Origin of the sequence: Pseudomonas cichorii, assembly GCF_003700275.1 — a bacterium.
Taxonomy (GTDB): Bacteria; Pseudomonadota; Gammaproteobacteria; order Pseudomonadales; family Pseudomonadaceae; genus Aquipseudomonas; species Aquipseudomonas cichorii_B.
The window spans coordinates 115343-171589 of sequence record NZ_RBRE01000083.1 but is presented as its reverse complement, the minus strand read 5'-3'; the positions used below and the strand labels follow the sequence as shown (position 1 = coordinate 171589).

The 56247-nt window shown below is 58.4% G+C and carries 53 protein-coding genes, 1 tRNA gene and 1 pseudogene (1 of these 55 running past the window's edge); 38 read left to right on the top strand and 17 right to left on the bottom strand.

Translation table 11 applies throughout. From position 1 onward, the window contains the following. From ALQ04_RS21470 to ALQ04_RS21455, 4 genes are all read left to right on the top strand, one after another. Window positions 1-114 carry the final stretch of a DUF2164 domain-containing protein gene (locus ALQ04_RS21470; protein WP_122317735.1) on the top strand. 147 nt of this gene lie to the left of the window's left edge, so the window shows 114 of its 261 coding nt (coding positions 148-261); the start codon falls outside the window, past its left edge; its stop codon occupies window positions 112-114. 22 nt (window positions 115-136) lie between these two features. Continuing rightward, window positions 137-874, top strand: coding sequence for a 1-(5-phosphoribosyl)-5-[(5-phosphoribosylamino)methylideneamino]imidazole-4-carboxamide isomerase (gene hisA, locus ALQ04_RS21465; protein ID WP_122317734.1), 738 nt, complete (start codon window positions 137-139; stop codon window positions 872-874). A 123-nt stretch (window positions 875-997) separates the two neighbouring features. Next, complete coding sequence (gene hisF / locus ALQ04_RS21460) at window positions 998-1768, top strand: imidazole glycerol phosphate synthase subunit HisF (protein WP_122317733.1); 771 nt, start codon at window positions 998-1000, stop codon at window positions 1766-1768. Window positions 1769-1913: 145 nt separating this feature from the next. Then, a complete protein-coding gene (locus ALQ04_RS21455; protein ID WP_122317732.1) occupies window positions 1914-2669 on the top strand; it encodes an ABC transporter substrate-binding protein in 756 nt (251 codons plus the stop codon). A gap of 10 nt (window positions 2670-2679) precedes the next feature. Here the strand turns inward: ALQ04_RS21455 and ALQ04_RS21450 are convergent, their stop codons facing one another. The 5 genes from ALQ04_RS21450 to gpmI all read right to left on the bottom strand — a co-directional run bounded on the left by ALQ04_RS21450 (window position 2680) and on the right by gpmI (window position 9433). Then, window positions 2680-4176, bottom strand: a complete 1497-nt coding sequence (locus ALQ04_RS21450) for a serine protease (protein WP_122317731.1) — start codon at window positions 4174-4176, stop codon at window positions 2680-2682. A 131-nt stretch (window positions 4177-4307) separates the two neighbouring features. Next, on the bottom strand, window positions 4308-5093 hold the full coding sequence (locus tag ALQ04_RS21445; protein WP_122317730.1) for a divergent polysaccharide deacetylase family protein: 786 nt from the start codon (window positions 5091-5093) through the stop codon (window positions 4308-4310). A 3-nt stretch (window positions 5094-5096) separates the two neighbouring features. Next, a complete protein-coding gene (locus tag ALQ04_RS21440; protein WP_122317729.1) occupies window positions 5097-6419 on the bottom strand; it encodes a S41 family peptidase in 1323 nt (440 codons plus the stop codon). Window positions 6420-6452: 33 nt separating this feature from the next. Beyond that, complete coding sequence (locus tag ALQ04_RS21435) at window positions 6453-7748, bottom strand: murein hydrolase activator EnvC (RefSeq protein WP_122317728.1); 1296 nt, start codon at window positions 7746-7748, stop codon at window positions 6453-6455. Window positions 7749-7900: 152 nt separating this feature from the next. Continuing rightward, window positions 7901-9433, bottom strand: a complete 1533-nt coding sequence (gene gpmI / locus ALQ04_RS21430) for a 2,3-bisphosphoglycerate-independent phosphoglycerate mutase (protein ID WP_122317727.1) — start codon at window positions 9431-9433, stop codon at window positions 7901-7903. A gap of 146 nt (window positions 9434-9579) precedes the next feature. Here gpmI and ALQ04_RS21425 point away from each other — a divergent pair, with 146 nt between their 5' ends. The 3 genes from ALQ04_RS21425 to secB are packed head-to-tail and all read left to right on the top strand — an operon-like array spanning window position 9580 to window position 10771. Then, window positions 9580-9993 carry a rhodanese-like domain-containing protein gene (locus tag ALQ04_RS21425; protein WP_122317726.1) on the top strand — a complete coding sequence of 138 codons (414 nt, stop codon included), beginning with the start codon at window positions 9580-9582 and terminating at the stop codon, window positions 9991-9993. After that, complete coding sequence (grxC, locus tag ALQ04_RS21420; RefSeq protein WP_122317725.1) at window positions 9994-10248, top strand: glutaredoxin 3; 255 nt, start codon at window positions 9994-9996, stop codon at window positions 10246-10248. 37 nt (window positions 10249-10285) lie between these two features. Beyond that, a complete protein-coding gene (secB, locus tag ALQ04_RS21415; protein ID WP_122317724.1) occupies window positions 10286-10771 on the top strand; it encodes a protein-export chaperone SecB in 486 nt (161 codons plus the stop codon). Window positions 10772-10859: 88 nt separating this feature from the next. Here secB and rimK read toward each other — a convergent pair whose 3' ends face one another. Genes rimK through ALQ04_RS21400 form a run of 3 tightly spaced genes read right to left on the bottom strand, consistent with a single transcriptional unit; the run spans window position 10860 to window position 13036 of the window. Next, complete coding sequence (gene rimK / locus ALQ04_RS21410) at window positions 10860-11765, bottom strand: 30S ribosomal protein S6--L-glutamate ligase (RefSeq protein WP_025262428.1); 906 nt, start codon at window positions 11763-11765, stop codon at window positions 10860-10862. Beyond that, window positions 11762-12205, bottom strand: a complete 444-nt coding sequence (locus ALQ04_RS21405) for an ATP-dependent zinc protease (protein ID WP_175561834.1) — start codon at window positions 12203-12205, stop codon at window positions 11762-11764. Before ALQ04_RS21405 ends, rimK begins: the two co-directional genes overlap by 4 nt. A gap of 48 nt (window positions 12206-12253) precedes the next feature. Further along, window positions 12254-13036 (bottom strand): EAL domain-containing protein, encoded by a 783-nt coding sequence (locus tag ALQ04_RS21400; protein WP_122317723.1) that lies wholly within the window; start codon window positions 13034-13036, stop codon window positions 12254-12256. Window positions 13037-13201: 165 nt separating this feature from the next. Here ALQ04_RS21400 and ALQ04_RS21395 point away from each other — a divergent pair, with 165 nt between their 5' ends. The 4 genes and pseudogenes from ALQ04_RS21395 to ALQ04_RS27730 all read left to right on the top strand — a co-directional run. After that, window positions 13202-13612 carry an RNA-binding S4 domain-containing protein gene (locus tag ALQ04_RS21395; protein WP_122317722.1) on the top strand — a complete coding sequence of 137 codons (411 nt, stop codon included), beginning with the start codon at window positions 13202-13204 and terminating at the stop codon, window positions 13610-13612. 163 nt (window positions 13613-13775) lie between these two features. After that, window positions 13776-14678, top strand: a complete 903-nt coding sequence (gene hslO, locus ALQ04_RS21390) for an Hsp33 family molecular chaperone HslO (protein WP_122317721.1) — start codon at window positions 13776-13778, stop codon at window positions 14676-14678. Between the two features lie 179 nt (window positions 14679-14857). Next, window positions 14858-16402 carry a phosphoenolpyruvate carboxykinase gene (locus ALQ04_RS21385; protein ID WP_122317720.1) on the top strand — a complete coding sequence of 515 codons (1545 nt, stop codon included), beginning with the start codon at window positions 14858-14860 and terminating at the stop codon, window positions 16400-16402. Between the two features lie 557 nt (window positions 16403-16959). After that, window positions 16960-17052: pseudogene (locus tag ALQ04_RS27730) on the top strand (hypothetical protein); the annotation flags it as partial. Window positions 17053-17101: 49 nt separating this feature from the next. Here ALQ04_RS27730 and ALQ04_RS21375 read toward each other — a convergent pair. Then, a complete protein-coding gene (locus ALQ04_RS21375) occupies window positions 17102-18004 on the bottom strand; it encodes a LysR family transcriptional regulator (protein ID WP_122317719.1) in 903 nt (300 codons plus the stop codon). A gap of 162 nt (window positions 18005-18166) precedes the next feature. Here ALQ04_RS21375 and ALQ04_RS21370 point away from each other — a divergent pair, with 162 nt between their 5' ends. After that, a complete protein-coding gene (locus tag ALQ04_RS21370) occupies window positions 18167-19216 on the top strand; it encodes an alpha/beta fold hydrolase (protein ID WP_259645060.1) in 1050 nt (349 codons plus the stop codon). A gap of 42 nt (window positions 19217-19258) precedes the next feature. Here the strand turns inward: ALQ04_RS21370 and ALQ04_RS21365 are convergent, their stop codons facing one another. The 5 genes from ALQ04_RS21365 to ALQ04_RS21345 all read right to left on the bottom strand — a co-directional run bounded on the left by ALQ04_RS21365 (window position 19259) and on the right by ALQ04_RS21345 (window position 23250). Next, window positions 19259-19993, bottom strand: coding sequence for a hypothetical protein (locus tag ALQ04_RS21365; protein ID WP_122317718.1), 735 nt, complete (start codon window positions 19991-19993; stop codon window positions 19259-19261). Between the two features lie 9 nt (window positions 19994-20002). Continuing rightward, window positions 20003-20728, bottom strand: a complete 726-nt coding sequence (locus tag ALQ04_RS21360; RefSeq protein WP_122317717.1) for a hypothetical protein — start codon at window positions 20726-20728, stop codon at window positions 20003-20005. A 127-nt stretch (window positions 20729-20855) separates the two neighbouring features. Then, window positions 20856-21305: a hypothetical protein gene (locus tag ALQ04_RS21355; protein WP_122317716.1), complete on the bottom strand. Its 450-nt coding sequence runs from the start codon at window positions 21303-21305 to the stop codon at window positions 20856-20858. Window positions 21306-21658: 353 nt separating this feature from the next. Next, a complete protein-coding gene (locus ALQ04_RS21350; protein WP_122317715.1) occupies window positions 21659-22372 on the bottom strand; it encodes a cupin domain-containing protein in 714 nt (237 codons plus the stop codon). A 20-nt stretch (window positions 22373-22392) separates the two neighbouring features. After that, window positions 22393-23250, bottom strand: coding sequence for a GNAT family N-acetyltransferase (locus tag ALQ04_RS21345; protein WP_122317714.1), 858 nt, complete (start codon window positions 23248-23250; stop codon window positions 22393-22395). Between the two features lie 229 nt (window positions 23251-23479). On the opposite strand from ALQ04_RS21345, the gene ALQ04_RS21340 reads away from it, so the two are divergent. From ALQ04_RS21340 to ALQ04_RS21275, 13 genes are all read left to right on the top strand, one after another. Then, window positions 23480-24952: an aldehyde dehydrogenase gene (locus ALQ04_RS21340; RefSeq protein WP_122317713.1), complete on the top strand. Its 1473-nt coding sequence runs from the start codon at window positions 23480-23482 to the stop codon at window positions 24950-24952. Window positions 24953-25358: 406 nt separating this feature from the next. Next, window positions 25359-26027: a haloacid dehalogenase type II gene (locus tag ALQ04_RS21330; protein WP_122317712.1), complete on the top strand. Its 669-nt coding sequence runs from the start codon at window positions 25359-25361 to the stop codon at window positions 26025-26027. A gap of 47 nt (window positions 26028-26074) precedes the next feature. Next, window positions 26075-27349, top strand: a complete 1275-nt coding sequence (locus ALQ04_RS21325; RefSeq protein ID WP_122317711.1) for an FAD-binding oxidoreductase — start codon at window positions 26075-26077, stop codon at window positions 27347-27349. Between the two features lie 93 nt (window positions 27350-27442). Next, complete coding sequence (locus tag ALQ04_RS21320) at window positions 27443-29080, top strand: ABC transporter substrate-binding protein (RefSeq protein WP_122317710.1); 1638 nt, start codon at window positions 27443-27445, stop codon at window positions 29078-29080. Window positions 29081-29112: 32 nt separating this feature from the next. Then, window positions 29113-30069 carry an ABC transporter permease gene (locus tag ALQ04_RS21315; protein ID WP_122317709.1) on the top strand — a complete coding sequence of 319 codons (957 nt, stop codon included), beginning with the start codon at window positions 29113-29115 and terminating at the stop codon, window positions 30067-30069. Beyond that, entirely contained in the window at window positions 30066-30941 is an 876-nt protein-coding gene (locus tag ALQ04_RS21310; protein ID WP_122317708.1) for an ABC transporter permease, read from the top strand. Before ALQ04_RS21315 ends, ALQ04_RS21310 begins: the two co-directional genes overlap by 4 nt. A gap of 1 nt (window position 30942) precedes the next feature. After that, window positions 30943-32772, top strand: coding sequence for an ABC transporter ATP-binding protein (locus ALQ04_RS21305; RefSeq protein WP_122317707.1), 1830 nt, complete (start codon window positions 30943-30945; stop codon window positions 32770-32772). Continuing rightward, the gene (locus ALQ04_RS21300; RefSeq protein ID WP_122317706.1) at window positions 32769-33077 is read left to right on the top strand and encodes a (2Fe-2S)-binding protein; all 309 of its coding nucleotides are present in this window, start codon (window positions 32769-32771) and stop codon (window positions 33075-33077) included. The genes ALQ04_RS21305 and ALQ04_RS21300 overlap by 4 nt, the downstream gene beginning before the upstream one ends. Further along, window positions 33059-34465, top strand: a complete 1407-nt coding sequence (locus ALQ04_RS21295; protein ID WP_122317705.1) for an NAD(P)/FAD-dependent oxidoreductase — start codon at window positions 33059-33061, stop codon at window positions 34463-34465. The genes ALQ04_RS21300 and ALQ04_RS21295 overlap by 19 nt, the downstream gene beginning before the upstream one ends. Beyond that, window positions 34462-35616 (top strand): FAD-binding oxidoreductase, encoded by a 1155-nt coding sequence (locus ALQ04_RS21290; protein ID WP_122317704.1) that lies wholly within the window; start codon window positions 34462-34464, stop codon window positions 35614-35616. Before ALQ04_RS21295 ends, ALQ04_RS21290 begins: the two co-directional genes overlap by 4 nt. Beyond that, entirely contained in the window at window positions 35613-36770 is a 1158-nt protein-coding gene (gene argE / locus ALQ04_RS21285; RefSeq protein WP_122317703.1) for an acetylornithine deacetylase, read from the top strand. The genes ALQ04_RS21290 and argE overlap by 4 nt, the downstream gene beginning before the upstream one ends. A gap of 114 nt (window positions 36771-36884) precedes the next feature. Beyond that, on the top strand, window positions 36885-38342 hold the full coding sequence (locus ALQ04_RS21280) for an NAD-dependent succinate-semialdehyde dehydrogenase (RefSeq protein ID WP_122317702.1): 1458 nt from the start codon (window positions 36885-36887) through the stop codon (window positions 38340-38342). Window positions 38343-38463: 121 nt separating this feature from the next. Further along, window positions 38464-39630 (top strand): AAA family ATPase, encoded by a 1167-nt coding sequence (locus tag ALQ04_RS21275; RefSeq protein ID WP_122317701.1) that lies wholly within the window; start codon window positions 38464-38466, stop codon window positions 39628-39630. Window positions 39631-39713: 83 nt separating this feature from the next. On the opposite strand, the gene ALQ04_RS21270 is transcribed toward ALQ04_RS21275, so the two are convergent. Next, window positions 39714-40643 carry a glyoxylate/hydroxypyruvate reductase A gene (locus tag ALQ04_RS21270; RefSeq protein WP_122317776.1) on the bottom strand — a complete coding sequence of 310 codons (930 nt, stop codon included), beginning with the start codon at window positions 40641-40643 and terminating at the stop codon, window positions 39714-39716. Between the two features lie 284 nt (window positions 40644-40927). Between ALQ04_RS21270 and gabT the strand changes: the two genes are divergently transcribed. The 5 genes from gabT (at window position 40928) to ALQ04_RS21245 (ending at window position 47120) form a co-directional block, all read left to right on the top strand. Next, window positions 40928-42232 (top strand): 4-aminobutyrate--2-oxoglutarate transaminase, encoded by a 1305-nt coding sequence (gene gabT / locus ALQ04_RS21265; protein ID WP_122317700.1) that lies wholly within the window; start codon window positions 40928-40930, stop codon window positions 42230-42232. A gap of 76 nt (window positions 42233-42308) precedes the next feature. Then, complete coding sequence (locus ALQ04_RS21260) at window positions 42309-42965, top strand: HAD family hydrolase (RefSeq protein ID WP_122317699.1); 657 nt, start codon at window positions 42309-42311, stop codon at window positions 42963-42965. A gap of 46 nt (window positions 42966-43011) precedes the next feature. Continuing rightward, window positions 43012-43500, top strand: coding sequence for an Lrp/AsnC family transcriptional regulator (locus tag ALQ04_RS21255; protein ID WP_002555947.1), 489 nt, complete (start codon window positions 43012-43014; stop codon window positions 43498-43500). 161 nt (window positions 43501-43661) lie between these two features. Further along, the gene (locus tag ALQ04_RS21250) at window positions 43662-45155 is read left to right on the top strand and encodes a methyl-accepting chemotaxis protein (protein ID WP_122317698.1); all 1494 of its coding nucleotides are present in this window, start codon (window positions 43662-43664) and stop codon (window positions 45153-45155) included. A gap of 381 nt (window positions 45156-45536) precedes the next feature. Further along, window positions 45537-47120 (top strand): methyl-accepting chemotaxis protein, encoded by a 1584-nt coding sequence (locus tag ALQ04_RS21245; protein WP_122317697.1) that lies wholly within the window; start codon window positions 45537-45539, stop codon window positions 47118-47120. A 30-nt stretch (window positions 47121-47150) separates the two neighbouring features. On the opposite strand, the gene ALQ04_RS21240 is transcribed toward ALQ04_RS21245, so the two are convergent. Further along, window positions 47151-47444 (bottom strand): hypothetical protein, encoded by a 294-nt coding sequence (locus tag ALQ04_RS21240; protein WP_122317696.1) that lies wholly within the window; start codon window positions 47442-47444, stop codon window positions 47151-47153. Between the two features lie 287 nt (window positions 47445-47731). Between ALQ04_RS21240 and ALQ04_RS26970 the strand changes: the two genes are divergently transcribed. The 8 genes from ALQ04_RS26970 to ALQ04_RS21205 all read left to right on the top strand — a co-directional run bounded on the left by ALQ04_RS26970 (window position 47732) and on the right by ALQ04_RS21205 (window position 55621). Further along, entirely contained in the window at window positions 47732-47881 is a 150-nt protein-coding gene (locus tag ALQ04_RS26970) for a hypothetical protein (RefSeq protein WP_183142241.1), read from the top strand. A 97-nt stretch (window positions 47882-47978) separates the two neighbouring features. After that, window positions 47979-48383, top strand: coding sequence for an FdtA/QdtA family cupin domain-containing protein (locus tag ALQ04_RS21235; protein ID WP_259645059.1), 405 nt, complete (start codon window positions 47979-47981; stop codon window positions 48381-48383). After that, entirely contained in the window at window positions 48376-48840 is a 465-nt protein-coding gene (locus ALQ04_RS21230) for an acyltransferase (RefSeq protein ID WP_122317694.1), read from the top strand. The genes ALQ04_RS21235 and ALQ04_RS21230 overlap by 8 nt, the downstream gene beginning before the upstream one ends. Next, on the top strand, window positions 48837-49961 hold the full coding sequence (locus tag ALQ04_RS21225) for a DegT/DnrJ/EryC1/StrS aminotransferase family protein (RefSeq protein ID WP_122317693.1): 1125 nt from the start codon (window positions 48837-48839) through the stop codon (window positions 49959-49961). The genes ALQ04_RS21230 and ALQ04_RS21225 overlap by 4 nt, the downstream gene beginning before the upstream one ends. 4 nt (window positions 49962-49965) lie before the next feature. Next, a complete protein-coding gene (locus ALQ04_RS21220) occupies window positions 49966-51744 on the top strand; it encodes an ABC transporter ATP-binding protein (RefSeq protein WP_221033414.1) in 1779 nt (592 codons plus the stop codon). 253 nt (window positions 51745-51997) lie between these two features. Beyond that, window positions 51998-52876 (top strand): hypothetical protein, encoded by an 879-nt coding sequence (locus ALQ04_RS21215; RefSeq protein ID WP_122317691.1) that lies wholly within the window; start codon window positions 51998-52000, stop codon window positions 52874-52876. Further along, window positions 52869-53870: a glycosyltransferase gene (locus ALQ04_RS21210; RefSeq protein ID WP_147466622.1), complete on the top strand. Its 1002-nt coding sequence runs from the start codon at window positions 52869-52871 to the stop codon at window positions 53868-53870. Before ALQ04_RS21215 ends, ALQ04_RS21210 begins: the two co-directional genes overlap by 8 nt. A 92-nt stretch (window positions 53871-53962) precedes the next feature. Continuing rightward, window positions 53963-55621, top strand: a complete 1659-nt coding sequence (locus tag ALQ04_RS21205; RefSeq protein ID WP_147466621.1) for a hypothetical protein — start codon at window positions 53963-53965, stop codon at window positions 55619-55621. A 429-nt stretch (window positions 55622-56050) separates the two neighbouring features. Here the strand turns inward: ALQ04_RS21205 and ALQ04_RS21200 are convergent. Continuing rightward, window positions 56051-56133: transfer RNA gene (locus tag ALQ04_RS21200), tRNA-Arg, on the bottom strand. Window positions 56134-56247: the final 114 nt, after the last annotated feature.

The window sequence follows — 56247 nt, the reverse complement described above, 5'->3', positions numbered from 1 at the left end:
ACCAGCGAGATTGCACCGCATTATTACAACCGAGCAGTTTTCGATGTGCAGCAGCTCCTCAAGGAGCGCTTCGAGGGTATCGAAAGCGACCTGTGGGCGCTCGAAAAAAACTAATTTCTGAACAATAGGTTTCCAGATGCTGATTATTCCCGCGATCGACCTCAAAGACGGCGCCTGTGTACGTCTGCGCCAGGGCCGTATGGAAGATTCCACGGTGTTTTCCGATGACCCGGTGAGCATGGCTGCCAAGTGGGTCGATGGTGGTTGCCGCCGTCTGCATCTGGTCGATCTGAACGGTGCATTTGAAGGCCAGCCGGTCAATGGCGAAGTGGTTACCGCGATTGCCAGACGTTATCCACAACTGCCGATCCAGATCGGTGGCGGCATTCGCTCGCTGGAAACCATCGAGCACTACGTCAAGGCGGGCGTCAGCTACGTCATCATCGGCACCAAGGCGGTCAAGGAACCCGAGTTCGTGGCCGAAGCCTGCCGTGCATTCCCCGGCAAGGTGATCGTTGGTCTGGACGCCAAGGATGGTTTCGTTGCCACCGATGGCTGGGCTGAAGTCAGCACCGTGCAGGTCATCGACCTGGCCAAGCGCTTCGAGGCGGATGGTGTATCGGCCATCGTTTATACCGACATCGCCAAAGACGGCATGATGCAGGGCTGCAACATCCCCTTCACCGCCGCCCTGGCCGCAGCCACCCGCATCCCGGTGATCGCTTCCGGCGGCATCCATAACCTGGGCGATATCAAGGCCCTGCTGGACGCCAAGGCACCGGGTATCATTGGCGCAATCACCGGCCGTGCGATCTACGAAGGCACGCTGGATGTGGCTGAAGCCCAGGCGCTTTGCGACCTGGAACAACGCTAATCCAACCGTAGGAGCGAATTCATTCGCGAGGCGGTTTCGGCGTCGACATCTTCATTGTCTGGCACGCTGATTTCGCGAATGAATTCGCTCCTGCGGGTCTGATCTGTTTTGGAGATTGACCCCATGGCTCTGGCCAAACGCATCATCCCTTGCCTGGACGTCGACAACGGTCGAGTGGTCAAGGGCGTCAAGTTCGAGAACATCCGCGACGCGGGCGATCCGGTGGAAATTGCGCGCCGCTACAACGAGCAGGGCGCCGACGAAATCACCTTTCTGGACATCACCGCCAGCGTCGATGGCCGTGATACCACGCTGCATACCGTCGAGCGCATGGCCAGCCAGGTGTTTATCCCGCTGACCGTCGGCGGTGGTGTGCGTACCGTGCAGGACATCCGCAACCTGTTGAACGCCGGCGCCGACAAGGTCTCGATCAACACGGCTGCAGTGTTCAATCCGGAATTCGTCGGTGAAGCCGCTGCACGCTTCGGCTCGCAGTGCATTGTGGTCGCCATCGATGCCAAGAAGGTTTCGCTGCCAGGCGAAGCCCCGCGCTGGGAAATCTTCACCCACGGTGGCCGCAAGCCGACTGGCCTGGACGCCGTGCAGTGGGCGAAAAAGATGGAAGACCTGGGCGCCGGTGAAATCCTCCTGACCAGCATGGATCAGGATGGCATGAAGAACGGCTTCGATCTGGGCGTTACCCGGGCGATCAGCGATGCGCTGGGGATTCCGGTCATCGCTTCCGGCGGTGTCGGCAATCTGGAACATCTGGCTGCCGGTGTGATTGAAGGTCATGCGAGCGCTGTTCTGGCGGCGAGCATCTTCCACTTCGGTGAATACACCGTGCCTGAAGCCAAGGCTTACATGGCCCAGCGCGGCATCGTCATGCGCTGAACAAGCATGGCAGGCGGGCCTTTTGCCCGCCTGCCGTGAGTCGTCGGATGCAGGTGCCTGAAAGCGACATCGCAAAGTACCGAGCTAGACACTGTCACGGGATCACGGCACTCTGCATGGAGTTGTGATGCCCGAGTGCCGAAATATGTTCAAAGGTCTTTTTCTTGCACTGCTTGGTGCCAGCGCTCTGCTGAGTTTCAGCGCCCGTGGCAGTGACGCTCCGGCCTCCTCGATCGTTCTGCTGACCGAAAACTACCCGCCCTACAACATGGCGGTCGACGGCAAGAACTTCGCCCAGGAAAACAACATCGACGGCATCGCTGTCGAGATCGTGCGCGAGATGTTCAAGCGCGCCGGCATCAGCTACAACATGACCCTGCGTTTTCCCTGGGAGCGTATCTACAAGCTGGCGCTGGAAAAGCGCGGCTATGGCGTGTTCTCCACTGTGCGCACCCCCGAGCGGGAAAAACTCTTCAAGTGGGTCGGCCCCATCGGTCCGGTCGAGTGGGTCATGCTGGCTCGCGAGGACAGCACCATTGCCCTGACCGATCTGGAACAGGCCAAGGCCTATCAGGTGGGCGCCTATAAAGGAGATGCGGTTGCCCAGGGCCTGCTGATCAAGGGTTTCAATCCTGTGCTGATGCTGCGTGATCAGGACAACGCCAGAAAACTGGTCAATGGCCAGATCGATCTATGGGCCACTGCCGATCCTGTCGGCCGTTATCTGGCCAGACAGGAAGGCATTACAGGTCTGAAGACGGTCTTGCGCTTTCATACAGCCGAGCTGTTTCTGGCGCTGAACAAGGACACTTCCGATGACGTCATCGTCCGCCTGCAAAAGAAGCTGGATGAAATGCGCGCCGAAGGCTGGGTAGACAAGGTTGTGACCCGCTATCAATAAATAGCCTTGCTCAACTTGCGGTGACGATGTCCTCGCGCACGCTGGAGCGCTGATTGTTGACATCGTGAGCGTAGGTACAGATTTTCACCGGCAGTGATTTCTTGCGTAACACCAGATGATTGCCCAGGCGCCTCTTGAAACGTTGCGGGTCCGAACAGTCGGTCGTTGCGGCGGGGCCGATCTTGACCGTGTAATGGTCAATCTGGCTTGAGTCATGTAGCCAGTGGACTTCATAAGTGCCGAATTGATTCTTCTCTATGTGCAAGCGTGGGGCGATTGTCGGTCCGGCAGCCTGCAGTTCCACCGCCAGCGTCAGCGCGTTGCGCATCATCCCCAGGCTGGGGCGCGCCTCGGGTGCCGATAAACCGATGATGCATAGCCAGTTGATGCCGATCCGTGCGTCGACAGGTGCATCGATGTGCGCGTCCTGCGCAGCCGTGGCGTTGCCATAACCCACCGGATCTTCACATTGCAGCGGCTGATCGACCTTCTTGTAGCGATAGAAGGGTTGGTCCACGGCGAACTGCACGTTCCAGCGCGGATAAATCTCCCTGCCCTCGGCATCCAGCCGGATTTTTGCGTATTGCCTGGGCTGTGTGGCAAAGGTGATGGTAAACGTCGGGAACAGGCTGCAATGCACGGGATCGGGATTGAACAGGCCATCGACAAAGCATTCATTGAGCAGCGTGATCGGGCTGCCATAGTTGCTACCGGCAACCTGAAGCGGGAAGCCGGGAGGAAGCGTCACCTCATCTTCAAGCGCCGAGTCTTCGGGAGATGGCTGGTTGGTGAGGTTCAGCACCGCGAAAACCTCATGGGTGTCACGGGTCAGCAGAGGGCTGCCGGACGAGCCGACGCTTATATCCTGGCACTGATTCCTGACCGTATGCCGCCAGACCCAAGGCTGCTGCATGATTGCCCCGGAATACTGATGGGTACAGGCGGCCATGCGCAGATGGCCGGTGCCTGCAAACATTGGCGCGCCAATCGACAGGATGGCGCGGCCTTCCTCCGGGAGCTGGCTGGCCAGCCGCAGTGGCTGGATGCCGTCGGCAATCAGAGCATCGAGCGTGGTCTGTAGCTCGACAATCGCCAGATCGACGCCTTGCATGCTGCTCCAGCGAACCCGTTTGAGCGGATAGCTGAGAGCGGTGCTGTCGGTGAAGAAGTTGAACTGGATAGTCCCGTCGATGGGGGCGTCAGTGATGATGCGGCCGTTCTTTCTGGAAATGCAGTGACCGTTTGTGACCAGGTAGGCAGGTGCATCGGCCGGGCTGTCGGGGCTGCGGGTATCGATCAGGGTCGCCGTGCAATGTGAGCCCTTGCGGCTCTTGATACGACCGATGCCGTTCCAGCGGGCATTCTGTCCGTCGGCGTTATACAGGACCCTGGACGACGAAAGCGCGAGCAGGCCCTCATCCGGGTCCCGGGTTGCGCTCTGGGCATGCGCGGACAGTTGCAGCAGGCTGGCGACGCAGCACGCGCCAGCGAAAACTTTGAAACTCATGATTCTTCCTTGATAACAGTTACACAGATCAATCCCTTTAAACGGGGGCTGATGCGGTTATCAAGGCAGTCGGAAGGGGAGACAGGCAAAGCAGGCAGAGCCTACAGCGCAGGGCGAAAAATCGAAACGGCTCAGCGGTATACGCCTTCCTTGCCGTGTCCGGCCATGGCTTTATTGCCCCTGATGCTGATCATGTGTCGCAGTTCGATCCACTCGATGCCCTGCGCCTTGAGCTTGGGTAGCTCGCGCTCCAGAACATCCAGCGTGACCGGATAAGGATGGCCGATGATCACCACCGATCCTTGCTTGTGGGCCAGTTTGATCGCGATCTGCAATTGCCGGGTAATGGCCTCGGCGGTGCGCTCGTCGTCCAGGAAGACATCGCGGGACACGCTGGCCAGGCCGATACGTTGCGCCTGGGCGGCGGCCACGGTTTTGGCGCTGGTGCGGCTGTCGACGAAGAACATATGCCGCCGCTGCAACTCTTCCATGAGCCAGCTCATGGCCACCGGCTCGCTGGTCATGCGGCTGCCCATGTGGTTATTGATGCCTGCCGCATAAGGAACCTTGAGCAGCGCGGCGCCCAGGCGCTTTTCAAGCTCCGGCAGCGGCAGCTCGGGATGCCAGGCGTACGGGCCGGTCGCCGGATCCATCGGCATATGCAGCATGACCGTCTTGCCGGCAGCATGTGCCTGCCGGGCAAACTCGCTGGCATGTGGTGTGTCGGGCATGATCGCCAGCGTTACCGGGCCGGGCAGGGCGAGGGTGCGACTGTCGCGGGCAGGGTTCTGGCCCAGATCATCGATGATCAGGCTCAGATAGATGGCTGACGGCTTGCCGGCCTGCTCGCTGTCCGGCGCCGCATGAGCAGCGCCGGTCAGCGAGAGAGCCAGCCACAGGCATGTGAGAAAGCGCATGCCTTAATTGCCGCGGGTGATACTCAGGCCTTTGAGCAGGCTGAGGGCCTGATTGAGCTGGTAGTCTTCATCCTGCGGACGGACCTTGGCCGCTGCGCCGCCTTTTACGGTCGGCTTGTCGGCACCGCCGTTGCCATTGCCCAGGTGGCCGAACAGGTCGGCTTCCTTGTAGTTTTCACCGTCCGCTTCATTGGTGACCTTGGCGCGACGAACCACGATGTCCGGGTTGATGCCCTGCGCCTGGATCGAGCGGCCGTTGGGCGTGTAATACAGCGCAGTGGTGATCTTCAGGGCGCGGTCGTTGTTCAGCGGCAGCACGGTTTGCACCGAGCCTTTACCGAAGCTGTCAGTGCCCATCAGGATGGCGCGTTTCTGGTCTTGCAGGGCACCGGCGACAATCTCGGAAGCCGAGGCGCTGCCGCCGTTGATCAGCACCACCAGAGGCACGCCTTCGCTGGCGTCGGCCGGATCGGCGGAGAAGCGCAGTTCGGAGTTGGCGATACGGCCCTTGGTGTAGACGATCAGGCCCTTGGTCAGGAAGTGATCCGCTACCGCCACGGCCGATTGCAGCACGCCGCCCGGGTTGTTGCGCAGGTCGAGAATCAGACCGCTCATCTTCTTGCCGTTGTCCTTGCGCAGCTTGGCCAGTGCCTTGCCGACTTCGTCGCCCGACTTGACCTGGAACTGGGTGATGCGGATATAGCCGTAGCCGTTTTCCAGCATCTGCGCCTTGACGCTCTTGACCTGAATGGTTGCCCGCGCCAGCGTCACGTCGAACGGCGTGCCGCCATCGCGTACCAGCGTGAGGGTGATCTTTTCGCCGATCTTGCCGCGCATCTTGTCGACCGCTTCCTGCATGGTCTGACCCTGGGTCGGCGCGCCGTTGATCTTGACGATCAGGTCGCCTGCCTCGATGCCGGCCTTGGACGCCGGAGTGTCGTCGATGGGCGAAACCACCTTGACGAAACCGTCCTCGACGCCAACTTCGATGCCCAGTCCGCCGAACTCGCCGCTGGTGCTTTCCTGCAGCTCCTGGAAGTCTTCCGGGCCCAGATAGGCCGAGTGCGGGTCCAGGTTGCTGAGCATGCCCTTGATGGCGTTTTCCAGCAGGGTCTTGTCGTCTACCGGCTCGACATACGCGGCCTTGACCCGGTCCATGACCTCGGCAAAGGTGCGCAGCTCTTCAAGCGGCAAGGGCGCCTTGGCATTGGCGGGCGCGGCGGCTGCCGGTGCTGGCGTGACTTGCTCGGCTGCTTGCGCCAGAGGCGCGCCGATAACGATGGCGATAGCCAGGGTCAGCGAGGTGAGGCGGGACAAATGCAGCATGTCTAACGAACTCCTACAGATATTGGCACCGACTTATCCTTGAGTGCGGCACCATTGGGCTGGATCGCTGGGGCGACCCTGCTGACGAATAGCAAAATACAACGCTGATGTGTCTTGACCGCCGCTATTGCCTACGGTGGATATTGCCTCTCCGGCCTTGACGATGTCTCCGGCCGCCTTGAGCAGGCTCTGGTTGTGACCATACAGACTAAGATAGCCGTTGCCATGGTCGAGAATGACCAGAAGGCCCGCGCCGCGCAACCAGTCAGCGAAAACCACGCGACCACCATGCACGGCATGTACCTTGCTCCCGGCGGCGGCACTGATCATCACGCCGTCCCACTTGGTCCGCTCATCATCCCCACGAGCTTCGCCGAAACGTGCAAGCAATCGACCATCGATTGGCCATGGAAGTTTTCCCCTTGCCTCTGCAAAAGCGCCACCGTAGGACGTGCCTGCGCTGGAAACCATGGTGCCGGGGGCTTTGACTGGCCGCTTTGGCGTGGGTTCATCATTATTTCGGCTGCTGCTGGCGGCCCGCTGGCGCTGCTCTTCGGCTTCACGGGCGGCAACCAGGGCTTTCTGCCGTGCTTCCTCGGCTTCGCGGGCCTGACGGGCGAGGGTTTCTTCGATGGTTTTCAGGACCTTGCCCAGATCGGCCTGATCCTGCTGGCGCGCCTGCATCTTCTGGTCGCGCGCCTTGTAGTCCTGATTGAGCCTGGCCAGCGCCTGCTGGCGTTCCTGGCGCACCTTGGCGAGTTCTTCGCCCTGGCTTTCCAGCGTGCTCTTCTGCACCAGCAACTGGGCCTGCTGCAGGTCGATGTCCTTCTCGACACCGGCCAGCTGGCGCAGGGTTTCATTGAAATTGTTCAACTGAGTCAACCGGGCCTGGCTGATGTAGTCGTAATAGGTGAGGGTCCGGGCGAACTTCTCGGGGTTCTGCTGGTTGAGCAGCAGTTTCAGGTATTCCTGGCGACCGCTCTGGTAGGCCGCACGAGCCTGGATGGCAATCAGGTGTTGCTGTTCAGCGCGGGCGCTGTTGAGTTTTTTTTTCTCACTGTCGAGCCGCTGGAGCTCGCTTTCGGTCTTTTTTAGTTCTTTTTGCAGGACCTCGACCTGCTTTTCCAGCTTACCCATTTCGGTTTCTGTGCTGCGAAGGTCCTTCTGGACTCCCGCTTTCTCTTCCTGGAGTTTGCCCAGGACTTTTTGCAGTTCGGCAACGTCCTGACGCGCAGCGTCTATCTGTTTTTGGGTTTGCGCACGCTCGTCATCGGCGAACGCCGGATTGAGCAGGCAAATCAGAGCAAGGGCGATCAAGGCGCGAAGCATGAGGGTGGGCGATACCGAGGAATTGTGAGAAAAAATGACAGGCCTAGTATGCCCGCCATGCGACACAAAAAAAACGCCCCGCAGCCACTGCTTTGGGGCTTGATACATAAAAAACCGGCATTTGCTGATATCGAAATGCCGGTTCAGAGCCTTTACTCCGCAACCAGAATCGAGTGACCGGTCATTTCCTGCGGTTTTTCCAGATCCAGCAGTTGCAGCATGGTCGGCGCAACGTCGGCCAGCACTCCACCTTCGCGGACTTTCAGCGGGCGTTTGCCGAAATAAATGAACGGTACCGGCTCGGAGGTGTGGGCAGTGTGAGCCTGGCCTGTCGAGTCGTCGGTCATCTGCTCGACGTTGCCGTGGTCTGCGGTAATCAGCGCTTCGCCGCCGACCTTGGCCAGGGCTTCGGTGATGCGGCCGACGCACAGGTCCAGGCACTCCACGGCCTTGATTGCCGCCGACATGACGCCGCTGTGGCCAACCATGTCACCGTTGGCGTAGTTGACGACAATCACGTCGTAACGCTGGTTTTCGATGGCGTCGACAATCTTGTCGGTGACTTCCGGGGCGCTCATTTCCGGCTGCAGGTCGTAGGTGGCGACTTTTGGCGATGGAATCAGAATGCGTTCTTCGCCCGGGAACGGCTCTTCGCGGCCGCCGGAGAAGAAGAAAGTGACGTGGGCGTACTTCTCGGTTTCGGCGATGCGCAGTTGCGTCTTGCCGTTATCGGCCAGGAACTGGCCCAGCACGTTCTTCAGGCTGCCGGCCGCAAATGCCGAGGGCGCGGGAATGCTGGCGGCGTACTGGGTCAGCATCACGTAATTGACCTTCGGCTGACGGGCACGCTCGAAGTCCTTGAAATCGTCTTCGACGAAAACGCGGGTCAGCTCGCGGGCACGGTCGGCGCGGAAGTTCATGAACACCACGGCATCGCCGTCTTCGACCCTGACCGGCTCACCAATGCGCGTGGCCTTGACGAATTCGTCGTTCTCGTCGCGTGCATAGGCGGCTTCCAGGCCGGCAACGCCGGACTCTGCCTGGAACTCGGCGGTGCTGTCGACAATCAGGTTGTAGGCGGTGGAGACGCGGTCCCAGCGGTTGTCGCGGTCCATGGCGAAGTAACGACCGATGATCGTCGCGGTGCGGCCCTTGCCCAGACGGGCGAAGGCTTCGTCCATCAGCTCAAGCGCGCCTTTCGCACTGCGTGGCGGCGTATCGCGACCATCGAGGAAGGCGTGCAGGTAGATCTTGTCGGCGCCACGCTTTACCGCCAGCTCGGCCATGGCCACCAGGTGATCCTGATGGCTGTGCACGCCGCCGTCGGACAGCAGGCCCATGATATGCACGGCCTTGCCAGCGCTTACCGCCTTGTCCACGGCATTGCAGATGATCGGGTTTTCAAAGAACTCGCCGTCGCGAATGGATTTGGTCACCCGAGTGAAGTCCTGATAAACCACACGCCCGGCGCCCAGGTTCATATGGCCGACTTCGGAGTTGCCCATCTGTCCGTCCGGCAGGCCCACATCCATGCCCGAGCCTGAAATCAGGCCGTGGGGCATGGTTTTGTAGAGGCGCTCCATGACTGGCATCTTGGCGGCCAGAATGGCGTTGCCTTCAGGGTTTTCGCTGTGTCCGAAGCCATCCAGGATGATAAGGACCAGAGGTTTTGGCGTGGCAGTCATAGAACCCACTCGAGGCTGGTTGAAGAAAGTACAAAAAAGATCCGCATTTTAGGGGCAAGTTCAAACGGCGTCACTGCCGTGCGGACTTTGGCCCACCATGGGTGCTGTGTATACTGGCCGACATTTTAACGCCCTGGAACCTACCGATGGTTGCTCATCTGCTTGAATTCGCCACTAACCACTACCTGATCACCGGCGCTTTCGTCATCCTGCTGGCCCTGTTGATTGCCTATGAATTGAGCAAGGGCGGTCGCAGCCTGAGCTCTCGCGAGCTGACCGCGCTGGTCAACAGCGAGCAGGCCGTGGTTATCGACGTGCGCTCCACCAAGGATTTTGCGACAGGTCATATCGTCGGCTCCCTGAACTTTCCGCAGGACAAAGTGCTGACTCGCACTGCCGAACTGCAGAAACACAAGGACAAGACATTGATCATAGTCGATGCATTCGGGCAGCATGCAGGCAGTACAGCCCGCGAGCTTCTCAAGTCGGGTTTCAAGGCGGCCAAACTGTCTGGCGGTATTTCCAGCTGGCGCTCCGATAATTTGCCTCTGGTGAAATAAATGCCCGAAGTCATCGTCTACTCCAGCGACTATTGCCCTTATTGCACGCGTGCCAAGCAGTTGCTGCAAAGCAAGCGGGTTGCCTTCAACGAGATCAGAGTCGATGGCAAACCGCAGGTTCGCGCCGAAATGGTTGCAAAGGCCGGTCGCACCTCTGTTCCGCAGATCTGGATCGGTTCCAGCCATGTCGGCGGCTGCGATGACCTTTTTGCCCTTGAGCGTGCAGGCAAGCTCGACCAGTTACTGGAAAGCTGAGTTCAACTTCACACCCTATTTTTCATAAGGATTCGACATGACCGAGCAATCGACCAACGGCGTTACCAACGAAGAAAACTCCCCTCAGTTTTCCTTGCAACGTATTTATGTTCGCGACCTGTCGTTTGAAGCGCCAAAAAGCCCTGCCATTTTCCGCCAGGAGTGGACCCCAAGCGTCAGCCTGGACCTCAACACCCGTCAGAAGCAGCTGGAAGGCGATTTCTACGAAGTCGTGCTGACCCTGTCCGTGACCGTCAACAACGGTGACGAAGTTGCCTTCATCGTTGAAGTCCAGCAAGCCGGTATCTTCCTGATCAAGGGCCTGGACGACTCTTCCCTGAGCCACACTCTGGGCGCGTTCTGCCCGAACATCCTGTTCCCGTACGCTCGCGAAGCGATCGACAACCTGGTTGTTCGTGGTTCGTTCCCGGCGCTGATGCTGTCTCCGGTGAACTTCGATGCGCTGTACGCTCAAGAGCTGCAACGCATGCAGGAAGCGGGCGAAACGCCGACTGTGCAGTAAACAGAAAAAGCGCCTCCAGAGGCGCTTTTTTGTGTGTGTAGGAGCGAATTTATTCGCGAAGCATCGCGAATGAATTCGCTCCTACTGGTCACCCTTTGCCTTTGGTCCGCGTCATATGCGGCCCGCTGTTTTTTTCCAGATACTCGATGATCATCCCGGCCACATCCTTGCTGGTCGTCACCTCAATACCTTCCAGGCCTGGCGAGGAGTTCACCTCCATCACCAGCGGACCATGGTTGGAGCGCAGAATATCGACCCCCGCGACACTCAGGCCCATGACCTTGGCAGCCCGCAAGGCAGTCATGCGTTCCTGCGGAGTGATCTTGATCAGGCTGGCACTGCCGCCGCGATGCAGGTTGGAACGGAATTCTCCCGGTTTTGCCTGACGCTTCATCGAGGCGATGACCTTGTCGCCGACCACGAAGCAGCGGATATCCGCGCCACCCGCTTCCTTTATGTACTCCTGGACCATGATGTCCTGCTTGAGGCCCATGAAGGCTTCGATCACCGATTCGGCAGCCGTCGCCGTTTCACAGAGCACCACACCGATGCCCTGGGTGCCTTCGAGCACCTTGATGACCAGCGGCGCGCCGTTGACCATCTGGATCAGGTCGGGAATATCGTCCGGCGAGTGGGCGAAGCCGGTGACCGGCAAGCCGATTCCACGGCGTGACAGTAATTGCAGCGAGCGCAGCTTGTCCCGTGAACGGGCAATGGCTACCGACTCGTTGAGCGGAAACACGCCCATCATTTCAAACTGGCGCAACACCGCACAGCCATAGAACGTTACCGAAGCGCCGATCCGCGGAATGACCGCGTCGAAGCCTTCCAGCGGCTTGCCACGATAATGGATCTGCGGCTTGTGGCTGGCGATGTTCATATAGGCGCGCAAGGTGTCGATCACCACCATCTCATGGCCACGCTCGATACCAGCTTCGACCAGACGACGGGTGGAATACAGACGCGGGTTACGCGAAAGCACAGCGATCTTCATGCAGCACCTGAGGAAGTAGAGGCCGGGAACACCGGCTTGTCTTGAACGTAAGTTATGCCCGGATTGACCACCAGCTGGCCGTCGATCAAGGCGTTGGAACCCAATAGCAGTCGATAACGCATCGACTTGCGGCAGGCCAGCGTGAATTCCACGGGCCATATGCGATCACCCAGGGCCAGCGTGGTGCGAATCACATAGCGCACCTGCGCCTGGCCGTTGGAGCTTTTGATGGTCTTCATGGCCACCAGTTGCGCTTCGCAGCGGCGATGGCGCAACTGAACCACGGTACCCAGGTGAGCGTTGAAACGAACCCATTTCTGGCCATCGCGTTCAAAAGGTTCGATCTCGGTGGCATGCAGGCTTGAAGTGCTTGCCCCGGTATCGATTTTTGCCCGCAGGCCGGCTACCCCCAGATCGGGTAGCGCCACCCACTCGCGCAGGCCGATAACTGTCAGATGATCGAATGTCTTCAAGGCGATTCCATAGGCTCAAGACTTCTGCCAGACACCAGGATCAACCTGGGCCAGTGCTTTGAACGCAGGCCGGGCGAACCAGTAGCCTTGCATCAGGAAAATTCCGCAGTCAGCGAGAAAGTCCCGCTCTTCGGCATGTTCGATGCCCTCGGCGATCACTGTAACCCCCAACTCCACACACATTGTGACAACACCACGAACGATAGCCTGACGTGCACGATCCAGATGGATATTGCGGATCAAATCCATGTCGAGTTTTATCAGGTCGGGCTGGAAATTGGCCAGCAGTGTCAGCCCGGAATAACCGGCGCCAAAATCGTCGATGGCCGTCATGAAACCGAATTCGCGATATTCGCGCAGAATATTGCTCAAATGGCCATAGTTATCTACATGCTCGTTTTCGAGCGTCTCGAAAATCAGGCGTTCCAGCGGGAAATTGTGCTCCCGTGCCGCCTCCAGCGTACTGCGAATACACAGCTCGGGACGATATACGGCATTGGGCAGAAAGTTGATCGATAAACGTTCGGTCATCCCCAGTTGCGCCGCGCCAGCAATGGCCTTGGTGCGGCAACCCTGATCGAAGCGATAACGGTTGCTGTCCGTCACCTTGCTCAGGACTGAATAGGCGCTCTCGCCGTTGGAACCTCTGACCAGCGCCTCATGGGCGAAGATCGATTGATCGCGCAGATCCACGATCGGCTGGTAGGCGAACTCGAACGAGAAATCCAGCGCGGGACTGCCTGTGCAGCCTTCGCAGCCCTTTCTGGGCGCAGTCAATGAGGCTGGAAAATCTGTCATGGCGCACTTCCATTGTGAGTGTGAGAACAAAGTCGCACTGACCTGCCATGACAGGCAAGGATCGATTGCTTCATGTCCGGGGGATGTACGAAGATCGGCGACCGCATGCAGTCACTTTTATACTGAGCCTGGAGGTTCTGACTGTTTCAGGAATGAGGAATTCAAATGGCCAAAAAAACCGAAGAAGACGATGACAAGGTTCGTCTGGACAAATGGCTTTGGGCGGCGCGCTTTTTCAAGACCCGGGCGCTGGCCAAGGCCGCAATAGAAAGCGGCAAGGTGCATTGTCGTGGCGAACGCTGCAAGCCGGGTAAGGAGCCGCATATCGGTGACCAGATTCTGGTTCGCACCGGCTTCGACGAGCGCACTGTAGTGGTCGAGGCCTTGTCCGTCGTGCGCCGCGGCGCGCCCGAGGCGCAAACGCTATATAGCGAAACCCCGGACAGCATTGCCAGACGCGAGCAGGCTGCCGCGCAACGCAAGGCGGGTAACCTGGGCGTCACCACCGATGGGCGACCGACCAAGAAACAGCGCCGGCAACTGTTCGAGTTTCGTGGCAGCAGTCACAACGATTGATTCAAGGCGCGCCAGTAATCAGCCCGAATCGCCATGCGGCTTGGAAGAGGACCGCCGAGCCCATAAAATGCCTGCAACGGTATGGCAGAGTGCATCCATGGATGCTCAACGGTGTTCAAGCCGACTGCCATCAATTGTCATCCCCTGAGATACCTTTCTTCTTATGCATGATTTTCCGGACATCGACTTCACCCAGCGCTTTATCTTTGACGAAAGCGACGTTCGTGGAGAACTGGTCGCGCTGGAGCGCAGCTACGCCGAAGTGCTTGCCAAACATCCTTACCCGGAACCGGTCGCACAACTGCTCGGCGAGTTGATGGCGGCTGCGGCCCTGCTGGTCGGCACACTGAAATTCGATGGGTTGCTGATTCTGCAGGCGCGCTCCAGCGGCGCCGTACCGTTGCTGATGGTCGAGTGCTCCAGTGAGCGCGAATTGCGCGGCATTGCCCGCTACGACGAATCGCTGATCGTGCCCGGCGCCGGCCTGCAAGACCTGATGCCCGATGGCTCGCTGACCCTGACCGTGGACCCGCGCAAGGGCAAGCGTTATCAGGGCATCGTGGCCCTGGATGGCGTCGACCTTTCGGAAAGCCTCTCCAGCTATTTCGTGATGTCCGAACAGCTGGGCACGCGCTTCTGGCTCAAGGCTGACGGGCATCGCGCTCGTGGCCTGCTGTTGCAGCAACTTCCCGTGGCGCAGATCACCGATCCCGAAGAGCGCGACGCCAGCTGGGAGCACGTGATCACCCTGGCCAACACCCTTTCGGCCGAGGAAATGCTGGGGCTGGACAACGCGACCATCCTGCATCGCCTGTACCACGAAGACCCGGTTCGCCTGTTCGATATCCAGCCTATCTGCTTCCGTTGCAGTTGCTCACGCGAACGTTCTGCCAATGCTCTGGTCAGTCTCGGTCTGGAGGATGCGCAGCAACTGGTTCAGGAGCATGACGGCACGATCGAGATCGATTGCCAGTTCTGCAATGAGCGCTATTTGTTCGATGCCGCTGACGTCGCCCAGCTGTTTGCTGGCGGTGGTGTCGATTCTCCATCTGACACGCGCCACTAAACGCTGGCGAAACTGTCTCAGAACATCGTGTGGGCGGTCGTAATGCGGTTCTGACAGGAGGGTCCTACCATTTTTGGGCTTTTCTGGCATAATCCCGGCCACTTTTCCGCTGTAGTAGTGGTTGTTTTTTTACTACAAAACCGTTTGAAGCACTCGGCCACTGGCCGACGGGGACCCTGATGACGCAAGCAAACAACGCTGTGTACACCGATCTGAGCATCGACGAACTGGTCAAGGAAGCCCTTGCCCGTGGTGAAGGCGAGCTTTCCGACACCGGCGCACTGGTTGTGCAAACTGGCCATCGCACTGGTCGTTCGCCAGCAGACCGTTTCATCGTTGAAGAGCCGAGCACTCAGGACGCAATTGCCTGGGGCCCGATCAACCGCAAGTTCCCGGCTGACAAGTTCGATGCCCTGTGGGATCGCGTTGCGGCCTACCTGAGCGAGCGTGAGCGTTTTGTCTCCCACGTCCATGTAGGTTCCGATCCTGCGCACTACCTGCCAGTGAAGATGACCACCGAGACTGCGTGGCACAACCTGTTTGGCCGTTGCCTGTTCATCAACCCTGAGCAGTACAACCCGGCTGGCAAGGACGAGTGGCAGATCCAGAACGCACCATGGTTCGTCTGCGAACCAGAGCGTGACGGCACCAACTCCGACGGCACCGTCATCATCAACTTCGCGGCCAAGAAAGTGCTGATCGCTGGCATGCGCTATGCCGGCGAAATGAAGAAAGCCCTGTTCTCGGTACAGAACTTCCTGCTGCCAGCAGTCGACGTTCTGCCGATGCACTGCGCTGCCAACATGGGCGAAGAGGGCGACGTGACCCTGTTCTTCGGCCTGTCCGGCACCGGCAAGACCACCCTGTCCGCTGACGAAAGCCGCTACCTGATCGGCGACGACGAACACGGCTGGGGCGTGGGCGTGGTGTTCAACATCGAAGGCGGCTGCTATGCCAAGTGCATCGACCTGTCCGAGAAGAACGAGCCTGTAATCTGGAAAGCCATCCAGCACGGCGCAGTACTGGAAAACGTCGTTCTGGACCCGGCTACCAAGAAAGCCGACTACGCCGACGACAGCCTGACCCAGAACAGCCGCGCAGCCTACCCGCGTGAACTGATCGAAAAACGCGCACCGCTGAACCTGGGCGGCGAGCCGAACGCTGTGATCTTCCTGACCTGCGACCTGACCGGCGTGCTGCCACCTGTGTCGATCCTCAGCGAAGAACAAGCGGCCTACCACTTCCTGTCGGGCTACACCGCTCTGGTTGGCTCCACTGAAATGGGTTCGGGCGCTGGCATCAAGTCCACCTTCTCCACCTGCTTCGGCGCACCGTTCTTCCCGCGTCCGGCTGGCGAATACGCAGAGCTGCTGATCAAGCGCATCCGCGGCTTCGGTTCCAAGGTCTACCTGGTCAACACCGGCTGGACCGGCGGCGGCTACGGCGTTGGCAAACGCTTCAACATCCCGACCACTCGTGGCGTGATTGCAGCGATCCAGAGCGGCGCGTTGATCGGTGCCGAAACCGAGCACCTGGACACCATCAACCTCGACGTACCGAAGCTGGTACCAGGCGTTGAAACCGTCCTGCTGAACCCGCGCAACACCTGGGCTGACAAGGCTGCCTACGATGAAGCGGCCAAAGGCCTGGCTGGCCTGTTCATCGAGAACTTCAAGAAGTTCGACGTGAGCGACGCAATCAAGGCTGCGGGTCCGAAGTTGTAATACGGACCTGTTGTACGGAAAACCGCCCTTCGGGGCGGTTTTTTGTTTTGCGGTGCGGCCTTTCGCGGATGAATCCGCTCCCACTCGGTCAGTGAACTGCCCACAAGAAATGTGACGATTCCGAAGGACCGATCCGTATCTTCTGCACGAAACTTCCCTGACAATCCAACCCGCTTGTGCCTGCCAAATTCGGGAACTAGTCTGCGGCGGTCGCTGCAAAATCAGCGACCGGGTGTGAGAACCCGTTCTTTTAGCAGGCACATTGTCTCGTCAGTGCGTCGTCTATTTTGGCGTACGTTTCATGGCGGCTGTGTGCAGGCAGACTTCGGTCTGGCCGGGGTCCTGCTGTCCGGTTTCTCACCCTGTACACAGTTGCCACCCTTTGCCGTGTGAGAACGGCAAACGATGGCTCCGACCAATCAGCGGGAGAAATCGCAATGCTAAAAATAACCCCCGATCCACCCATCCAGCTCGAAGAAACCCTTCTGCGCGTTTCTGACCTCTTGCGTTGCGCATCGGCTGCCGCGTACGAAACCGGTGACTAGCTAGATGGCCAGAAGCGTGACCTGGCGTTTTCGGTGATGTACCTGATCGAGATGGCCCATGCTCTGGTCGAGCGTTCACTGGAGAGTGCCGAGGTTGCTGCCTGAGTTTTTCGCGGATGAATCCGCTCCCACGGAATTGTGTGTGGGAGCGGATTCATCCGCGAAAATGCAGGTCCTTGCGCAGGCTTTCGACGCAAAAATCCACAAACGAACGTACCTTGGAAGAGCCACGGCGTCCTTCCGGATAGACCACATGCACCGGCTCCGGGGGGATCTCGAAAGCTTCCAGCACGTATTCGAGGCTTCCGTCGTCCAGATACTCGTTGACCTGATAGGACGGCACCTGGGTCAATCCTCCATCGTGCAGCGCAGCGCGAATGGCGGCATTGAAGGAGGTCAGGCGCAGCCTGGAGCCGACGTCCACCGAGTAGTCACGCCCATCGACCCGAAAAGGCCATTTGTGCGGGCGTTCGGAGGCGGAGGTTGAAATGGTCGAGTGCAGTTGCAAGTCGTCCGGATGTCGCGGGCTGCCATGTGCGGCCAGGTAGGCGGGTGATGCGCAGACCATGCGTCGCACGCTGCCTACCGGGATCGCCGTCAGCGAGGAGTCGGGCAGGGCGCCGATGCGTACGGCCACATCGACTCCTTCATCCAGCATGGACACGACTCGATCTTCGAGAATGGCGCGCACCTCCACGGCCGGGTGCTGGCTGAGGAAGCGGGTCAATACCGGGGTGACATGCAATGCGCCGAACATCTGTGGCGCCGTTACGGTCAGCAAGCCGCTGGGAGTGGCGTGCACACCGGCTGCCGTGCTTTCGGCCTCATTGAGGTCCGCAAGCAAGCGACGGCAATCCATGGCAAAACGTTGCCCGGCTTCTGTGAGCCGCAGGCTGCGTGTGGTGCGCACGACCAGCAGAATCCCCAGGCGACTTTCCAGTTGTGCGATGGCCCGCGTGACCGTCGCGGTAGATAAGCCGAAATGACGAGCCACACTGGCGAAGCTGGCTTGCTCACCCACCGCGACGAAAAGGGCCATTTCCTGAATGCGATCCATAGGCTTCCTGACGCTGATGATCAACCTGATGGCTGAAATATGCCTGGAAACGCCGGGCAGCGTTGCAATAACTGCAATGGTCAATTGATGAGTGTGGTGATTCTCGGCACATGCTGCAATGCCTAGTATGAACCTCACTATTTCCCTGTTCGAGGTTTCACCATGAACCATTCCGATCCATTTGCGGCCGCCACTGGCGATGCCGCATTTGAAGTCAGCCGGCGTAAAGTGCTGCTGGCCTCTGCGCTGGGTGCCGCTTCTGCGCTGGCCGCGTCGTCAGCAAGCGCAGTCGATTTTTCCGGCAGCGGTTCGGTAGCCAAGGGAAAGGCGGTGCCGACTGACGATACTGCGCGCATCAGGTTCAACACGCAGAAAGTGGGCGATGTCGAAGTGTTCTATCGCGAGGCTGGCCGCAAGGATGCGCCGGTGTTGCTGCTGTTGCACGGTTTCCCGACCTCCAGCCACATGTTCCGTGACCTGATGCCGCTACTGGCTAGCCAGTACCGCCTGATTGCGCCAGACCTGCCGGGCTTCGGCAACACCAAGGCCCCGCCGCGCGGGCAGTTCGATTACACCTTTGAAAATCTCTACAAGGTGATCGAAGGTTTCACCGAAGCGCTGAAACTGGACAAGTACAGCCTTTACATCTTCGACTACGGCGCACCTACCGGCTTGCGTCTGGCGGCCGCCAATCCGGAAAAGGTTACGGCAATCATCAGCCAGAACGGCAACGCCTACATGGAAGGCTTCAGCGATCAATGGGGGCCGTGGCAAGCCTATTGGCGTGAACCGACAGCGGCCAACCGCGAAGCCTGCCGTGCCTCGCTGTCGCCGGAAACGATTCGTGACTGGCAATACGGCACGGGTGCCGATCTGAAGAAGCTGTCGCCAGACGGGTACAACCTCGACATATTTTATATGGCGCGGCCGGGTGCAGAGGAAATCCAGCTCGACCTGATTCTCGACTACCGCAGCAACGTGGCGGCCTATCCGGCTTTCCAGCAGTATTTGCGCCAGTATCAGCCGCCCTTGCTGGCGGTCTGGGGCAAGCATGATCCAGCCTTCATCCCGCCGGGAGCCGAGGCATACCGCAAGGATATTCCGACTGCCGAAGTGCATTTGCTGGACGCCGGGCACTTTGCGCTGGAAACCCATGCAGCGGAGGTTGCCGGCTACATCAGCGATTTTCTTGGGCGAAAGCTGAAAGGTTGATGCGCCGGGCAAGCGCGCTCCTACAGTGGTTATGAGAGGGGTTCACCCAAGCGGATTGAACCCTTCTCCGGCACTGCAATAGCGTTGCTGCGCGGCTCTGCTTGAATCAGCATGAGCTCTGTCCCACTGCTTGCCCCAGCTTTTGCATTGTTCCCTGAAATACACTTTCGCGCCTTTGCGGCACTCGCGATATTCAATCGAGCCCTTGCGCCAGTTGCTGCACACGCTGCTGCCGTCGATACGGTTATCGGTGATGCTCCAGAGTGCGCGATAAGTGCGTTTCCTGTCCCATTGCGCAACGGTTGCCCATTCGATGCTTTGCATCCTGGTATGTGCGGTTTGCGGTTTTTGCTGATCAGCCTTGTATTGCGCCATATACCGTTCAGACACCATGCCTCTGGCATCGGGGTTGCGGGTGGTTTTGGGGAGCTGGCCAAAGCGGCAGGTGGCCACAGCTTCGTTGATGAGGTTGTCCGGGCCTATGCAATCGGCCAATGGCTGAGGCTGTTGTGCAGAGGAGGTCATCGGCGGCAAGACAGGAAGGTTCGCGGGTTCGTTGATTCCATGAATTTCAGGTGCCGCAGGCTTGCCTGCAATGGGGCTGAGTGTGTTGTTGTAATAAAACACACCATAGCCGACCGCGCCGATGAGTATCAGCAGGACCCCTACATTGCGGTAGAACGTTGAAGCGCTCGCCGGGTTACGCTGCCGCACATAATACGTGGCGTCGTCTTCGTCAGCGCTTAAGTGTTCATGAGTGCGCCGATTCTTATGCATGACAACTCATCAAGACTTCAGACTATTCTCGGCTTGAGCAGAACTACGGTTTGCCTGCTGGTTGAATATGTCCAGCGCATTACTGTCGCCAGAAGTCAGGCTGGCTACATAGTTGGCGGGATATTGAGCCTTTTCAATCGGGGGAAGCTCGTTGTAATGCGCAAGCATCTCGATCAGTGTATTGGTGCTTTTGCCGGTTTCGTTGTATTCATCTACATACTTTTTCGCCATTGCCCTGTTCCATACTTCTTCCTGGGCATAGTTTTCGGAAAAGGCAGCACTTCGTTCATTGACAGTGAAGTCACCGCTTTCATCGTAGATGATGAGTCTCAACTGATCCTGAGACAGACCGGCAAACGGGTTTGCCCCGGTTCCGTTCTTGAATTGGGTTGCCTGCCTGGCTCTTTCCAGTAGTTCGGGATCATTGGTATCCGGAACTTCGGCATCGTGGATCTTCCGGTTCTCGTGGTATTCAGTGCCCGCGACTTTATAAATGATGCCGAGGCCCTGCTTACCCAGATCCCTGGTGTTGACCGTCGAGTCGCGAGACTCGGCGCGAGCCGCGCTATCATTCAGCTGTTTGGCCAGGGTTGAAAGAGTCGCACTGTCGGCGTTCGGGCTGGCGGCAGTCAGGGTTTTCGGATCGACACTCTCCGTCACGACGGAAGCCGTTTTGGCGACGGTCTTGATCGTGTTGCTGGCAAGAAAAGCCGAGATGGAATTGGTATCGATCATATGTGCATCCTCGCAGCGCGGACCCTATCCATGGTTCTGTCACCAGTGTGTCGGCAGGCGAACTGCAGGCTTTAGCTTTATATCGCGGCAGCGTGTGCATCAGGTGCTGATGCACACGCTTACAGCCTTACTTCATGGTGAATTCAGCGGCCCAGGCGTAGGTGGACAGGTTGGTCACACCCGAGGTCGCGGTGCAGACGGCGCCACCGCTAGGGGTTGCTGTGCGGGTCCATTTAGGTACTTTGACCCCGCCTGTCGAAATGATGTTGGTGAAGGTCGTGGAAAATACACAGACCTTGTTGCCAATGGCGTAACGCACGCTGGCATAACCGGCGTCAGGCGAGATGGTGCTTTGCACGACATACGTGTTGCTGGCGCCAGCCTCGACAACCGGAGCGATCGGCGATTTTGCATTCAGCTTGGTCGAGGATTCATTGGTGGTAACCACCTTGTATTCGGCCGGTGCAGTGCCCAGGTTCTTGAATGTAACAGTAACCGGTGGGCCGGCATGCGCTGTTGCCGCAACAGTCATGGCAGTGAATGCAACGGAAGACAGCAGCAGTCTGGAAAATTTCATACAGGTAAAGCTCCTTGAGAAAAAGTGTCAACTTCTTGTTGTGTTGTTGTATGAAAAACTAAAGCGGTGGCCCGCAGTTACGCCGGTTTTTTCATGTTGCTACAGGTATGGATTTAGAGGCGGGAAAAGTGCTGAGGTAAAACGGCGGGCCACGAAACATGCACATTTCCCTGTGCTGACGTTGATATAGGATTCAACATCCCTTTCTTTCCATGATGGCGTTTGTATCATGGCCAATACAAAAGCGGTAGCCAATAAGATAGTTTCCTGAAGAAATAAAGTAATAAGAATTTTTTGTTTCACCGGTTGCTGCTGCGCTCTTGATCAGGGTAAAGAGCGCAGGCTTGTTAGTTTCAGGTCACCGCATAAAACTTGCGTACATAAACCTTGCTGGTCCACTTGCAGGGAACGCCCTGGGCCACGAATACGCTATCGCCGGGTTTGACGTTCAAGGTCGGGCCGTTCTCCAGATGTAACTCCACGCTGCCTTCGATCAGGTGCATCAGCTCATGGATCTTGTGCGGGCGGGCGAAACGCTCGTAAGGGGTGGAATCCCAGACGCCGATGCGCAAGCTGCTGGCGGTGTCTTCAAACAGGTTGTTGCTGCGGCATTGCGGCATCGGGCCGATCAGGATCCCGGCTTCCGGTGGCGCTGACGGCGTGAGCTGGGCGCACCGGTCAATCAGGGTCAGGCCGGGTTTGTCCGGGCCTGCGGCCTGGGTGGCGGCGCAGAACGCCCACAGGCTGTTCGGTTGGGCTTCGATGTGCAGCGCCGTGCCGCGGCCAATCACCGCGCTTTCGCCAACGCTGAGAAGGATGCTGTCGTCGCCCGAGCGCAGGGTAATTGTCCCGCGATGGACCACCAGCATTTCGGTGTAGGGATAAGCCTGCACGCTCAACGATTCGCTGAGGAGCACGACCCCGGCAGCAATGCCCTGCTCATCGATGAAGGCAGTGCGGCGGCCTTGGCCAAACGGGTCGTTCGGGCTCAATGGGCCGCTGGTGAATTCGGTGTCTACAGGGCTGTTATCGGCATGGGCCAGCAACAAGGCAGTGGCGTGTGACATGAGGTGCAATCTCCGCAAAGCTAGCCGATGGCCTGAGTGATGAGGGCAAACTGACGAACGCCTTGTGATGGCTGGGGCACGGCACCCATGCTCATGCAGGTGACGTTGTCCACGCGCTTGAGCCCGGCTTCTTCCAGCCATTGCGGCAGGCCGCTGTCCACCGGAATGTCGATACGCACAAAGGCATAAGGCACCTTGGCCAGCAGTTGCTCGATCATGTGTCTGGCCTGTTCGACGTCCTGGGCGATAACCGGACCAATACACAAGCCACGGCCAAAGGGCCGCATGACGGCGAAGGCTTGAAGCTGGCCGTCACGCTCGATACCCACCGCATGTTCAACGTTGTTCAGGACGTCGCCCAGCGTGACGGTACGATCCAGGCCGCTACCGGCATTGGCCAGTTTCAGCAGGTGTGGCTTGTCGGCATCGGTCAACGAGCGGCAGTGTTCGCCGGTTTTCAATGCCGTTGGCGGCGGCAGTTGCGCCTGGCCCTGGCGTTGCTCGATCTCGCCAAAGCTGACAAAGCCCATCTTGGCGTACAGCGGCGCTCCGGCCAGTGTGGCATTGAGGATGGCAGTGCGTGGCGCGACGCTGCCCACCGCCATTTCCATCAGTTTGCGGCCCACACCCTTGCCCTGATAGTCATCGCTGACGATCACCAGCCCGATAGTGGAATAGTCGCCTTGATGACAGGCAAATGCGCTGCCGATCAGCCTGCCATTGTGAATCGCGACAAAGCCTTGGGCGACACGTTGCAGCATGGCCCAGTCTTCCAGGCGATGGGGCCATTTCAGGTCCAGCGACAGGTTATGCGCATGGCCGACATCGTCTGCGGTCATGGGGCGATATTCATAGTCGATGCGTTGTTGGGCGAGCATGAGGTATCTCCGTCAAAAGGGGATGCACAAGCGATAAAAGTCTGCGGCAGGCTTGCTGTATCCCACCTGTGAAGAAGGGTGACAAGAGGTGCGCGAGCATTCGGCAGATTCAATAATCGCAGGCGCTTCAGACCGCAGTTACTTCTTAAACGGGGTAAAAGGTCGGCAGCAAATGCTTGCGGTTTTTTTCTAGCATGGACACCTCGCTTTTCATTGGCTGGAGTCCTTCATGGATAGCTTCGATCCTCGTGTCATTGCTGTGCGCAGCGCTCATTTCATTGCCGGCCAATACCGCGATGCCCAGTCGGGGATGGAGGTTTCCCGTCCCTCCGATGGCCAGGTCTATGCCGAGCTACCGATTGCCGATGCCGCGATGGTCGATGAAGCTGTCAGCACCGCCTGGCAGGCATTCAAGCGCAGCGACTGGGCCAGCCGTCCGCCTCGCGAGCGTGCCCGGGCCATGCGCCGCTGGGCCGATCTGATCGAGGCCGACGGCGCGATTCTGGGGCCGCTGGAAGCGGTGGGCTCCACGCGCCCGCACAAGGACGTGCTGGCCTGGGATATTCCTTATGTGGCCGAAGGCATTCGTTTCTTCGCTGAGCTGGCGGACAAGCATGGCGGGGAAGTCGCGGCGACCCAGACTGACCGGCTGGGCATGCAGATCGCCGAGCCTTATGGTGTGATCGCCGCCATCGCACCGTGGAATTTTCCGCTGAGCATGGCTTCATGGAAAGTCGCACCGGCCCTGGCGGCCGGTAATGCGGTGGTGCTCAAGCCTTCGGAACTAACCCCGTTTTCAGCCTTGCGCTATGCCGAGCTGGCCGTGCAGGCGGGGATTCCGGCGGGCATCTTCAATGTGGTGCAGGGCGACGGACGTACCACCGGCGATGCCTTGTGCCGGCATCCGCAGGTGTCGAAAGTGACCTTTACCGGATCGACAGCGACCGGGTCGAGCATCATGTCCACCTGCGCTCTGGTCGGCCCCAAGCCGGTGACCCTGGAACTGGGCGGCAAAAGCCCGCAACTGGTGTTCGCCGATATTCCGGATATCGCCAGGACTGCACGCACCGTGGCGCTGGCGATTACCGGGAATGCCGGGCAGGTCTGTGTGTCGGGCTCGCGGTTGATCATCGAACGTTCGATCATGGCGCCTTTCGTCGAGCACCTGCAGGCGTACTTCAAGAGCTTGCGCCCTGGTGCGACCTGGTCGCCGGAGAGCAGCCTGTCACCGATCATCTCCCGCTTGCAGGCCTCGCGCATCGACAACATCGTGCAGCGCTCCCGCGAAGCCGGGGCCGAGGTGTTGGCCGGTGGCGGGCTGTTCGAGGGCATGGGCGGAGCCTATTACCAGCCGACTCTGTTGACGGGGCTGGACAACCGCAATCCGGCGGTCTGCGAAGAAATCTTCGGGCCGGTGCTGACCATTCAGGCCTTCGATGATGAAGAGCAGGCCTTGAGCCTGGCCGAGCATGACACCTATGGTCTGGCAGCCGGGCTGCACACGGCTGACCTGAACCGGGCGCTGCGCTTGATTCGTCGCCTGGAGGCCGGGACGGTGTGGGTGAACCGTTATGGCCGCAGCAACGATTACATCCTGCCGACCGGGGGCTACAAGCGTTCCGGTATCGGCAAGGATCTGGGCCGCGAGGCATTCGAGGCCAATCTGCGCTTCAAGAGTGTGTTGATCGATATTGCCAACTGATCATTTCAGGGTTTGCAGAGCGGGCGCTTCCTGAGAAGGAAGCGCCCGTTTCTGTTTGGGGTTTTCGCGAATGAATTGGCTCCCACACGAATCTGTGGAGCGAATTCATTCGCGAAAGGCCAACGCAGTTTCTGCGGCGCAAACCCGCGTGTTTGAGCGATTTGCCCTGAAACGGGTCATAAAAGCGCCTGAAAACGGGGTTTGCCCAAGCCTGGAGCGCCCCGCAAAGTCTGCTGAGCACGCACCTCAAAACGGTGCTTTCTATCAAGCAGCCAGCGCTTTTAACGCCATCTGCTGATTTCACGGTGGTGTAATGAAGATGTGCTTCAGCGTGCATCAACGAACTTTTCGGGCTGCTTGATTGCGCGTCATGCCATGACCTCAACGAACTTCAGGACCGCACAAAATGAGCTTTCTTCGACCAAAATTCATTACGTTCGACTGCTACGGCACGTTGACCAATTTCCACATGGGCACCATGACCCGCGAGCTGTTCGCCGATCGTGTTCCTGCCGGGCAGATGGACCAGTTCGTGAAGGATTTTTCGGCCTATCGTCTGGATCAGGTCATGGGTGAGTGGATGCCGTATGACGAAATCCTCAAGGTCGCCCTGGCACGCACCTGCAAGCGCTGGAACGTTGAATACCGTGGCGAAGGCCAGCTCTATTACGACGCCGTTCCAACCTGGGGGCCGCATGCCGATGTGCCGGCCGGTCTGGCGAAGATTGCCGACAAGATTCCACTGGTGATTTTCTCCAACGCCAGCGACAGCCAGATCATGTCCAACGTCGACAAGCTCGGCGCACCTTTCCACAAGGTCTTCACGGCTGAACAGGCGCAGGTCTACAAGCCACGTCTTGCGGCGTTCGAGTACATGCTCGATAACCTCGGCTGTGGCCCGGAAGACATCTTGCATGTGTCCTCCAGCTTCCGTTACGACCTGTTCTCGGCCCACGACATGAAGATCAGGAACAAGGCATTCGTGGCCCGTGGTCACGAACAGCCAGCCAACAGTTTCTACGAGTATCACCAGATTCCGGACATCGGTGGTCTGGCCGGGCTGGTCGGTCTGTAAGCGCAGCACGTTCAAGGTGCTTTCCATCAAGCGACAAGGAGAACGAGATGCACAGTGAGTCTTACTGGCTCGATACTGCTCCGGCCTTTACCGGCGCCCAGCAGGGCGCGGTGGAAGGGCAGGCAGATGTGGTGATTGTCGGCGGTGGTTTCACCGGACTTGCGGCAGCTCGTGCCTTGGCCTTGAAAGGCGCCAGTGTGGTGGTTGTGGAAGCCGGGCGGGTGATCGGTGAAGCGTCCGGGCGCAACGGCGGGCAGTGCAATACCGGCGTTGCCCAGGATTACGCGGCCCTGAGCGCCAGCCTTGGCGCCGATCAGGCCCGCGAGTACTACAAGGCTTATGAAAGCGCCGTGCAGAGTGTCGTCGATGTGATCGAGCAGGAGAACATCGCCTGTGACATCAAGCGCAACGGCAAACTCAAGCTGGCCGCCAAGCCCGGGCATTACGAAGGGCTGGCGCGGACCTGCGAGCTGATTCGTCGTGAGGTCGATGCCGATGTCGAGCTGCTTTCTGCGCAGGAGGTGCGTTCCGAGATCGACTCGGCGGAATTCCATGGCGGCCTGTTGCAGCGCAACGGCATACAGATCCATGTCGGACGTTTTGGCCTGGGCCTGGCCGATGCTGCCGTAAAACACGGAGCGCGGGTTTATCAGGACACCGTGGTCAAGGACTGGAAAGCCGACAAGAGCGGCTTTGTGGTCAATACGTCCAGAGGCTCGATCAGGGCCGGGCAAGTGCTGCTGGCCACTGGTGCCTGCCAGCATGGCGGGCTGGGCTGGTATCGGCGCAGGATCGTTCCGGTCGGCAGTTTCGTGATTGCCACCGAGGTGCTGCCTCAGGAACTCATCGACCGGCTGTTTCCCAACCAGCGCGCTTATGTCACCAGCCGGCTGATCGGCAACTATTTCCGTCTCACGCCGGATAACCGCCTGCTGTTCGGTGGCCGTGCGCGTTTTGCGATGTCCAACAGCAGTTCCGACGCCAAGAGCGGCAAGGTGCTGCAAGCGGCCATGGTGCAGATGTTCCCGCAACTGGCCCATGTGAAGATCGATTACTGCTGGGGCGGGCTGGTGGACATGACCTCCGACCGGCTGCCGCGTGCAGGTGAGCACGGCGGGGTTTTCTATTCGATGGGCTACAGCGGCCATGGCGTGCAGATGTCGGTGCACATGGGCCAGGTCATGGCCCAGGTCATGGAAGGCAAGGCACAGGCCAACCCCTGGCGCGACCTGAGCTGGCCGGCGATTCCCGGACATTTCGGCAAACCATGGTTCCTGCCGCTGGTGGGCGCGTATTACCGCTATCAGGACAGTCGCTACTGAGTTTTTGTTTCACCGTCGTCGTGTGTGCTTAAAGGACGCTCCGGCCAACCGTGAGCAACTCGGACATTCCCTTTTTCGACAGGTAGAACTGATATGGCTGACAAGAAAACCGATTCCCCGTTGATTTCAGGTCAAGACAGCCTGCGGGTTTTCGAGGGGCTCAACCGGGGTCTTTCGCGCCGCGATGCGTTGCGCATGCTGGGCGTCGCGGGTGTCGTGGCAGCAGGCTCCAGCAGCCTGTTTGGTGCTGCGGGCAAAGTGTTTGCCGATGACGCAGCAGCCCCGGTCAAGGGCAAGCCTGGCGGACGTATCCGGGTTGCGGGCATGTCCAGCTCCACCGCCGATACTCTTGATCCGGCCAAAGGTGCACTGTCCACCGACTATGTCCGTCACTTCATGTTCTACAACGGCCTGACCCGTTTCGACAGCCATCTGGTGCCGCACCCGGAATTGGCCGAGAAGATCGAAAGCAACAACGCAACGGTCTGGACCATCACCTTGCGCAAGGACGTCACCTTCCACAATGGCAAGCCGCTGAGCGCCGCCGATGTAGTGTTCTCCCTGTCGCGCCACAAGGACCCGGCCACCGGCTCCAAGGTCATGCCGCTGATGGCGCAGTTCTCCGAGATCAAGGCCAGCGGGCCGCTGGAAGTTCAGATCACCCTGAGTTCGCCAAACGCCGAGCTGCCGTCGATTCTCGCGGTTTCACATCTGTTGATCGTGCCCGAAGGCACCACCGATTTCAGCAAGGGCATCGGCACCGGCCCGTTCACGGTCAAGGAGTTCACGCCGGGCGTGCGTTCCGTTAGCGCCCGCAACCCGAACTACTGGAAACCGGGCCTGCCGTATCTGGACGAGATCGAATTCATCGCCATCGGCGATGAGCCTTCGCGGGTCAATGCGCTGCTGTCCGGCGACGTGCACATGATCAACGAGGTCAACCCGCGTTCCACCACGCGGATTGCTGCCAGCGCCGGGCACCGCGTGGTCGACGCGCCTTCGGGCAACTACACCGACCTGATCATCCGCCAGGACCAGATGCCCGGCAAAAGCCCGGAATTCACCGAGGCCATGAAGTATCTGCTGGATCGCGAGCAGGTCAAATCCGCGGTGTTCCGTGGCTATGCCCGGGTCGGTAACGACCATCCGATCGCGCCCGGCTCGCGCTACTTCAATGCCGATCTGCCGCAACGTCCCTACGATCCCGAGAAAGCCAGGTTCCTGCTCAAGAAAGCCGGGATGGAAAAGATCACCATGCCGGTGGCCGCGTCGCCCGCTGCGACCGGTTCGGTGGACATTGCCGTGCTGTTGCAACAGTCGGCCAGGCAGGCCGGACTGACCCTCAACGTCAACCGTTTGCCCAGCGATGGCTACTGGTCCAACCACTGGATGAAGCACCCGCTGAGTTTCGGCAACATCAACCCGCGCCCGAATGCCGACGTGATCTTCTCGCAGTTCTTCCAGTCTTCTGCGCCGTGGAACGAGTCGGCCTGGAAGAACGAACAGTTCGACCAGTTGCTGATGCTGGCCCGTGGTGAAACCGACGACGAAAAGCGCGGCAAGATGTATGGCGACATGCAGGCGCTGGTCAGCCAGAACTGCGGGATCGGCATTCCGGTGTTCATCAGCAACATCGATGGCGTGGACAAGCGTGTCCAGGGCTACGCCAGCAACCCGCTGGGTGGCTTCATGGGTTACATGTTCAGCGAGCAGGTGTGGCTGGACGCGTGACAACGGCTGTGGACTGATGCGGGAGCAGGCAGATGAATAGCAACACATTCTGGCTGATCGTCCAGCGCCTGGGCGCAGCGATCGTGACCTTGTTGATTGTTTCCGTGGTGGTGTTCGCCATCACCGCAGTGCTGCCCGGCGATGCGGCGCAGGCCGCTCTCGGGCAATTCGCGACCCCCGAACAGGTCGCGGCCCTGCGTATCAAGCTGGGTCTGGATCAGCCGGGTGTGGTGCGTTACCTGCAATGGCTGATGAACCTGCTGGGCGGCAACATGGGTGAGTCGGTGTCCAATGCCATGCCGGTCACCGAACTGATTGCCGGGCGCTTCCCCAATACCCTGATGCTGGCGGCCACCACGGCGCTGGTGTCGGTGCCGGTTGCCCTGATTCTGGGGATCGGTTCGGCAATGGGCCGTGGCGGACGTCTGGACAGCGCCCTGAGCTTCATCACCCTGGCGCTGGTGGCGGTGCCGGAGTTTCTGGTGGCGACCCTCGCGGTGCTGATCTTTGCCGTCAATCTGGGTTGGCTGTCGGCGTTGTCCTATGCCAGCGATGTCAGCTCGCCGTGGCAGTTCATCCGTACCTATGCATTGCCGGTGATGACCCTGTGCTGCGTCATCGTGGCCCAGATGGCGCGCATGACCCGTGCTGCGGTCATCGACCAGCTCGACAGCCCGTATGTGGAGATGGCCAGGCTCAAGGGCGTAAGCCCGACGCGCATCGTCCTGCAGCATGCCTTGCCCAATGCCATCGGGCCGATTGCCAATGCTGTCGCCTTGAGCCTTTCCTACCTGCTGGGCGGGGTGGTGATTGTCGAGACCATCTTCAACTATCCCGGCATCGCCAGCCTGATGGTCGATGCCGTGACCAACCGGGACATGGCATTGGTGCAGGCCTGCACCATGCTGTTCTGCTCGGCGTATCTGGGGTTGGTGTTGCTTGCTGACCTGTGTGCAATCCTTTCCAATCCGAGGCTGAGAACCCAATGACCGATATCATTGTGAAGTCGACGCCAGCCGCGCCGGACCTGGCGCTTGGCAAAGTGTCCCATGGACCTTCCTGGCTGGGCCTGACCGGCGCGGCGATGTGTTTCATATGGCTGCTGGTCGCGCTGTTCGGTCCATCGCTGGCGCCGTATTCGGTGGGCGAAGTGGTTTCCGACAACGTGTTCGATGCCATCAGCGCCACTCACTTGTTCGGCACCGATTATCTGGGCCGCGACATGCTCAGCCGGGTGCTGGTCGGTGCGCGCTTCACCATCGGCCTGGCGCTGGTCGCCGCGTTACTGGCCAGCGGCATCGGTACGCTCTGCGCGCTGCTTTCGGTGGTCGCGCCGAAATGGCTGGACGAGGTGATCAGCCGCCTGATGGACGCCTTCATTTCGATTCCGAGCAAGATGCTTGCGCTGATCATGGTGTCGGCCTTCGGTTCGTCCATCACCTTGCTGATCTGCACGGCTGTGCTGAGCTTTATGCCCGGCGCCTTTCGGATTGCCCGCAGTCTGGCGGTGAATATCGAGGCGCTGGAATACGTTCAGGTGGCGCGCACTCGCGGCGAAGGGCGTGTCTACATTGCCTGCCGGGAGATCCTGCCCAACATGCTCAACCCGGTAATGACCGATCTGGGTCTGCGCTTCGGTTTCATCGTGCTGCTGCTCAGCGGCATGAGCTTTCTGGGATTGGGCGTGCAACCGCCTGACGCCGACCTGGGCTCGCTGGTACGCGAGAACATTGGCGGCCTCAATCAGGGCGCGCCGGCCATCGTGATCCCGGCAGTGGCCATCGGTACGCTGACCATCGGCGTCAACCTGTTCATCGACCGGCTTGCCTCACGGCGCAGTCGCCGTCCGGGAGGTCGTTGAGATGAGTGAATTGATCCGGGTCCAAGACCTTCGGGTGGTCGCCAGCGGCGAGCAGGGTGAAACCGAAATCGTCAAAGGCGTGAGTTTCGCCCTGAAAAAAGGTGAAGTGCTGGCGCTGATCGGTGAGTCCGGCTCCGGCAAGACCACCATCGCCCTGGCGCTGCTGGGCTATGCACGGCGTGGCTGTCGTCTGGCCAGCGGTGTGGTGCAGATCGGCGAACATGACATGCTCAGCCTGCCGGAAAGCCAGTTGCAGTCTTTGCGCGGCAACCGGGTTTCCTACATTGCGCAGAGCGCGGCTGCGGCGTTCAACCCGGCCAAGAAACTGATCGATCAGGTCATCGAGGGCGCGCTGATTCACGGTCTGGGCAGCCGCATTGATCTGGAAGCCAAGGCGGTCGGGCTGTTTCGTGATCTGGCGTTGCCCAATCCGGAGCAGATCGGCCAGCGTTATCCGCATCAGGTGTCGGGCGGTCAGTTGCAGCGGGTCATGGCGGCCATGGCGATGATCAGCGACCCTCTGCTGGTGATCCTCGATGAGCCGACCACGGCGCTGGACGTGACTACCCAGATCGATGTGCTACGGGCTTTCAAGCGAGTGGTGCACGAACGGGGTGCGACGGCGGTGTATGTCTCCCATGACCTGGCGGTCGTGGCGCAGATGGCGGATCAGATTGTTGTGCTCAATGGCGGGCAGGTGATCGAGCAAAGCAGCACCGCGGCACTGCTCAAAGGCCCGAAGGAAGCCTATACCCGCAGCCTGCTGGCCGCTGCCCGACCGGATGCGACATTGAGCCCGGTCAGCGATGTGGCCGAGGACACGACGCTGCTGACCATCAAGGGCATGACTGCAGGCTACGGCAAAAAGAACCTGCAAGGCCTGCCGATGATTCGCGTGCTCGAAGACATCGACCTGACCATCCGCCGCGGTCAGGCGATTGGCGTGATCGGTGAGTCCGGCTCGGGGAAATCGACCCTGGCGCGGGTCGTCGCGGGTCTGCTGGAGCCGGCTCGCGGCAGTCTGTCATTCGACGGTGGCGAACTGTCCGGCACCCTTGCCGGGCGCACCCAGGAACAGTTTCGACGGATCCAGATGGTGTTCCAGAATGCCGATACGGCGCTCAATCCGATGCACAGCGTGAGTACGATTCTGGCCCGGCCGCTGAAAATGTATTTCGGCCTCAAGGGCCAGGCCTTGCACCAGCGTATCGATGAACTGATGGACCTGGTGCGTTTGCCGCGTGAACTGGCCGAACGTCGCCCCAACGAACTGTCGGGCGGACAGAAGCAGCGGATCAATCTGGCCCGTGCCCTGGCGGCCAAACCGGACCTGATTCTCTGCGATGAAGTGACCTCGGCGCTGGACACCGTGGTCGGTGCCGCGATTCTTGAACTGTTGAGCGATCTGCGCCGCGAGCTGGGGGTTTCCTATCTGTTCATCAGCCATGACATTTCCACGGTCCGTGCGCTGTGCGACGACATTGTGGTGATGTACAGCGGCCATAAAGTCGAAGAGGGCAGTTGCGAATCCTTCAGCAAGGCACCTTTTCATCCTTACACCGATTTGCTGGTCAGCTCGGTGCCGGAGCTGCGGCAGGGCTGGCTGGAAAGCTGTTCTTCGACCTGCGGCAAGCTGCCGTCGATCAGTTCGGTGGCCGGTGACTCGCAGCTGTGTACGTTCCTCAATCGCTGTCCTGTCCGCGTCGAAGGTGTGTGCAACAAGGTCCCGCCGGGACGCCATCCGATCCGGGGCGGCAGCGAAATTCTTTGTCATCGGGAAAGCGCCGAATTGCTCGGCGCGAACAATATGACCGTGGGAGCCTATGCATGAAAGGGCGTTTCGTAAGGTTGGGCGAGCGTGACCGACCGATTGTCCACCTGACAGTCGATGGCCTGTCCGTCGAAGCATTGCAGGGCGATACCTTGATGGTCGCCTTGCTGACCAAGGCTGCAACGTTGCGCCAGTCCGAGTTCGATTCGGGCCGTCGCGCAGGCTTCTGCCTGATGGGCGCCTGTCAGGACTGCTGGGTCTGGACCCGCAGCGGCGAACGCTTGCGCGCCTGCTCCAACGAAGTCCGCGACGGGCTGGACATCGTTACCACACAACCGGAGGCGACATGGCCACTTCACGGTTAGACGTTGCAGACCCGGCGGCCGACAGGGTCGTCATCATCGGTGCCGGACCGGCCGGAACCCGTTGTGCAGAAACCCTGCTGGCGGCCGGCATCAAGCCGATTCTGATCGATGAAAACCGGCGCGATGGCGGGCAGATCTATCGTCGCCAGCCGGAAGGTTTCAAGCGTGACTACCCGGCGCTATACGGCAGCGAAGCGTCCAAGGCCCGTGACCTGCACCAAAGCTTCGACCGCCTGCGCAGCCGGATCGACTACCGTCCCGACACCCTGGCCTGGAACCTGACTCCCGGCCAGTTGTGTTGCGTCAGCCAGGGGCTGCATAGCGTGCAGGACTTCGATGCGCTGATCCTCTGTACCGGCGCCACCGACCGTTTGATGCCGATCAAGGGCTGGCAACTGGCAGGCGCCTACAGCCTGGGCGGCGCGCAGATTGCACTCAAGGCGCAGTCGGTTTCGATTGGCAGCCGGGTGGTATTCATGGGCAGCGGGCCTTTGCTGTATCTGGTCGCCAGCCAGTACGTCAAAGCCGGGGCCGAAGTGGCGGCAGTGCTCGATACATCGCCGTTCAGCAAACGGATCGGCGCACTGCCCAAGCTGATGGCGCGTCCCGGTCTGCTGTTCAATGGCATGAAATTGCTGGCCTTGTTGTATCGCGCCAGAGTGCCGGTGCACATGGGTGTTCAGCCTGAACAGATACTGGGTGATGCGCAGCAAGGTGTCAGCGGCGTGCAGGTGCGCCTGGCGAACGGCAGCTCGTTACAGGTCGAATGCGATGCGCTTGCCCTGGGTTATCACTTGCGTCCTGAAACCCAACTGGCCGATCTGGCCGGTTGCCAATTGCGTTTCGACGAGGCTTCCGGTCAATGGCTGCTGGCCGTCGATGAAGAAGGCCGGACCTCGGTCAAAGGCGTCTACGCCGCAGGCGATGGCGCGAAGATTCGTGGGGCCGATGCTGCCGAACAGGCCGGACGCCTGGCTGCGCTGGCCTTGCTGGAGGATCTGGGCAAGCCGGTGGATGCGGCGCGGCAGGACGACCTGCGCAAGGATCTGCTGGTCATGGACCGTTTCCGGGTCGGCTTGAGCGAAGCCTTTCCGTGGCCCGCAGCCCAGGCTGGCGCGTTGCCCGACGATGCGATTGTCTGCCGCTGCGAAATGATCAGCGCTGGCGAACTGCGCGGTGTGGTGCGTGAAAAAGGCGCCTGCGAAGTCAATCGCGCCAAGGCCTTCAGCCGGGTCGGCATGGGCCGTTGCCAGGGCCGTTATTGCTCGCAGGCGGGCGCGGAAGTCATTGCTGCCGCTGCCGGCGTGGCAGTCGAACAGGTGGGGCGCCAGCGCGGTCAGGCTCCGGTCAAACCGTTGTCGATGCTCACAGATGAGGTGGTGTCATGAAGCAGCCGAAAGTCGATGTACTGATTATTGGCGGCGGGATCATGGGCGCGGCTTCGGCCTTTTTCCTGCGTCAGCGCGGCCAGTCGGTCACCCTGCTGGAGCGCGACATGATCGGCCAGTACGCCAGTGGCGTTAACTTTGGCAATGTCCGTCGTCAGGGCCGTTTTCTCGGCCAGCTGGAGTTGTCCAACCGTTCCTGGGCGTTGTGGAAACGCCTGCCGGAACTGATCGACGACGATCTGGAATTCATTGCCAGTGGCCATATGCGGGTCTGTTATCGCGAAGATGAAATTCCGGAACTGGAAGCCTATGCCGCGGCTCCCGAAGCCCGTCAGCTGGACCTGCGCATCTATAGCGGCAAGGAACTGCATGAGCGCTTTCCGTTTCTGGGGCCGGACGTGAAGGGCGGTTCCTATGCGCCCCACGACGGACATGCCAACCCGCGCCTCGCCGCGCCAGCCTTTGCCCGTGCTGCGGTGCGCGCCGGAGCGCGGGTCGAGGAGCGTACCGAAGTTGCCCATGTGCAAAAGGTCGGCGCTGAGTTCGAGGTCACCACTACCGACGGGCGGATTTTCACTGCCGACAACCTGTTGATCACCGCAGGCGCCTGGGGCGCGAAACTGTCCGAACAGTTCGGTGAGCCGGTTCCGCTGGATACCCACGGCCCGCAAATGGCCGTCACGGAGCCGGTGCCTTACGCGCTGCCGACGGTGATCGGCGTCTACACCAGGATTGCCCATGAAGTGATTTATTTCCGGCAGATTCCGCGCGGCAACATCATCATCGGCGGTGGCTTTCGCAGCAAACCGGACATGATCAACCGGCGCGCTCATGTCGAGCCGCGCAGCATCATCAATCAGGTGCAGCAGATGCGCCGCCTGCTGCCGGGCGTGGCTAACCTGAACATCATCAGGGTCTGGAGCGGTATCGAAAGCTATACGCCGGATTCGCTGCCGATCATGGGTCGCAGCGGCACGGTCGACGGATTGTTCTATGCCTTCGGCTTCTGCGGTCACGGCTTCCAGCTCGGTCCGGGCGTGGGTGACGTGATGGCCGAGATGATCAGCACCGGCAGCACCACGACGTCCATCAGCCCTTTCGACATTCGCCGTTTCGCCATGGCGAGCGCACCCGCGAGTAAAGCCTCATGACGCCACGTGCACTGGATATCCTCAAGCGCCTGATTGCCTTCGACACGGTGTCGTCGGAATCGAACATGGCGCTGATCGAATACGTTCGCGACCTGCTGGCGGGCAAGGGCATCGAGTCGCTGATCGTCAAGGACGAGACTGGCAAGAAGGCCAACCTGTTTGCCAGCACCGGTCCGCGTGAGCAGCCTGGCGTATTGCTTTCCGGGCATACCGATGTGGTGCCCGCCGCCGGGCAGGCGTGGACCATGCCGCCGTTTCAGGCAACGCAACGCGACGGGCGCATTTACGGGCGCGGCACCTGCGACATGAAGGGCTTCATTGCCTTGGCCATCGACGCGATGCTCGATGCGGCGGACATGACCCTGAGCCGCCCGCTGCAACTGGCGCTGTCTCATGATGAAGAGATTGGCTGCGTTGGCGTACGACGCTTGCTGGACGTTCTGCATCTTGCACCGTTGCGGCCTTTCCTGTGTGTGGTCGGCGAGCCGACGCTGATGCAGTTCGCCATTGGCCACAAGGGCAAAAGCTCCTATCGCACCTATTGCCGTGGCCAGGAAGCGCATTCCTCGCTGGCGCCGCGGGCGGTCAATGCGATTCACCTGGCCAGCGATTTCATTGCCGAGCTGCGCAAGAGCCAGGCACTGGTCGAGCAGCAGGGTACACGCGACGAGGGCTACGACATTCCTTACAGCACTGTGCATATCGGCCGTATCGACGGCGGCAAGGCACTGAACATCGTGCCGAACCTCTGCACTCTGGAATTCGAGTACCGCAACCTGCCGGGCGACGATCCGGATCTGCTGCTGGCGCAATTGCGTGAGCGGGCCGAAGTGCTGGTGCGCGAAGCCAGGCAGCTTTCCGGGGTAGCGGATATCGAGATTGAAATCATGAACGAGTATCCGGCGCTGGAAACCCATCCCAGTGTCGAAGCCGTGCGCCTGTTGCATGCTTTCGCCGAGCCGGGCACCCGGCACATCAAGGTGTCGTATGGCACCGAAGGCGGTTTGTTTGCCGGGCGGCTCAATGTGCCGGTGGTGGTCTGCGGGCCGGGCTCAATCGAGCAGGCGCACAAGCCCGATGAGTTTATCGAGGAAAGCCAGATGACGGCGGGCGGGCGTTTTCTGCACAGTCTGCTGGGTTCGCTGAAGCAGTAGAGGCTGCCGTGGCGCGGCGAATTTCAGCATCCGACGCTGCTGGTTCGCCGCTTTCAGCATCCTGGACTGCACGGGCTGCTTAGACTGGCAGTCATCCCGGAACAGGACTTGATCATGCTCAAGAATCAGTTGAAAGACCCCAGCCTGCTGGTAGAACGCGCCTATGTCGACGGGCAGTGGATCAGTGCCGATGACGGCGCGACATTGACCGTCAGCGACCCGGCAACCGGCGAAAGCCTGGCGCATGTTCCGGCTCTGCAAGGCGTTGAAACACGTCGCGCCATCGAGGCTGCCGAGCGCGCCTGGCCGGCCTGGCGGGCGCGTCCTGCCGCCGAGCGGGCGGTATTGCTGGAGCGCTGGTGTCAGGCCATGCTCGACAACCTTGAGGATCTGGCGCTGATCATGACCCTTGAGCAGGGCAAGCCGCTCAACGAGTCGCGGGGTGAAATCCGCTACGGTGCCAGTTTCGTCAAATGGTTCGCCGAAGAGGCGCGCCGCTCCTACGGTGAAACCATTCCCACGCCCAGTGCCGACCGACGCTTGATGACCCTCAAGCAGCCGGTGGGTGTCTGCGCAGCGATTACGCCGTGGAATTTCCCCAATGCGATGATCACCCGCAAATGTGCGCCGGCATTGGCGGCGGGCTGTCCGATCATCGTCAAACCTTCGGACCTGACCCCGCTGTCGGCGCTGGCGCTGGCGGTGCTGGCCGAGCGCGTGGGCATTCCGGCCGGCGTGTTCAATGTGGTCACCGGCATGCCGACCGGGATTGGCGAAGAACTGACCGGCAACCCGGCGGTGCGCAAGATTTCCTTTACTGGCTCGACGCCTGTCGGCCGCCTGCTGATGCGCCAGAGTGCCGAGCACATCAAGCGTCTCAGCCTGGAACTGGGCGGCAACGCGCCGTTTATCGTGTTCGACGATGCCGATCTGGAGCAGGCGGTGGCCGGCATCATGCTCAGCAAATTCCGTAACGCCGGACAGACCTGCGTCTGCGCCAATCGCATTCTGGTGCAGGACGGCATCTATGAGCGTTTTGCCCGGCGGCTGGTGGAAGAGGTCGGCAAGCTCAAGGTCGGCAACGGTCTGCAGGACGGCGTGACCATCGGTCCGCTGATCAACCCGGCAGCGGTCAGCAAGGTCGCCCGGCATATCGACGATGCCTTGAGCCAGGGCGCGACATTGCTGCACGGCAGCATTCCCGAGGGCGATAGCCAGTTCGTGCAACCGGTCGTGCTGGGCGATACCCATGCCGGAATGCTGCTGGCCAATGAAGAAACCTTCGGTCCGGTCGCGCCGCTGATGCGCTTCAGCGATGAAGCCGAGGCACTGGCGCTGGCCAACGCCACGCCTTATGGCCTGGGCGCGTATTACTTCACTCAGGATATGCGCCGCTCATGGCGTTTCGGCGAAGCGCTGGAGTTCGGCATGGTCGGGCTCAATACCGGAATCATCTCCATGGAAGTTGCGCCCTTTGGCGGGATCAAACAGTCAGGCCTGGGCCGTGAAGGCTCCAGCTACGGACTGGATGAATATCTGGAAGTGAAGGCGTTTCATGTGGGCGGCCTGTAGGTTCGCTGAGGATTCAGCGTAGGTGCGAGCCGGTTTGCAATAACCGCTCAACTCAACGGTTGCAGGTGCTCTGAGCAGTGAGTGATAGTGCGTCTCCATGGATTCAGGAGACGCTTCACCCATGCTCAAGACACTGGCTGTCGCCAACTATCGCTCGATCAATAATCTGGTGGTGGCCCTCGGGCCGCTCAATCTCATTACCGGCGATAACGGCAGCGGCAAGTCGAACCTCTACAAGGCGCTGCGCCTGTTGGCGGAAACGGCGCAGGGTGGTGTCATCGAGGCGCTGGCCAGTGAAGGCGGGCTGAATTCAACCTGGTGGGCCGGCCCCGAAGTGGTGAGCCGGCGCATGAAAAACGGCGAAGTGCCGGTCGAGGCCACACAGCGTCAAGACGCCCGGCGCCTGCGACTGGGTTTTGCCACCGAGGATTTCGGCTTTGCCATTTCGCTGGGCCTGCCGGAGCCACTTCCTTATCCCACAGCCTTCATGCTTGATCCCGAGATCAAGCGCGAGTGCATCTGGGCGGGAGAATGGTACAGGCCTGCATCCTTGCTGATCGACCGCAAGGGGCCAATGATCCGTGCGCGTCAGGGCCGGGACTGGGAAATCCTCCAGCAACACGGCCAGTCGTTCGACAGTCTGTTCGAGCAACTGGGGATTTCGCGAAGCTACCCTGAAATCGCCGACATGCGTGCGCTGATCAAGGGCTGGCGTTTTTACGACCATTTCCGCATCGACCGGGACGCCCCGGTTCGCCAACCCCAGCTGGGCACCCGCACGCCGGTGTTGAACCACGATGGCCGGAACCTGGCAGCGGCCTTGCAGACCATTATTGAAGTGGGCGAAGTCGAGGATTTGCAGGAAGCGCTGACCGATGCGTTTCCGGGAAGCCGCCTGGAAATCGACGCCACACCCGGAGGACTGTTCAGTTTGCGGTTGCACCAGAGCGGACTGCTGCGCCCGCTGACCGCAGCCGAACTCTCGGATGGCACGCTGCGCTATCTGCTGCTGATGGCTGCACTGCTGACACCGCGCCCGCCTTCAATGATGGTCCTGAACGAACCGGAAACCAGCCTGCACGTGGATCTTTTGCCAGCCCTGGCACGCTTGATTATCCGCATTTCACAGCGCTGCCAGGTATGGGTGGTGTCCCACTCAGGCATCCTGATCCGCGAACTGAGCCGCCATGAAGACTGCCGCACGATCGTCCTGAAAAAGACCCTGGGCCAGACCGAAGTGCAAGGTCAAAAACCTTTGGAGGCACCGGTCTGGCATTGGCATGATTGAAGGTTCGCGAATGAATTCACTCCTGCCGATGGCCATGTTTACAGGTGTGTAGCAGCCAATTCATTCGCGAAATCCTGCCCGACTCAATACCCCTGCCCGCGATCCACTTGTCCTTCCATATGCTCGCCGCGCTCGAAGCGGCGGATGTTTTCCAGTAATCCGGCAAACGCGCTTTCCGGTTGGGTCATGGCGGCTATATGCGGGGTCAGCAGGATCTTCGGGTGTTTCCAGAACGGATGATCGGCCGCCGCCGGTTCCTTGTGCAGCACATCCAGCACGGCGCCGCTGAGCTGGCCGCTGTCCAGGGCCTGGAGCAAATCTTCTTCCACCAGATGCCCGCCACGGCCCATGTTGATCAGCGCTGCACCCTGCGGCAACTGGCTGAACAGCTCGCGATCAAGGATGCCTTCGGTTTGCTCTGTCAGTGGCAGCACGCACAGCAGAATGTCGCACTGGGCGAGAAAGGCGGGCAGTTGTTCGGCCCCGGCATGGCATTCGACGCCGTCAACGTGATGCACGCTGCGCGCCCAGCCTGACAAGGCAAAACCGAAGCCCTTCAGGCTCGACAGAATGTGCTGCGCCTGCAGGCCCAGCCCCATCACGCCAACCCGGCGCTGGTGCGCCGGCACCAGTGGATAAGCCTTCCACAGGCCTTCGAGCTGCTGCTGGCGATAACGCAACATTTCCCGATGCAGGCTCAGCACGGCAAAGCAGGCGTATTCGCACATGCCCTGGCTGATGCCCGGATCCAGCAATCGCACCACCGGCAGCGCCGGCGGTATGCGGCTCAGGTCCAGTTGATCGACCCCCGCCGACAGGGCGAACAGCACCTTCAGGTTAGGCAGGACCTGCTCCAGATCGTCGGGTGCCAGCCAGGCTGCCAGATAGTGGATGTCCTGCGGATCGCCAATGTCCGGCCATGCGCGCCATTCGATATCGGGAGCATGCTCGGCAAACAAGGCTTTCCAGCGCTCGGCGCGGGCAGGATCGGCTTTATAGAGCAGGGCGGGCATGGGCATTTCCTGAGCATGAAAGTGGGCCTCCATCATGCCTCAAGGCTGGAGCAGGATCTGTTGAAAGAGACACTGCAAAAGCGCGGCACAGCCTTTAAACAGGGCGTTGCACGGCAGATTGCATGGCGTGTTTGCGGGCAGAAGGAATCTGCCGTTTGCGAGGGGTAAAACAGTGGATATGGGCATCTGGGGAGCCAAGTTCGGCTTAGATCGTTTCGCTGAACGCTTAACCTGAACAGCATTGCAACCACGTGCCGGTTGTCCGGCTCACTACAGGTAAAGCCATGAACAGCAAAGTCGACGAAACACCTCATCTGCTCCGTCAGCGCGATCAGTTCGTACCCCGTGGCGTGGTCACTGCTCATCCATTGGTCATCGAGCGCGCCCAGGGTTCCGAATTGTGGGATATCGATGGCAAACGCTATCTGGATTTCGTCGGCGGCATCGGTGTGTTGAACATCGGCCACAACCATCCCAACGTCGTCAAGGCGGTGCAGGCGCAACTGACAAAGGTTACCCATGCCTGTTTCCAGGTGGTTGCCTATCAACCCTATCTGGATCTGGCCAAGCGCCTGAGCAATATCGTGGCGGGTGATGGCGGCATCGAGCACAAGGCAGTGTTTTTCACTTCTGGCGCCGAAGCTGTGGAGAACGCCGTGAAGATCGCCCGCGCCCACACCAATCGTCCGGCGATCATCTCGTTTCGTGGCGGCTTCCATGGGCGCACCTTGCTTGGCACCACCCTGACCGGGATGAGCCAGCCCTACAAACAGAATTTCGGGCCGATGGCGCCGGAAGTTTTCCACACCCCGTACCCCAACGAATACCGTGGTTTCACCGGCGAAATGGCCCTGGCCGCGCTGCATGAGCTGCTGGCCACTCAGGTTGCGGCGGATCGCGTAGCAGCGATCATCATCGAGCCGGTGCAAGGCGATGGCGGTTTCCTGGCCGCGCCGGTGGAATTCCTCAAGGCCTTGCGTGCCCTGACCGAGCAACACGGGATTGTGTTGATCCTCGATGAAATCCAGACCGGTTTTGGCCGTACCGGCAAATGGTTCGGTTTCCAGCATGCAGGGATTCAGCCCGATCTGGTGACGGTCGCCAAGAGTCTGGCGGGCGGCCTGCCGCTTTCAGGTGTGGTCGGGCGTGCCGCGATCATGGATGCACCGCTTCCGGGCGGTCTGGGCGGCACTTATGGCGGCAATGCGCTGGCCTGTGCCGCGGCCCTGGCGGTGATCGATACCTACGAAGAGGAAAAACTCCTGGAGCGGGGCGAGCAACTGGGTCAATACCTGCGGGCCGGCCTGCTCAAGCTTCAGTCTCGTTATTCCTGCATTGGTGACGTGCGCGGTCCGGGGTTCATGCTGGCGATGGAAATCGTCAAGGATGACGCCGAACGCAGCCCTGACGCAGACCTCAATCAGCAATTGATCGACCAGGCCCGTGCCGGTGGCCTGCTGGTCATCAAGTGCGGTGTCTACCGCAACGTGCTGCGCTTCCTGGCGCCACTGGTCACGACGCAGGCACAGATCGACGAAGCCTTGACCATTCTCGATGCGGCCTTGGCACGAGTATTGAAGTCCAAGTAGTCGCTCAAGCCCGGTCGCGCAGGTTTCACGCTGCGCGACCGTTGGGACTGAATGTTTAAGGGAGGCTTGACCTGTCATGGGGCTGACTGATTACCGGGCGCTGCTGATCGACTGCGATGAAGTTCTGGTGGACCGCGACTCAGGTGTCTGGGCGGCGTTGCAACCGTTGCTGGAGCACAGCGCGAACAGACCCGAAAGGGAACAGGTACTGGCCGCCTTCAGCGACGCCGTGAACGGGCTTTACCCGCGCTTTGGCGAGCTGGGCTTCAGCGGTTTGCTGTGTTTTGCCCATCGACAACTGGCCGAGCATTTCGGGGTCAGGGCCAGTTGGGAGGAGGGCATGGCATTTGCGCGGTCGGTGGCGGGCTGGACATTGTTCGAGGATGCGCCGGGCGCCATGCTGTACCTGCGCAAGTTTTACCGGTTGCTGGTCTATGCCGACCGCGATGTGCAGGATCGCAATGCCTTGTGCGAACGTCTGGGGCTGGAATCCGACAGCCTGTTGTCGCTGACCACTCATCCACTGGATGACCCGCGCTGGCTGGCCGACATGGATCTGGATCCGAGCGACACCCTGTTGGTGTCACGCCCTCCGGCATCGGCGCTGGCCACTGGCGGTCTGTGTCTGATCCGTCGCGAGCGTGCCGAACATCGCCAACCTTGCCCGGCCGACCTGTGTATCAACAGCATGGCCGACCTGGTGGCGCAGCATCAGTTGTCTTTAAGGCGCTGATTTTGCTAGAAGAGAGCTTTGGTAAATGGCACTCGAGAGGTAGCGGATGGAAGGCCTGGTCAAACTGGATCGCATTGATATCAACATCCTGGTCGAGTTGCAGAAAGACGGGCGCATGACCAACGTCAGCCTGGCCGATGCGGTAGGGCTGTCGGCCAGCCCCTGCCTGCAAAGGGTCAAGCGCCTGGAGTCGGCCGGTTACATCTCCAGCTACAAGGCGCACCTGAACCTCGCGAAGATCACCGAATCGGTCACGGTGTTCACGGAAATTTCCCTCAGCGACCACAAGCGTGAAGATTTTGCCAAGTTCGAGGCCAATATCCGGCATGTGGATGAAGTGCTTGAATGCCACCTGATCAGTGGCGGTTACGACTATCTGGTGCGCTTCATGACCCGCAGCATCCAGCACTATCAGGAAGTGATCGAAGAGCTGTTGGACAAGAACATCGGTATCTCCAAGTACTTCAGCTACATCGTCATCAAGTCGCCAGTCATGAAGGACGGCGTGCCGTTGCGCAAACTTTTGCGTCACTAATGGCTAAATGCCAATAACAGAGTTGCGCAAGCTCATCGATTTGACACATTCTCTTGCGTGCCTTCGAGTCATCCTATGACTTGGCCGGGCTTTTGCTCGGTCAGGGGGATAATCATGGTGCTGTCTGCCTGCCGTTTTATCCCTCCATAAGGAAGTGTCTGATGTCTTCAGCTCCTCGTTTTCTTGAGCATTACCGCAAGGCCGACCGAATAATGCTCGGCCTGATCTGGCTGCTGTTCGTGTATTCGGTCGGGTTGGCGTTCTGGCACGACACCTTTACCCAGGCAATGCTGGTCGGCGGTGGCACTGCATTGGTGCTGACGGCACTGTATCGCGCCATCAGCGGTTCCCGATTGATGCGCTGCTGCTTTGCGGTTGGCCTGATGGTCATGGCTGCACTGCACATCAACCAGGCTCAGGGGCTGGTGGAAATACACTTCGGCATCTTCGTCTTCCTGGCCGTGCTGACTTTCTATCGGGACTGGCTGCCTATTCTGGTCGCCGCTGTGGCCATCGCCGTCCATCACGTGGTGTTCCATGCGCTTCAGCATTCGGGCTTCCCGGTGTATGTCATGCACCATGCCGGCGGCTGGGGCATGGTGATGGTGCATGCCGTATACGTGGTCGTGGAAACCGTGATCCTGATGTACCTCGCAGTGCAGAACCAGGCCGAGGCGGTCGAGAACCAGGACATGCTCGACAAGATGCTCGCTACAGCCTTGCAGCTCACGACCGAGACGCGGACTGGCGAGCGAGCCGTCAAGTTGTCCCTGACCCAGCGTTTCGAGAGCTTTCTGGCGCAGATCACCGGGCTGGTCGATGGCGTAGTGCGTGACACTCGCGGCCTGGGCGAACTGGGCCATGACCTGGCCAGGGCCAGCGGCACTCTGGAAACCGGGGCTCAGCACCAACTGAGTGAAATTGCCCGCATGACCGATGCAATGCAGCGCATGGGCGATGCCATGAATGACATTTCCGGGCATGTTGCGCAGGCCGTGCAACGTGCCGGCGATGCCAGCGAGCAGGTCGCCCACGGACGTGAAAGTGTCGACCGGGCGCAGAGTGAAATCACCCGGTTGGCCGAGCGCATCAATACTACCGATGAAACCGTGCAGGCCCTTGCCGAACAGTCGGAACAGATCGGCAAGGTGCTGGACGTGATCGGCAGCATCGCCGAGCAGACCAACCTGCTGGCGCTCAATGCCGCCATCGAAGCCGCCCGGGCGGGCGAGCAGGGCCGCGGCTTTGCCGTGGTAGCCGATGAAGTCCGCAACCTGGCCCAGCGCACCGCATCGTCGACCAAGGAAATCCAGGACATCATCCACGGCCTGCAACAAGGCAGCCGCGAAGCTGCAGCGGCCATGCTCGATAGTCGCGCAGGCGTCGGACGCTGCGTCGAGGACAGCCAGCGCGCCTCCGCATCGCTGCGTGCCGTGGGCGACGGGATTGGCCATATCACCCAACTCAACGGCCTGATCGCGACCACCACCGACGAGCAGTCCACCGCCAGCCGTGAAATCGCCGATCAACTGCGCTCGGTACAAGGCATAGCAGAGCACACCGCCGCCAATATCGACGTACTGGCGCAAAGCAGCCAACGGCTGCCACCGCTGGCGATGCGCCTTGAGGCGTTGGGCAAGACCTTTCACAAATAGGCCAAGGGGGGCGATGCGCTTTTTGGTCTGACATCTGAAGGCAGCAGTATCCGTATAGGGGTGCTGCTGTGCTGTCTTTTCCGCAAAAAATACTGTGCGCCTGTAGCCAAAAAATATCCGAATAAAAATCCGAAAAAAAGCGCCTGAAAAATAGCGTCTTCTCTAACCGAGCCCAGGCTTTATAAGCCTTTGGTTAATCTGGCTTTCCGAAAAAAAATCCGAATACCAATCAATTCGCTACCTGATACTTGCGGGGTTATCCCCTTACCTGCCTGTCCGAGTTTTTCAGGGGCTGCGGCAGAGTCGACTCCAGCATTTGCAGGGAACCGTGAGTGGCCGAATGACACTCATCAGCACTTAACGTGCATGGAGCGCTCTGAAATGGTCAACTTGTTCGCAGGTGTGCTGGGCAATATCAGTGTCAGGTCGAAATTGACCCTGGGGTTTGTCAGTGTCTTGTTGCTGACGACCCTGATCGCCGCTTTCAGCTGGATGGAAATCAATATCCTGCGCGAGCGGGGTCAGAAACTGGCGTCCATTTCTCAGCTCAATGAAATGGTGCGCGACATGCGCATTGCGAAGTTGGGCTACGCGCTTCATCCGGGCACGGATCGAGCCGCTGCGGTGCTCAAGGCGAACGACAAGCTGGAGTCGCATTACGAAGAGGTCCGGGCCTTGCTCAGTGCGCCTGCGGATTTGACTCTGGTCTATCGCGCCATGGAGACGACCCTGCGCTATCGCAATCATTTCCAGGATTTTGTCCAGGCTACCCAGATCCATGACGAAGCGAAGCTCAAGCTGGCGCAAAGTGGCCTGGATTCGGAGGTTGCCAGTCTGTTTGAAGCCAGCAGGCAATTGCAGGTCAATCAGACCACCAAGCGTGATGAGGATGTGGCAGAGGCCAAGTTCCTGCTGATCGTTTTTACCAGCATTGCTCTCACCCTCGGTGCATTGGCGGCCTGGTTGATTACTCGGATGATCGTCGTGCCGCTGATGGAAACCCTGAGTGCTGCCGAGCGAGTGGCGGCTGGAGACTTGAGTGTCGACATTCCTGTCAGTCGCAAGGATGAACTGGGGCTTCTGCAAACCAGCATGCAACGCATGACAATCAATCTGCGTGAACTGATCGGCGGGATTCGTGACGGTGTTGTGCAGTTGGCCAGCGCTTCTGAGCAGTTGTCGGCGGTCACCGAGCAAACCACCGCCGGGGTTACCAGCCAGAAAAGCGAGACGGACCAGGTCGCGGTCGCCATGAACGAGATGGCCGCGACCGTGCAGGAAGTTGCGCGTAATGCCGAAGATGCTTCCATCGCAGCGATTGCGGCCAATGATGAAGCGCGTAAAAGCGATGAGGTCGTGGTCCAGGCCTTGGATCAGATCGGGCGTCTGGCTGAAGAGGTCAACCACTCGACTCAGGCCATGAGCGATCTGAGCCGTGAAAGCGACAAGATCGGCACGGTGCTGGATGTGATCAAGTCGGTCGCCCAGCAGACCAACCTGCTTGCCTTGAACGCGGCCATTGAAGCGGCTCGTGCCGGCGCTGCCGGTCGCGGTTTCGCCGTGGTCGCTGACGAAGTCCGCAGTCTGGCGCAACGCACCCAGGCTTCCACAGAGGAAATCGAAGGGATGGTCAGCAGCCTGCAGAGCGGCACCCGGAAAGTAGCCTCGATTCTGGACAGCAGCCGTGCGCTGACCGAAAGCAGCGTCGAGTTGACCCGCCGTGCAGGTTCATCGCTGATGAGCATCAGCCGTTCGGTGTCCACGGTGGAGCAGATGAACACCCAGATCGCTGCCGCTGCCGAACAGCAGAGTATCGTCGCCGATGAAATCAACCGTCGGGTCGTGAACGTACGGGTGATCTCGGATCAGACCTTCGTCGCCAGCGGCGAAACCGCGATGTCCAGCACTGAACTGGCCAGGCTGGGCGGGAGCCTGCAGGCGAGCGTAGGCCGCTTCAGGTTCTGAACGAATCGCTATATGTAGAGCGCTGGATATTCAGTTATTGCTGTGCCCGGGCTGGGCCTGTTCATCAGGCACCAGCCCGATTCGTTTGCGCCACAACCAGGTGAGCATCAGCACACCGCCGACCACGATGGGCGTCATCAGATAGAGAGGCATCATGCTGTGGCTGATTATCGACACCACAGCCATGATCACCAGCATCGAACCGGCACCTGTAACCTTGGCCCAATAACGGGCGCGGTAGAACTTCAGATAGTATTTTTGCAGATTGAGTCGCTGCTGCTCACGCAGGCGTTGAGATTTGGCGGAGCGCTTTTTTACGTTCATTGTGTTGGCCATCCATGGTCTGGTCAGGCACACAACATCGTGGCCTGAGCGCCATAGCTTCAGGGATGCAGACGTTTTTATCAATCATGGTCTGCAAGGGTATGACTGGTCGTCTGCCCTGCGTATTATCGGTGCCCTGTTGCCGGGCGGAGCTGCGTAGTATCGGTGTACAATCGCCCGAGAATGCGTTACCTGGGGATGGCAAAAGAGCACTACGCGCCCGGGTACCGAACTTCGGATGTCATAGTGGGTGTTTTTTGATCAATGGAATGGAGATGCCGCAATTCATGAGTGTTTCGACCAAAAGGGTGCAGTGGGTGCTGGAAATTCGCCGGATGGATAATTCCGGATTTGAGCCAGTTAACCGCTCTGGAAGAAGAATCACTGATGCTTTTATGGTCCTCGATCTGTCGTTGCCGTGGCTGCGAGCTGCTTGATGAAATCGTTTTTCAAGCTCTTTATTTCTATGGTCAATCTCGGTGATTTTTTATACACCGCCAATGAGAAAATACAGCGGAGCATGTTGAAGTGAGCATGATTAAATGGATTGACTTCCCCAGTCTGGGCGATGAAAGAGGGGGGTTGGTCGCTCTGGAAATTGGCATGGAAAAGGCCATACCTTTTGATATCAAGCGTGTTTATTATATTTATCGAACCGCTGAAGGTGTCAGCCGCGGGTTTCATGCTCACCGTAACTTGAAACAAGTTGCCATCTGTGTATCCGGAAAGTTCAAAATGGTCCTGGATGATGGTGTGGTTCGCGAAGAGACCTGGATGGACAGCCCGACCCGTGGACTGTTGATCGAAAGCATGGTCTGGCGTGAAATGCATGAGTTCAGTGACGATTGCATACTGTTGGTGCTGGCGAGCGAGCACTATGACGAGTCCGATTATATTCGCGACTACAGCCGCTTCCTCGCGGAGATGAACAATGCCTGAGATTCATGCTCTTGCCGATGTCAAAAGTTCAAACATCGGTAGTTCGACGCGCGTCTGGCAATACAGTGTTGTACTTGCAGGCGCGGTCATCGGTCGTAACTGTAATATCTGTGCACACACGCTGATCGAAGGCGATGTTGTCGTCGGTGATAATGTGACCGTTAAATCGGGTGTTTTCCTGTGGAGCGGCACCCGTATAGAGGACAACGTTTTCATCGGTCCGAACGCCACGTTTACCAACGATCTGATGCCCAGGTCAAAAGTCTATCCTGATGCTTTCAGTGGGATCACTGTCAAGGCCGGTGCGAGCATTGGTGCCAATGCGACCTTGCTGCCGGGCATCACCATTGGGTGCAATGCAATGGTCGGGGCAGGCTCTGTCGTTACCAGGGACGTCCCCGAAAACGCTGTTGTAGTAGGCAACCCGGCAAGAATTATCAGGTATCTCGATAAATGATCAGCTTTCTCGATTTAAAGAAAATCAATTCGACCATGCGCGACGAGTTGATGGAATCATGTGCCCGTGTCATTGATTCAGGCTGGTACATCGGTGGTCATGAACTATCGAGCTTTGAAGAAAAGTTTGCAGCCTACAGCGGCAGTCGGTATTGCATCGGCGTGGCAAATGGTCTTGACGCCCTGAACCTGACATTGCGTGCCTGGAAAGAGCTGGGAAAACTCAAGGACGGTGATGAAGTCATCGTTCCGGCCAATACCTACATCGCCAGTGTGCTTGCCATCACCGAAAATCGTCTGGTGCCGGTTCTGGTCGAGCCCGATGCGGCCACCTATAACCTGTGCCCTGTGAATGCCCGGGCTGCGGTGACTTCCAGGACTCGCGCCATAATGCCTGTCCACTTGTATGGGCAGTTGTCCGACATGCCAGCATTAATGGCCCTGGCTGAAGAAAAAGGTCTTCTTGTTCTGGAAGACTCCGCCCAGGCGCATGGCGCCAGCTTCAATGGTCGTCGGGCCGGGAGCTGGGGCAATGCTTCGGGCTTCAGTTTCTATCCAGGGAAAAACCTTGGTGCGTTGGGCGATGCTGGCGCGATCACTACCGACGATGACGAGCTGGCCAAGGTGCTGCGCGCGCTGCGCAACTATGGTTCCCATGAGAAGTACAAGAACCTCTATCAGGGCGTGAACAGCCGTCTGGATGAGATTCAGGCAGCCATGCTGAGCGTCAAACTCAAGTATCTGGATGACCAGACTGCCCGGCGCAGACAGGTTGCCAAAATGTACATGGATGGCATCCGCAACCCTGCCGTAGAGCTGCCGCTCTCAGCGGACACATGCCCTTTGTCCCTGACCAGCCATGTATGGCACTTGTTCGTGGTTCGTTGCCAGCAGCGTGATGCATTGCAACAGCATCTGGCCGGGCAAGGCATTCAAACCATCATCCACTATCCGATTCCGGTTCATCAGCAGCAGGCTTACAAAGAACTCAATGGCGAAAGTTATCCGTTGACTGAGCAGATCCATCAGCAAGTCTTGAGTTTGCCGATGAGTCCTGAAATGACCTTGGCTGAAGTCGAGCTGGTCATCGCAGCCGTTAATAACTTTACTTGCGAAGAGTGACTCAATGATTCAGTTGCTAGGCCGTCTTTGGAAGTGTTTTACACTTAAAAGAAAGCTGCAGTTCTTTGTAATCCTCGGCCTCATGGTGGTTGCATCGCTTGCAGAAATAGTCAGTATCGGGGCCATCGTTCCGTTCCTGGCTGTTTTGATCAACCCCGAGAAGCTTCTGAGTCAGCCGCTGGTGGGGAACCTCTTTGCGGCAATGGGTATCGATTCTGCCAACGGACTCCTGTTGCCGCTGACCGTTATCTTCGCTGTGGCTGCCATCTTTTCCGGCGTCAGTCGTTTTGTCCTGATGTGGGCACAGAACAGACTCAGTTCGGCAGTCGGTGGCGATCTGGCAGGCGATATCTACAAGACGGTCATCCATCAGCCATACAGCAAGCACATCTCGAGAAATAGCAGTGAAGTGATCACGGCTATTTTCAACAAGGTCGACACGGTAGTACGGGAGTTCCTGTTCCCGTCTTTGACGATTGTCAGTTCGGCTTTCATGATGCTGGCAATACTTGTCATTGTCCTGGCCATCCAGCCGGTCGTTGCTTTTCTCGCGTTTGCAAGCTTTGGCGGGGTTTACCTGATTGTGGTGCTGGCGACCAGAAGGCAGTTGAGAAAAGACAGTCTGGTGGTGAGTGTCAGTTCCGATCGGCAACTGAAGTTGATGAGTGAAAGTCTCGAGGGTATTCGAGATGTGATCATTGACTCCTCGCAGCAGACCTACCGCAAGGATTTTGACCGCGTCGATTACAAATTGCGGCGTGCCAAGGCCAACATTCAGATCATCGCGAACTCGCCACGCTTTGCTATCGAATCGTTTGGCATGTTGATGATTGCGATTTTTGCGTATTGGCTTGCACAGTTACCCGGTGGATTGCTTGCATCCATCCCCATGTTGGGCGCGCTGGCGCTGGCGGCGCAACGTTTGTTGCCGGTTTTGCAGCAGTCTTATGCGGCCTGGGCTTGCATCAGTGGTGCGCAGGATTCATTGCGAGATGTATTGGACCTTCTTCCGGAAGAGCGTAACCACGTTGAAATCGAATCGACGCGGACCCCCCTCGACTTCAATGATCGTGTGTCGCTGGATCAAGTGTCGTATCGCTACAACAGCGATGCTCCATGGGTATTGAAAAATATCAGCCTGAATATTCCCAAAGGCTCCCGAGTTGGATTGATGGGCGCTACAGGCAGTGGCAAAAGTACCCTTATCGATATTCTGATGGGGCTGCTGACGCCAACTGACGGCGTATTTGCGGTCGACGGTGTCGAGGTAAATACGGGCAACAGCCGGAACTGGCAGGCGAACATTGCTCATGTGCCACAACAGATCTTCCTGTCTGACGCGTCAGTTGCCGAAAACATTGCTTTTGGTGTGCCTTACGAAGATATCGACTTTGACCGTGTCCGCCGTGCCGCCGCCAAGGCCCAGATTTCCGATGTGATTGAGTCATGGGCTGGCGGTTATGACACGCCAGTCGGAGAGCGAGGCGTATTTCTCTCCGGTGGTCAACGCCAGCGCATCGCGATAGCTCGCGCTTTTTATAAAGAGGCGAGGGTAATTATTCTGGATGAAGCTACCAGTGCGCTGGACAGTAAAACCGAACAGGAAGTGATGCGTGCCGTCGATGATCTGGGTGAGGACACGACGCTGATTGTCATTGCGCACCGGCTTAATACCCTGGAAACGTGTGATACTGTCATCGAGATCGAAGGTGGAACGGTGGTAAGGTACGGCTCCTACGAGTCGGTGTGCTGTGCTGTGCTGTCCGTTAGCCGGGAGCTTTGAGAAAGGCTTGCTGATGAGCTGTCCACCTGCGCGCATTGTGTTTGCCAAATGGATTCATGCGCTCAGGTGATGACGTCATTGGTGCATAGGTGTGCCTGTCATGCAGGAAATAGTCGCTATGCTTGTAGCGGCTGAAAACACAGAGTTGAGCGAAGCGATCGTTTTTGATCGTTCGCTGCTTTGAAAATCAGGGCGGCAGTCAGAAAACCATGATTATTTCGACTGCACCCGGTGTTTTACGATGGAGTGGGGCATGAGTGGCAGTGTAGGCAGGGTCAGCGGAAAAGATTGCACTATAATTGTCAACTCGTGTGATAGTTACGAAGACGTGTGGCTCCCTTTCTTTTGTTCACTCAAAGAGATGTGGCCGGAGTGCGACTGCCGGATCATCTTGAACACCGAGCGTAAAAGTTTCGACTTTGATGGTTTCCAGATCAGTACCTTGAACCTGTCGGCCGATGAGGCCAAAAGGCCTTGGGGATGGCGGCTGCGCAAGGCCTTGTCTCTGGTCGAAACCGAATTTGTTATTACACTGTTTGATGATTTCATTCTGGAGTCTCCCGTCAATCAGCAGAAAATAGCTGAGTGCATTCGGGCCATGAAGGAACGCTCTGAGATAGCGGTTTTTTATTTTAGCAATATCCCCGGAATCAATAGGGTTGCAGGGCCTTACGACGGTTTTGAAGTGGTAGGCGCCAGAGACGATTACCGGTTGAACTCTGCACCGGCTATCTGGAGAACCAGGAAGCTTGTCGAGTTTACCGGTGAGCTTGATTCGCCCTGGGCCTGGGAGTTCTTCGGTAGTGCGCGGACCTATGGCGGTGGCGAAACCTTCTATTGTGCCCAGCCTGACCGGGAAGATACGTTTGTCTATAACTACACGCTGGGTGGCGCTATCCGTCGTGGAAAGTGGGTACCGAGCGTTATTGTGCCGGTTCTGAAAAAGTACAACTTGCCGATAGACATCAATAAAAGAGGTGTGGCAAGTGAGTCGTTGTCCGATGGAAAGTACAGCTTGAAGTGGAAGATTGATTTTTTCCTGCTGGGTTTCAAGATGGTGGGCTTCAAGGCTTTCATATTCTTGTACAGGGTTTTGGCAAAAAAGCTAAGCGAAGGTGTTTCTCGTGGTTAATAAAAGATTTACGTTTGGTGTGTTGACGTATAACCATGAGATGTATGTTGTTGAACACCTCGAAAGTATAAGGTTTTTGATCGAAAACTACGGTGCTGATTACGATTTTGGCTTGATCATCGCGGATGATGGCTCTCGCGACCAGACCCTCGAGCTGGTCAATCGCTGGCTGCTTGTTCATGGCAGCCTGTTTTGTGACGTCAAGGTGCTGGGCGATGGCTCGAACAACGGCACCTGCTTCAACTACACCCGCATGTGGCCCCTGGTGGAGGGGACCTTGTTCAAGATTACCGCGGGTGATGATGTCTATTCATATGTAAATATCTTTGAAGAAGCCGAACAGTTATCGGCCAATGACTTCTTTTCCGGGTTGCCGTTGTTGTTGATTGACGGGGAGATTCTCAGCTCGCGATCAACGGCCTTTCATATTCTGGCAACGGACGTTATCTATAAAAACAAGCCTCTCATGGAACGCTTGAAGAATATCAGTAGCATCAATACGCCAAACCTGTTTTGCAATAAGAAGTTTTTCCTGGATGAAGAGCTCTCAGACTATATCAAAAGCTACAGTGTGACTGAAGACTTTCCGATGCTCGTGAAAATTGCCGAGCGCTATCGGGATGTGAGCTTTTACCAGTCCAGTAAAGTCTATGTGTATTATCGCCGGACGTCGGGTTCGACCTACCTTGTCAGAGGTTCGGATTTTGACAAGGACAAGCTGAGGGTTTTTAACCACATGCTTGCTCTGGAACAGAGCAAGGTCGGGCGTTTTCTTCTGAAGAATCGACTGTTCTGCTACAACCTCAATAACAAGTATTTGAAGGTTCTGTGTAACCTGAACTATTACGTCTACCTGTTCAGGGTGATTACCAATTATGGGGCGATCTCAAGGCGCGCTTCTGAAGCGACCCCCGATGTTGCGCAGCACAAGTCCCACTATGACCTGCTCTGCAAAAGGGCAGCAGATTTTTGCGCAGGCCAGGATAAGCCATGAATGATCGTTCAGGGTTCACTGAACCGTATGGTTGATGTTGAGTAGACTCAGGTTTCACAAGGCTGACAGGTTTAATATTTTCGGTGGATTGGATGAAAACGGCTAAGTTATATCTACCCCTCTTGTTTGTTGAGAGCTACCTGCTTTTCACGTTGTGGTTATTCTTTTTTGGTCCGGTAGTCTGGCCTGCCGAGAATAAGCTGGAGTTTCTCTTCTTTATTTTTCTGTATCATGCCTGTTTCATATTTGGCTATCTGCTGTCTTGTCGTTTTTCGCTTAAGCGATCTGCCGGTAGTGTTGGATTACCATGTGATAGTCTCTTTCTGAAGTATTTCTGGGTCATTCTCTGCTTTGCCTTTGTTGCGATCGTGATTCTTCATCGTAATACAACGCTTACCATATCCTATATACCCTCTGATTTTTTTGTCCAGCTGGCTAAAGGCTTGCTGGCACCGGCGGAAGTTCGAGCTTTTTATGCCTCGGATGCTTCAAGAGCAGGTTTTTCGGCCAATCCGCCTGTAACCGCATTGCTCCTGTTTTTCGGAGTATTCAAATACATCCTGCTACCCGGCCTGGTTTTTTACTGGGACAAACTGAGTGTGACGCGCAAGGTGGCAGGCTTTGTGGTGGTCATGATTCCGTTGTGCACGGGCATCATTGCCAGTCTCAGTGCGATAAACTTCTATTATTTCTTTGTCGTGTCAGTTTGTCTGGGTTGCGTAGTTGCCTCAGATAAATCGACGGGTTTCTTCGCCGAGCTTTTCAAACGCAAGACTTTTCTGGTCTTTGTGGTCTTTATATTTCTGTTTTCGTTTTGGCAGTTTTACAGCGTCAAGTCGGGAACGTCGCCTTATAAAGTACTCTTTGAAAACCAGACACCTGTTTCATTCAACTATTTGAGTGAAACCGGCAGTGTATTCAAAAGCGATCTGGACAAGGAAGAAAAGCCTGGCGTTGCGCCGGAGCCTGAAAAGACCAATATTGCCGCCTTGCCAGAGCCGGTTAAAATCGCAGAGCTGTCTGCGAAAACAACTGCTGTAACTTCGCCCCCATCGACCAAAGTGGCAAGTGGACCAGCGAAGAGTCATGCTGACGCTGCGCATGAGCCGGTCAAGATTATCGAGCTTCCCGCCCAGGTAAACGTCGTTACCTTGCCTGAGCCGGTAAAGATTGCAGATCTGCCCGTGGAGCCAAGCGTTGTAGCGGCGCCTCAAAAGTCCAACCTGACGGATTTCTACGAGAAGCTGACGGTTTATCTGGTTCAGGGCTATCAGGGGGTTTCTATCTCCTTGGGAGAGAAATTCGATAGCTCCTACGGCATTGGCCATTCGGTCTTCCTGCAAAGAATCTTTGCCGAGCATCTGGGCATCGATGTCAGAGACAAGACGTATCAACGTAAAATCACGGCGCGCTGGGATGAGAATGTTTATTGGCATTCCTTCTACAGCTATATCGCAAATGATGTCAGCTTCTTCGGTGTGGCTATCGTCATGTTGATTCTCGGCTGGTATTTCGCAAGCATTTATCTCTCGGCAATCATTTCCGATGACTTCTTTGCGAAAATGCTGCTTCCGTTGTTCGCCATCCTGTTTTTGTACATCCCCGCGAATAATCAGGTTTTCAGCTTCCTGGAAACCATGATGTCCTTCTGGATTCTCACTGCCCTGTTTTTCTTCAACAAGTATCGCTCGGCTGCGCGACGCACCGAGAGCTTCGTTGAGGTGAGCGCCGCCGAAGGTGCTCTTAAATAGGGCCAGGACTCCAGTAGCAGCGCCACGATGCCCTTGCTGCAGGGCATCGTACGAGGCGCGGGTTGGAGGCTTGCTGCCACCATAACCAAAGACCCCGGCCTGTTTATCAGGACGATGTAATCCTCAGTCTTACAAGGACTTCATGGTGGGAAGCAGCCCGCGATGCATCGCGGGTGAGGTCGGTTGCACGCTCCCTCAATGCTTCCCAGCAGATGTGCGCGTCTAGCTAAATGGCTCGGAAATTAGCCAGAAACTTCACTGATCTGGCTTTTGCCGGTTGCAGTATTTCCAGCCAAGGTCGCGAAAACCTGCACGGTAATTTTTATCGGGCTGACACACTGCTGGGCGTGCGGTGACAGAAATTTTCATGGTGTGGAGAGATGTCTGGCAGATATGCCAATCCCTTTGGAGCCAAAGGGGAAAAGAAGATGGCGCACTCGGCGGGATTCGAACCCACGACCCCTGCCTTCGGAGGGCAATGCGGTACAGGAATTTTGATCGTCGCTGAGTGCGCTCAAATGCCGCTAAGCGCCGTACGTAAAGGTCTGCAGTCTACCCAGCTCTTATCGCATTGTGGTCATTTACAGCGAATAAGATCCATCAGGTATGGCACAAAAGACGAAATC

Bases quoted from the DNA above. Each gene is read 5' to 3' on its own strand.
- hisA (WP_122317734.1), top strand. From the start codon at position 137: ATGCTGATTATTCCCGCGATCGACCTCAAAGACGGCGCCTGTGTACGT.
- hisF (WP_122317733.1), top strand. From the start codon at position 998: ATGGCTCTGGCCAAACGCATCATCCCTTGCCTGGACGTCGACAACGGT.
- ALQ04_RS21455 (WP_122317732.1), top strand. From the start codon at position 1,914: ATGTTCAAAGGTCTTTTTCTTGCACTGCTTGGTGCCAGCGCTCTGCTG.
- ALQ04_RS21450 (WP_122317731.1), bottom strand. From the start codon at position 4,176: ATGAGTTTCAAAGTTTTCGCTGGCGCGTGCTGCGTCGCCAGCCTGCTG.
- ALQ04_RS21445 (WP_122317730.1), bottom strand. From the start codon at position 5,093: ATGCGCTTTCTCACATGCCTGTGGCTGGCTCTCTCGCTGACCGGCGCT.
- ALQ04_RS21440 (WP_122317729.1), bottom strand. From the start codon at position 6,419: ATGCTGCATTTGTCCCGCCTCACCTCGCTGACCCTGGCTATCGCCATC.
- ALQ04_RS21435 (WP_122317728.1), bottom strand. From the start codon at position 7,748: ATGCTTCGCGCCTTGATCGCCCTTGCTCTGATTTGCCTGCTCAATCCG.
- gpmI (WP_122317727.1), bottom strand. From the start codon at position 9,433: ATGACTGCCACGCCAAAACCTCTGGTCCTTATCATCCTGGATGGCTTC.
- ALQ04_RS21425 (WP_122317726.1), top strand. From the start codon at position 9,580: ATGGTTGCTCATCTGCTTGAATTCGCCACTAACCACTACCTGATCACC.
- grxC (WP_122317725.1), top strand. From the start codon at position 9,994: ATGCCCGAAGTCATCGTCTACTCCAGCGACTATTGCCCTTATTGCACG.
- secB (WP_122317724.1), top strand. From the start codon at position 10,286: ATGACCGAGCAATCGACCAACGGCGTTACCAACGAAGAAAACTCCCCT.
- rimK (WP_025262428.1), bottom strand. From the start codon at position 11,765: ATGAAGATCGCTGTGCTTTCGCGTAACCCGCGTCTGTATTCCACCCGT.
- ALQ04_RS21400 (WP_122317723.1), bottom strand. From the start codon at position 13,036: ATGACAGATTTTCCAGCCTCATTGACTGCGCCCAGAAAGGGCTGCGAA.
- ALQ04_RS21395 (WP_122317722.1), top strand. From the start codon at position 13,202: ATGGCCAAAAAAACCGAAGAAGACGATGACAAGGTTCGTCTGGACAAA.
- hslO (WP_122317721.1), top strand. From the start codon at position 13,776: ATGCATGATTTTCCGGACATCGACTTCACCCAGCGCTTTATCTTTGAC.
- ALQ04_RS21385 (WP_122317720.1), top strand. From the start codon at position 14,858: ATGACGCAAGCAAACAACGCTGTGTACACCGATCTGAGCATCGACGAA.
- ALQ04_RS21375 (WP_122317719.1), bottom strand. From the start codon at position 18,004: ATGGATCGCATTCAGGAAATGGCCCTTTTCGTCGCGGTGGGTGAGCAA.
- ALQ04_RS21370 (WP_259645060.1), top strand. From the start codon at position 18,167: ATGAACCATTCCGATCCATTTGCGGCCGCCACTGGCGATGCCGCATTT.
- ALQ04_RS21365 (WP_122317718.1), bottom strand. From the start codon at position 19,993: ATGCATAAGAATCGGCGCACTCATGAACACTTAAGCGCTGACGAAGAC.
- ALQ04_RS21360 (WP_122317717.1), bottom strand. From the start codon at position 20,728: ATGATCGATACCAATTCCATCTCGGCTTTTCTTGCCAGCAACACGATC.
- ALQ04_RS21355 (WP_122317716.1), bottom strand. From the start codon at position 21,305: ATGAAATTTTCCAGACTGCTGCTGTCTTCCGTTGCATTCACTGCCATG.
- ALQ04_RS21350 (WP_122317715.1), bottom strand. From the start codon at position 22,372: ATGTCACACGCCACTGCCTTGTTGCTGGCCCATGCCGATAACAGCCCT.
- ALQ04_RS21345 (WP_122317714.1), bottom strand. From the start codon at position 23,250: ATGCTCGCCCAACAACGCATCGACTATGAATATCGCCCCATGACCGCA.
- ALQ04_RS21340 (WP_122317713.1), top strand. From the start codon at position 23,480: ATGGATAGCTTCGATCCTCGTGTCATTGCTGTGCGCAGCGCTCATTTC.
- ALQ04_RS21330 (WP_122317712.1), top strand. From the start codon at position 25,359: ATGAGCTTTCTTCGACCAAAATTCATTACGTTCGACTGCTACGGCACG.
- ALQ04_RS21325 (WP_122317711.1), top strand. From the start codon at position 26,075: ATGCACAGTGAGTCTTACTGGCTCGATACTGCTCCGGCCTTTACCGGC.
- ALQ04_RS21320 (WP_122317710.1), top strand. From the start codon at position 27,443: ATGGCTGACAAGAAAACCGATTCCCCGTTGATTTCAGGTCAAGACAGC.
- ALQ04_RS21315 (WP_122317709.1), top strand. From the start codon at position 29,113: ATGAATAGCAACACATTCTGGCTGATCGTCCAGCGCCTGGGCGCAGCG.
- ALQ04_RS21310 (WP_122317708.1), top strand. From the start codon at position 30,066: ATGACCGATATCATTGTGAAGTCGACGCCAGCCGCGCCGGACCTGGCG.
- ALQ04_RS21305 (WP_122317707.1), top strand. From the start codon at position 30,943: ATGAGTGAATTGATCCGGGTCCAAGACCTTCGGGTGGTCGCCAGCGGC.
- ALQ04_RS21300 (WP_122317706.1), top strand. From the start codon at position 32,769: ATGAAAGGGCGTTTCGTAAGGTTGGGCGAGCGTGACCGACCGATTGTC.
- ALQ04_RS21295 (WP_122317705.1), top strand. From the start codon at position 33,059: ATGGCCACTTCACGGTTAGACGTTGCAGACCCGGCGGCCGACAGGGTC.
- ALQ04_RS21290 (WP_122317704.1), top strand. From the start codon at position 34,462: ATGAAGCAGCCGAAAGTCGATGTACTGATTATTGGCGGCGGGATCATG.
- argE (WP_122317703.1), top strand. From the start codon at position 35,613: ATGACGCCACGTGCACTGGATATCCTCAAGCGCCTGATTGCCTTCGAC.
- ALQ04_RS21280 (WP_122317702.1), top strand. From the start codon at position 36,885: ATGCTCAAGAATCAGTTGAAAGACCCCAGCCTGCTGGTAGAACGCGCC.
- ALQ04_RS21275 (WP_122317701.1), top strand. From the start codon at position 38,464: ATGCTCAAGACACTGGCTGTCGCCAACTATCGCTCGATCAATAATCTG.
- ALQ04_RS21270 (WP_122317776.1), bottom strand. From the start codon at position 40,643: ATGCCCGCCCTGCTCTATAAAGCCGATCCTGCCCGCGCCGAGCGCTGG.
- gabT (WP_122317700.1), top strand. From the start codon at position 40,928: ATGAACAGCAAAGTCGACGAAACACCTCATCTGCTCCGTCAGCGCGAT.
- ALQ04_RS21260 (WP_122317699.1), top strand. From the start codon at position 42,309: ATGGGGCTGACTGATTACCGGGCGCTGCTGATCGACTGCGATGAAGTT.
- ALQ04_RS21255 (WP_002555947.1), top strand. From the start codon at position 43,012: ATGGAAGGCCTGGTCAAACTGGATCGCATTGATATCAACATCCTGGTC.
- ALQ04_RS21250 (WP_122317698.1), top strand. From the start codon at position 43,662: ATGTCTTCAGCTCCTCGTTTTCTTGAGCATTACCGCAAGGCCGACCGA.
- ALQ04_RS21245 (WP_122317697.1), top strand. From the start codon at position 45,537: ATGGTCAACTTGTTCGCAGGTGTGCTGGGCAATATCAGTGTCAGGTCG.
- ALQ04_RS21240 (WP_122317696.1), bottom strand. From the start codon at position 47,444: ATGAACGTAAAAAAGCGCTCCGCCAAATCTCAACGCCTGCGTGAGCAG.
- ALQ04_RS26970 (WP_183142241.1), top strand. From the start codon at position 47,732: ATGAGTGTTTCGACCAAAAGGGTGCAGTGGGTGCTGGAAATTCGCCGG.
- ALQ04_RS21235 (WP_259645059.1), top strand. From the start codon at position 47,979: ATGATTAAATGGATTGACTTCCCCAGTCTGGGCGATGAAAGAGGGGGG.
- ALQ04_RS21230 (WP_122317694.1), top strand. From the start codon at position 48,376: ATGCCTGAGATTCATGCTCTTGCCGATGTCAAAAGTTCAAACATCGGT.
- ALQ04_RS21225 (WP_122317693.1), top strand. From the start codon at position 48,837: ATGATCAGCTTTCTCGATTTAAAGAAAATCAATTCGACCATGCGCGAC.
- ALQ04_RS21220 (WP_221033414.1), top strand. From the start codon at position 49,966: ATGATTCAGTTGCTAGGCCGTCTTTGGAAGTGTTTTACACTTAAAAGA.
- ALQ04_RS21215 (WP_122317691.1), top strand. From the start codon at position 51,998: ATGAGTGGCAGTGTAGGCAGGGTCAGCGGAAAAGATTGCACTATAATT.
- ALQ04_RS21205 (WP_147466621.1), top strand. From the start codon at position 53,963: ATGAAAACGGCTAAGTTATATCTACCCCTCTTGTTTGTTGAGAGCTAC.